This window comes from Bradyrhizobium sp. CCGE-LA001 (assembly GCF_000296215.2).
GTDB lineage: Bacteria > Pseudomonadota > Alphaproteobacteria > Rhizobiales > Xanthobacteraceae > Bradyrhizobium.
This window is the reverse complement of record NZ_CP013949.1, coordinates 2839297-2896967: the sequence shown is the minus strand read 5'-3', so window position 1 is coordinate 2896967 and position 57671 is coordinate 2839297. Positions and strand designations below refer to the sequence as shown.

Annotated in this window: 46 protein-coding genes and 1 pseudogene (2 of these 47 only partly in view); 15 read left to right on the top strand and 32 right to left on the bottom strand. The window is 64.6% G+C overall.

All coding sequences use genetic code 11. The features are described from left to right. On the top strand, nt 1-69 hold the 3' portion of the coding sequence (locus BCCGELA001_RS13495; RefSeq protein ID WP_008553255.1) for a hypothetical protein. The gene continues 765 nt to the left of window position 1, outside the view; 69 of the gene's 834 nt are visible here — the last part of the coding sequence; the start codon falls outside the window, past its left edge; it ends in the stop codon at nt 67-69. 2 nt (nt 70-71) lie between these two features. Here the strand turns inward: BCCGELA001_RS13495 and BCCGELA001_RS13490 are convergent, their stop codons facing one another. The 4 genes from BCCGELA001_RS13490 to BCCGELA001_RS13475 all read right to left on the bottom strand — a co-directional run bounded on the left by BCCGELA001_RS13490 (nt 72) and on the right by BCCGELA001_RS13475 (nt 6558). Beyond that, nucleotides 72-2438, bottom strand: coding sequence for an efflux RND transporter permease subunit (locus BCCGELA001_RS13490; protein WP_060735518.1), 2367 nt, complete (start codon nt 2436-2438; stop codon nt 72-74). A 207-nt stretch (nt 2439-2645) separates the two neighbouring features. After that, nucleotides 2646-3431, bottom strand: coding sequence for an ethanolamine ammonia-lyase subunit EutC (eutC, locus tag BCCGELA001_RS13485; RefSeq protein WP_060735517.1), 786 nt, complete (start codon nt 3429-3431; stop codon nt 2646-2648). 6 nt (nt 3432-3437) lie between these two features. Next, a complete protein-coding gene (locus tag BCCGELA001_RS13480; protein WP_008553235.1) occupies nt 3438-5024 on the bottom strand; it encodes a B12-binding domain-containing radical SAM protein in 1587 nt (528 codons plus the stop codon). Between the two features lie 151 nt (nt 5025-5175). Next, nucleotides 5176-6558: an ethanolamine ammonia-lyase subunit EutB gene (locus BCCGELA001_RS13475; RefSeq protein WP_060735516.1), complete on the bottom strand. Its 1383-nt coding sequence runs from the start codon at nt 6556-6558 to the stop codon at nt 5176-5178. A 222-nt stretch (nt 6559-6780) separates the two neighbouring features. On the opposite strand from BCCGELA001_RS13475, the gene BCCGELA001_RS13470 reads away from it, so the two are divergent. Further along, nucleotides 6781-8520 (top strand): methyl-accepting chemotaxis protein, encoded by a 1740-nt coding sequence (locus tag BCCGELA001_RS13470; protein ID WP_060735515.1) that lies wholly within the window; start codon nt 6781-6783, stop codon nt 8518-8520. A gap of 231 nt (nt 8521-8751) precedes the next feature. Here the strand turns inward: BCCGELA001_RS13470 and BCCGELA001_RS13465 are convergent, their stop codons facing one another. Together BCCGELA001_RS13465 and BCCGELA001_RS13460 are read right to left on the bottom strand one after the other, a co-directional pair. Further along, nucleotides 8752-10206 (bottom strand): hypothetical protein, encoded by a 1455-nt coding sequence (locus tag BCCGELA001_RS13465; protein ID WP_060735514.1) that lies wholly within the window; start codon nt 10204-10206, stop codon nt 8752-8754. 379 nt (nt 10207-10585) lie between these two features. After that, complete coding sequence (locus BCCGELA001_RS13460; RefSeq protein WP_060735513.1) at nt 10586-11515, bottom strand: LysR family transcriptional regulator; 930 nt, start codon at nt 11513-11515, stop codon at nt 10586-10588. 101 nt (nt 11516-11616) lie between these two features. On the opposite strand from BCCGELA001_RS13460, the gene BCCGELA001_RS13455 reads away from it, so the two are divergent. Together BCCGELA001_RS13455 and BCCGELA001_RS13450 are read left to right on the top strand one after the other, a co-directional pair. Continuing rightward, nucleotides 11617-12588 (top strand): Bug family tripartite tricarboxylate transporter substrate binding protein, encoded by a 972-nt coding sequence (locus BCCGELA001_RS13455; protein WP_008553212.1) that lies wholly within the window; start codon nt 11617-11619, stop codon nt 12586-12588. Between the two features lie 2 nt (nt 12589-12590). Then, nucleotides 12591-13448 carry an MBL fold metallo-hydrolase gene (locus tag BCCGELA001_RS13450; RefSeq protein WP_008553209.1) on the top strand — a complete coding sequence of 286 codons (858 nt, stop codon included), beginning with the start codon at nt 12591-12593 and terminating at the stop codon, nt 13446-13448. On the opposite strand, the pseudogene BCCGELA001_RS13445 reads toward BCCGELA001_RS13450, so the two are convergent. Both BCCGELA001_RS13445 and BCCGELA001_RS13440 read right to left on the bottom strand, forming a co-directional pair. Then, nucleotides 13429-13701 (bottom strand): annotated as a pseudogene (locus BCCGELA001_RS13445) (acyl-CoA dehydrogenase family protein); the annotation flags it as partial. The gene BCCGELA001_RS13450 and the pseudogene BCCGELA001_RS13445 overlap by 20 nt on opposite strands. A gap of 22 nt (nt 13702-13723) precedes the next feature. Beyond that, nucleotides 13724-14398, bottom strand: coding sequence for a hypothetical protein (locus tag BCCGELA001_RS13440; protein ID WP_008553205.1), 675 nt, complete (start codon nt 14396-14398; stop codon nt 13724-13726). Nucleotides 14399-14785: 387 nt separating this feature from the next. On the opposite strand from BCCGELA001_RS13440, the gene BCCGELA001_RS13435 reads away from it, so the two are divergent. Beyond that, on the top strand, nt 14786-15334 hold the full coding sequence (locus BCCGELA001_RS13435) for a DoxX family protein (protein ID WP_236840866.1): 549 nt from the start codon (nt 14786-14788) through the stop codon (nt 15332-15334). 735 nt (nt 15335-16069) lie between these two features. Here the strand turns inward: BCCGELA001_RS13435 and BCCGELA001_RS13430 are convergent. The 15 genes from BCCGELA001_RS13430 to hpaR all read right to left on the bottom strand — a co-directional run bounded on the left by BCCGELA001_RS13430 (nt 16070) and on the right by hpaR (nt 36231). After that, nucleotides 16070-17059, bottom strand: a complete 990-nt coding sequence (locus BCCGELA001_RS13430; protein ID WP_060735511.1) for an ABC transporter substrate-binding protein — start codon at nt 17057-17059, stop codon at nt 16070-16072. A 197-nt stretch (nt 17060-17256) separates the two neighbouring features. Next, nucleotides 17257-18474, bottom strand: coding sequence for an acyl-CoA dehydrogenase family protein (locus BCCGELA001_RS13425; protein WP_060735510.1), 1218 nt, complete (start codon nt 18472-18474; stop codon nt 17257-17259). Nucleotides 18475-18679: 205 nt separating this feature from the next. Then, complete coding sequence (locus BCCGELA001_RS13420; protein ID WP_060735509.1) at nt 18680-19891, bottom strand: ABC transporter substrate-binding protein; 1212 nt, start codon at nt 19889-19891, stop codon at nt 18680-18682. 119 nt (nt 19892-20010) lie between these two features. Continuing rightward, the gene (locus BCCGELA001_RS13415; protein ID WP_060735508.1) at nt 20011-20586 is read right to left on the bottom strand and encodes an HdeD family acid-resistance protein; all 576 of its coding nucleotides are present in this window, start codon (nt 20584-20586) and stop codon (nt 20011-20013) included. 124 nt (nt 20587-20710) lie between these two features. After that, the gene (locus BCCGELA001_RS13410; protein ID WP_060735507.1) at nt 20711-22234 is read right to left on the bottom strand and encodes an FAD-dependent oxidoreductase; all 1524 of its coding nucleotides are present in this window, start codon (nt 22232-22234) and stop codon (nt 20711-20713) included. Nucleotides 22235-22261: 27 nt separating this feature from the next. Beyond that, nucleotides 22262-22888: a GTP cyclohydrolase I FolE gene (folE, locus tag BCCGELA001_RS13405; RefSeq protein ID WP_060735506.1), complete on the bottom strand. Its 627-nt coding sequence runs from the start codon at nt 22886-22888 to the stop codon at nt 22262-22264. A gap of 170 nt (nt 22889-23058) precedes the next feature. Further along, on the bottom strand, nt 23059-23952 hold the full coding sequence (locus tag BCCGELA001_RS13400) for an alpha/beta fold hydrolase (RefSeq protein ID WP_060735505.1): 894 nt from the start codon (nt 23950-23952) through the stop codon (nt 23059-23061). Between the two features lie 121 nt (nt 23953-24073). Beyond that, nucleotides 24074-24901, bottom strand: coding sequence for an HD domain-containing protein (locus tag BCCGELA001_RS13395; protein WP_060735504.1), 828 nt, complete (start codon nt 24899-24901; stop codon nt 24074-24076). A 216-nt stretch (nt 24902-25117) separates the two neighbouring features. Next, entirely contained in the window at nt 25118-25996 is an 879-nt protein-coding gene (locus BCCGELA001_RS13390; protein WP_060735503.1) for a transglutaminase family protein, read from the bottom strand. Then, entirely contained in the window at nt 25993-28518 is a 2526-nt protein-coding gene (locus BCCGELA001_RS13385; protein WP_060735502.1) for a circularly permuted type 2 ATP-grasp protein, read from the bottom strand. The genes BCCGELA001_RS13390 and BCCGELA001_RS13385 overlap by 4 nt, the downstream gene beginning before the upstream one ends. Nucleotides 28519-28545: 27 nt before the next feature. Next, on the bottom strand, nt 28546-31815 hold the full coding sequence (locus BCCGELA001_RS13380; protein WP_060735501.1) for a transglutaminase family protein: 3270 nt from the start codon (nt 31813-31815) through the stop codon (nt 28546-28548). Nucleotides 31816-31983: 168 nt separating this feature from the next. Then, nucleotides 31984-33507: a UxaA family hydrolase gene (locus BCCGELA001_RS13375; protein ID WP_060735500.1), complete on the bottom strand. Its 1524-nt coding sequence runs from the start codon at nt 33505-33507 to the stop codon at nt 31984-31986. A 98-nt stretch (nt 33508-33605) separates the two neighbouring features. Continuing rightward, a complete protein-coding gene (locus BCCGELA001_RS13370) occupies nt 33606-34382 on the bottom strand; it encodes an HpcH/HpaI aldolase family protein (RefSeq protein WP_008549964.1) in 777 nt (258 codons plus the stop codon). A gap of 128 nt (nt 34383-34510) precedes the next feature. Beyond that, nucleotides 34511-35596 (bottom strand): malate/lactate/ureidoglycolate dehydrogenase, encoded by a 1086-nt coding sequence (locus BCCGELA001_RS13365; RefSeq protein ID WP_060735499.1) that lies wholly within the window; start codon nt 35594-35596, stop codon nt 34511-34513. 116 nt (nt 35597-35712) lie between these two features. Continuing rightward, nucleotides 35713-36231: a homoprotocatechuate degradation operon regulator HpaR gene (hpaR, locus tag BCCGELA001_RS13360; RefSeq protein ID WP_008549980.1), complete on the bottom strand. Its 519-nt coding sequence runs from the start codon at nt 36229-36231 to the stop codon at nt 35713-35715. A gap of 124 nt (nt 36232-36355) precedes the next feature. Here hpaR and hpaH point away from each other — a divergent pair, with 124 nt between their 5' ends. From hpaH to BCCGELA001_RS13345, 3 genes are all read left to right on the top strand, one after another. Beyond that, complete coding sequence (gene hpaH / locus BCCGELA001_RS13355) at nt 36356-37162, top strand: 2-oxo-hept-4-ene-1,7-dioate hydratase (RefSeq protein WP_060735498.1); 807 nt, start codon at nt 36356-36358, stop codon at nt 37160-37162. A 45-nt stretch (nt 37163-37207) separates the two neighbouring features. Further along, nucleotides 37208-37606: a 5-carboxymethyl-2-hydroxymuconate Delta-isomerase gene (locus tag BCCGELA001_RS13350; protein WP_008568945.1), complete on the top strand. Its 399-nt coding sequence runs from the start codon at nt 37208-37210 to the stop codon at nt 37604-37606. Between the two features lie 81 nt (nt 37607-37687). After that, the gene (locus tag BCCGELA001_RS13345; protein WP_060735497.1) at nt 37688-39316 is read left to right on the top strand and encodes a thiamine pyrophosphate-dependent enzyme; all 1629 of its coding nucleotides are present in this window, start codon (nt 37688-37690) and stop codon (nt 39314-39316) included. Between the two features lie 125 nt (nt 39317-39441). Here BCCGELA001_RS13345 and alkB read toward each other — a convergent pair whose 3' ends face one another. From alkB to BCCGELA001_RS13325, 4 genes are all read right to left on the bottom strand, one after another. Continuing rightward, nucleotides 39442-40095 carry a DNA oxidative demethylase AlkB gene (gene alkB / locus BCCGELA001_RS13340; RefSeq protein ID WP_060735496.1) on the bottom strand — a complete coding sequence of 218 codons (654 nt, stop codon included), beginning with the start codon at nt 40093-40095 and terminating at the stop codon, nt 39442-39444. Between the two features lie 9 nt (nt 40096-40104). Continuing rightward, nucleotides 40105-40851, bottom strand: a complete 747-nt coding sequence (locus BCCGELA001_RS13335) for a 2OG-Fe(II) oxygenase (protein ID WP_060737641.1) — start codon at nt 40849-40851, stop codon at nt 40105-40107. Between the two features lie 191 nt (nt 40852-41042). Continuing rightward, nucleotides 41043-41732, bottom strand: coding sequence for a DUF2848 domain-containing protein (locus BCCGELA001_RS13330; RefSeq protein WP_008550003.1), 690 nt, complete (start codon nt 41730-41732; stop codon nt 41043-41045). After that, nucleotides 41725-43074, bottom strand: a complete 1350-nt coding sequence (locus BCCGELA001_RS13325; RefSeq protein ID WP_060735495.1) for an amidase — start codon at nt 43072-43074, stop codon at nt 41725-41727. Before BCCGELA001_RS13325 ends, BCCGELA001_RS13330 begins: the two co-directional genes overlap by 8 nt. Before the next feature lie 177 nt (nt 43075-43251). Here BCCGELA001_RS13325 and BCCGELA001_RS13320 point away from each other — a divergent pair, with 177 nt between their 5' ends. The 4 genes from BCCGELA001_RS13320 (at nt 43252) to BCCGELA001_RS13305 (ending at nt 47101) form a co-directional block, all read left to right on the top strand. Continuing rightward, nucleotides 43252-43665 (top strand): Zn-ribbon domain-containing OB-fold protein, encoded by a 414-nt coding sequence (locus tag BCCGELA001_RS13320; protein ID WP_008550017.1) that lies wholly within the window; start codon nt 43252-43254, stop codon nt 43663-43665. Between the two features lie 3 nt (nt 43666-43668). Then, nucleotides 43669-44808 (top strand): thiolase C-terminal domain-containing protein, encoded by a 1140-nt coding sequence (locus tag BCCGELA001_RS13315; RefSeq protein ID WP_008550020.1) that lies wholly within the window; start codon nt 43669-43671, stop codon nt 44806-44808. Between the two features lie 139 nt (nt 44809-44947). Further along, entirely contained in the window at nt 44948-45862 is a 915-nt protein-coding gene (locus tag BCCGELA001_RS13310; RefSeq protein ID WP_060735494.1) for an SDR family NAD(P)-dependent oxidoreductase, read from the top strand. 129 nt (nt 45863-45991) lie between these two features. Next, nucleotides 45992-47101, top strand: coding sequence for an SMP-30/gluconolactonase/LRE family protein (locus tag BCCGELA001_RS13305; protein WP_008550033.1), 1110 nt, complete (start codon nt 45992-45994; stop codon nt 47099-47101). 68 nt (nt 47102-47169) lie between these two features. Here the strand turns inward: BCCGELA001_RS13305 and ppc are convergent, their stop codons facing one another. Continuing rightward, nucleotides 47170-49962, bottom strand: a complete 2793-nt coding sequence (gene ppc, locus BCCGELA001_RS13300; protein ID WP_008550036.1) for a phosphoenolpyruvate carboxylase — start codon at nt 49960-49962, stop codon at nt 47170-47172. Nucleotides 49963-51079: 1117 nt separating this feature from the next. Here ppc and BCCGELA001_RS13295 point away from each other — a divergent pair. Continuing rightward, a complete protein-coding gene (locus BCCGELA001_RS13295) occupies nt 51080-52276 on the top strand; it encodes an MFS transporter (protein WP_158511620.1) in 1197 nt (398 codons plus the stop codon). 12 nt (nt 52277-52288) lie between these two features. Here BCCGELA001_RS13295 and BCCGELA001_RS13290 read toward each other — a convergent pair whose 3' ends face one another. The 4 genes from BCCGELA001_RS13290 to BCCGELA001_RS13275 form a co-directional block, all read right to left on the bottom strand. Then, nucleotides 52289-52693 (bottom strand): YccF domain-containing protein, encoded by a 405-nt coding sequence (locus BCCGELA001_RS13290; protein ID WP_008550046.1) that lies wholly within the window; start codon nt 52691-52693, stop codon nt 52289-52291. Nucleotides 52694-52774: 81 nt separating this feature from the next. After that, complete coding sequence (locus BCCGELA001_RS13285) at nt 52775-53569, bottom strand: enoyl-CoA hydratase/isomerase family protein (protein WP_008550048.1); 795 nt, start codon at nt 53567-53569, stop codon at nt 52775-52777. 133 nt (nt 53570-53702) lie between these two features. Continuing rightward, nucleotides 53703-55247, bottom strand: coding sequence for an acyl-CoA synthetase (locus BCCGELA001_RS13280; RefSeq protein WP_008550051.1), 1545 nt, complete (start codon nt 55245-55247; stop codon nt 53703-53705). Between the two features lie 139 nt (nt 55248-55386). Further along, nucleotides 55387-56196, bottom strand: a complete 810-nt coding sequence (locus BCCGELA001_RS13275) for a crotonase/enoyl-CoA hydratase family protein (protein WP_008550052.1) — start codon at nt 56194-56196, stop codon at nt 55387-55389. A 105-nt stretch (nt 56197-56301) separates the two neighbouring features. Between BCCGELA001_RS13275 and BCCGELA001_RS13270 the strand changes: the two genes are divergently transcribed. Both BCCGELA001_RS13270 and BCCGELA001_RS13265 read left to right on the top strand, forming a co-directional pair. Then, the gene (locus tag BCCGELA001_RS13270) at nt 56302-57174 is read left to right on the top strand and encodes an SDR family oxidoreductase (RefSeq protein WP_060735492.1); all 873 of its coding nucleotides are present in this window, start codon (nt 56302-56304) and stop codon (nt 57172-57174) included. A 273-nt stretch (nt 57175-57447) separates the two neighbouring features. Next, nucleotides 57448-57671, top strand: the 5' end (the start) of a protein-coding gene (locus tag BCCGELA001_RS13265; protein WP_060735491.1) for a fatty acid--CoA ligase. It continues 1354 nt past the right edge of the window; the window shows 224 of its 1578 coding nt (coding positions 1-224); its start codon is at nt 57448-57450; the stop codon falls past the right edge of the window.

The window sequence follows — 57671 nt, the reverse complement described above, 5'->3', positions numbered from 1 at the left end:
CGGGAGCAGGATTACGCCGAGGGCGACTTCAAGTTCAATCCCTACGGGATCATCCGTATCGGCGCGTGAGCTCAGATCGCCGGCTTGTCGGGGCCCTGCAGCTTCGCGTGCAAATTGATCAGCCACATCGCCGTCGGCCGCAGGATGAAGAGGTCGGCGACGAGGGCCATTACCATCGAGAAGGCGCTGAGCCAGCCGAACAGCCGCAGCGACGGCAGGTCGGAGAACACAGTGACGACGAGGCCGCAGGCCAGCACCACCGTGGTCAGGATCAGCGCGGGGCCGACCAGCACGGTCGCGCGCTCCACCGCCAGTGCCGAGCCGACGCCCGGCTTGTTCTCCAGCCGTAAGCGGTTGAGGAAGTGGATGGTGGCGCTGAGGCCGAGGCCGAACGAGACGGTGAGCGCGACGACGCTGGCAAATTGTAGCCCCTCGCCCATCGCCCACAGCACCGTTCCCGACATCACCACGGGAAAGATGCCCGGCAGGATGCAGGCGAGCGTCACCACCCAGGAGCGGAAGGCGAGGCCAATGAAGATCGCGACCAGCGCGAATTCGATCGTGAGGCCGTGGTTCAGCTTCTCGATCATGCTGGCCGAGTTGCGCGCGGCGATCGCGGCCAGGCCGGTGACCGCAATCTCATAACCAGGATGCTTCTTGCGGACGGCGTCGAGCTCGCTGTCGAGCTTGTCGACGATCGGCAGCAGCTGGCTGGAATCCTTGTCAGGCACGCGGCCGGCGACCACGACCGCATCCTGCTCGGCGTCGATGAAGCGCCGCACCAGATGCTCGGGGATGACGTTGACATATTCCTTGAGCGTGGCGACGTCGGCGCTGCCGGCCTTCTCAGCGAGCCAGCGGCGCAGGGTCTCGAGCGACCAGACATTGCCGACGCCGGCCGCCTTCTCCACGGTCGCATGCACGTCGGCGATGGTCTGGAGTGTCTCCGGCGAATAGAGCGTCTCACCCTTGGGGAACGCGATCAGGACGTTGACCGGATTGGCGCCGGTCAGCTTGGCGTCGAGCCGGTCGCTGGCGGCGACTGCCTGGCGCTTGTCCGGCACCTGGTCGGCGAGGCGGTAGCGCGGCTCCAGATTGGCGTAGATGACGCCGAGGCCGCCGACGAACAGCACTGCGATCAGGCTGAACAGGCCGGGCCGGCCGACCATGCGCACCGCGATCCAGTAGCAGAAATTGCGCAGCGCCTGGACGCCGGCATCGGCGCCCTGGAACTTGACCGCGAACACCTTCTCATTGCGCACGAGCAGGACGCCGAACACCGGCACCAGCGACAGCACCGCGACCAGCGCGATGATGGTGGCGGCAAGCCCCGCCTCGCCGAACTTGCGGATCAGGTCGGAGTCGGAGAACTGGAGCGCGATGAAGGAAATGCCGGCGGTGCCGTGCGTCAGCACGCAGGCCGGTCCCACCACCAGCACCGCGTTCTTGAACGCGGTGAACTTGTCCTGCCCCGCGATCAGCCGGTCGCGCGCGGCGAAGGTGAGCTGCATCGAGTCCGAGAAGCTGATGACCATGATGAGCGGCGTCATCACGTTCAGGAACATATTGAGATTGAAATTGGCCCAGCCGAGCGCGCCGAGCGCCAACAGGATTGCGATCATCGGCGGGAACGCCGCCGCGACCATGAAGGATATCTTGCGGAAGAAGATGATGGCGATGATGCAGCCGGCGAGGATGCCGAGGATGTTGTAGGTGAGCCCGTCGCGCTCGACCGCGTTGCGGATCTCGAGCTGCATCACCGGCACGCCGGAGAGCTGCACGTTGAGCCCGGTGTCGCTCAGATCCTCCTTCATCAGCGCCCGGATGTCGCCGACGGTCTTGGTCAGCTTGTTGGAGCCGACCACCTCCGGATCGAGCGAGAGCACGATCAGGGCAAGCGTGCCGTCCTCCGAGAGCAGCTTGCCCCGGATGATCTCGTTGTTCTTGACGGTCTCGATGAACTTGTCATAGGCCGCGCCCTCGGGCAGCTCGGCCGGGAACAGCGCCGCCGGCAGCTTGCCGGGGGCCGGCGCCTGGCGCGCCGAGAATAGCGAGACCAGTCCGCGCGTGCCTTCGACCAGTTGCAGGTCGGTGACGAAGTCGCGCAGCTTCTCCAGGTTGTTCCGCGCCAGCAGGGTCTTGCCCTCGACCACGACGAGGACGTCGAACTCCTCGGCCGGGAACTTCTTGGTTACCTCTTCGTACTGGCGGAATTCGCGGGTATCGGAGCGGAACAGCTGTGACAGCGAATCATCGATCTTGATCCGGTAGATGCCGAATACGGCGCCGACGATCAGCGCGACCAGGACGATGCAGGAGAGGATCGGCGCCCGGACGGCGATCAGCCCAAGCCGCTCCAGCCCGAAGGCGATCGAGGACGTAGGCCCCTGCTCGACCTTGTCGACATGAACCTCATTCTCGCTGTGCTTTTCGAGCATGCCTTGTCCAGTTCCTAAATCGGCTCGGTCTGAGAGCTTATTGCGCCCCGCGAACGGCTTGAAAACGCCATACCAATGGGAGGCTTGCCCTTTGAAAATGCGCGGAAAATCGCCGCGAGGGGTTTAGCAGGTCAATCACCCTTCTCGCAAGCAGGCGAAGTGTGGGCAAATCGATCAAGATGCGGCGATTTTGCGTTCTCAGCCAGGTCATTCCCGTGAAGATGTGCCAATTCGACGCGGTGCACGGTCCGCGCTCTCGTCCTTCAGCGCCACGCCGGTCGTCTGCCGCGCGAGGCCCTCACGGATCAGCCAGGCGATCTTGAAGGCCGCCTCGTCATAGCTCAACCCAGCATGGTGGATGTTCGACACGCAATTGCGCTCGGCATCGGTGCGGCCCGGCTGTGGCGCAAAGGTCAGATAGGCGCCGAGACTGTCCGGCGCCGACAGGCCCGGCCGCTCGCCGATCAGCATCAGAGCCATGCGCGCATGGAGAACCGCGCCGATCTCGTCGGCGAGCGCGACGCGCGCGCCCGAGGCGACGACGATCTGGCCGATCGCGACACCATCGTCGGCTGCGAGCAGCGGCATCAGGCGCGTCAGCAGCGCCACCGCATGGGCATGGACCGCGGCAGCCGACAGGCCGTCGCCGATCACGACCGCGAGTTGGCACGGCGCCGAAGCGACCCGAGTCAGCGCGTCGACCGATTCGGCATCGAGCTGCCGTCCCAGATCCGGCCGCCGCAGATAGTCCCCGCGGTCGACCGCCCTGCTTCTCGCCTCGGTGACGACGAGGCCAAGCCCGGCGAGCTCGACGATCAGGCCCGGCGCATCGAAGGCGGCATGCACGGCGTCGCGGGCGCGGGCATGATCCAGCGTGAAGTCGAGCAGCGCACGGGTCGGCAAGCTCGCCCCGCTGCGGCCCAGCGCAACGCGCGCCGGCGTGAACGCCCGCAGGTCGAGGATGGGGCGGCGCAGCGGAGCCGGATCAGACATGTCGCATCATTCGGCGGGAACGGCGGCCTCGCGCAGGCGGATCGAATAGTTCGAGGCATTCTGCTTGCCGCTGGAGGCCGCGCGCGCAAAGGTGATGAGATGGTGCGCGATGAGCGTGCAGCCGATCAGGCCTTCGATGTCACGACGCCTGATGCGCTCCAGCGCGAACGTCCAGAACACGCGCCTGTAGTCGCCGAGCACGCCCACCTTCCAGAAGATGTTGCGCAGCATGACGAGGCCGCGGCGGATGTTGCGCCAGGTCTTCATCTCGTCCGGCACCGGCATCTTCAGGCGGTGCACATAGACGTTGTCGCACTGATACTGGAAGCGCGCGTAGACCTTCTCGGGCGCGTAAGCGACCGCCATGGCGTGCTTCCAGGATGCGATAACCTCGTCGTAGGGCAGCAGGAAGTCGACATTGGAATCGCGTCCGTCGTCCTCGACGAGGCGCCCCTCGCGCTCCAGCCGGTCCCACAGCGGCGTCTTCGGCAGCGCCTGGAGCAGGTTGATGGTCAGCAGCGGAATCCGGGACTCCTCGACGAAGGAGAGCAGCGCCTCTGACGTGTTCGGCTTGTCGGTGTCGAGCCCCATGATGATGCCCGACACGACCTCCATGCCGTAGGAGTTGATGGTGCGCACGCCCTCCAGAATCGGGACCATCATGTTGTGGTCCTTGTGCATCGCCTTCAGCGCATCGGGATCGGGCGTCTCGATGCCACAGAAGATGGTGATGAAATATGCCTCCCGCATCTTCTCGAGGATCTCGGGGCGCTTGGCGATGTTGAGCGTGGCTTCGCAGGCGAGCCGCACGACATAGCCGGTCCGCTTCTGCCATTCGATCAGATGCGGCAGCAGGTCCATTGCGGCCTTGCGGTTGCCGATGAAATTGTCGTCGACGAAATAGACCGTGTCGGTCATGCCGCATTCGCGCAGGCGGTCGAGCTCAGCGATGATCTGCTCCGGCGACTTGATGCGCGGATTGCGCCCGTAGAGGCCGGGGATGTCGCAGAACTCGCATTGGTAGGGACAGCCGCTGGAATATTGGATGCTGCCGAGGAAGTACTTCTTGACGTCGACGAGCTCGTAGGCCGGGATCGGAAACTCCGTCATCGGCACGCGGTCTTTGGTGGTCAGCACCACCTGCTGCTCGGGCCGCGCGGTATCGCGTGAGAGAATGTCGATCAGCTGGTTGGTGGCATCGCCGAGCTCGCCGACATGGAGATAGTCGAACGACGGATAGTAGTCCGGGCAGGCGCTGACCGAGGGGCCACCGAGCGCGACAGGCAGATCGAATTCATGGGCGCGGCGGCAGATGTCGTTCATCTGCTGGCGCTGGATGTGCATGCCGCTGACGAAGACTGCTTCCGCCCATTCGAACTCCTCCTTCGTGGTCGGGCGCAGATTCTCGTCGACGAATTTGACCTGCCACTCTCTCGGAAGGTAGGCGGAGATCAGCAGCAGCCCCTGCGGCGGCATGAAGGCCCGAACACCATCCGTCAGCGGATAGGAATGCTCGAACGTCCCGAATGATGATGTATAGCGCGGAAACACACAGAGAATCCGCCGGGACGTACCGTTACTTTCAGCTCGCATCAAAGCTCCCCCGCCACGCTCGACCGAATGGTGCGGAAATTGCCAGCCCGACACATAGCGTAATGCTGTCGCCGGAATTTCTCAATATTGTGGCACAAGCATAATTCCAAGGGGGACCAATGGTTTCCTGAAGGCAGCAGCTTCCGTCGCATCATGCGATCAGCCGCGCGGCAAAATCGGGCAACAGGCCTGCATCGCCGGCAATGCGGAAATCGGCACCCGCAATGCCCGCCTGCACCAGCCAGTCGTCGAATTCCGGCGCGCGGCGGAGGGAGAAGACGTCCCGGACATAGAGCGCGTCGTGAAAAGACGTCGACTGGTAGTTCAGCATGACGTCGTCGGCGCCGGGGACGCCCATGATGAAGGTGACGCCGGCGGCGGCGAGCAGCGTCAGCAGATTGTCCATGTCGTCCTGGTCAGCCTCGGCATGGTTGGTGTAGCAGATGTCCACCCCGAGCGGCAGGCCGAGCAGTTTGCCGCAGAAATGATCCTCCAGCCCGGCCCGGATGATCTCCTTGCCGTCATAGAGATATTCCGGGCCGATGAAGCCGACGACGCTGTTGACCAAAAGCGGGGCAAAGGCCCGGGCGACCGCGTAGGCGCGCGCCTCGCAGGTCTGCTGGTCGACGCCGTGATGGGCACCCGCCGACAACGCCGAGCCCTGCCCGGTCTCGAAATACATCACGTTCTGCCCGACGCTGCCGCGTCCCAGCGACAGCCCGGCTTCATGCGCTTCCTTCAAAAGCGCGAGGTCGACGCCGAAGCTGCGGTTGGCGGCCTCGGTGCCGGCGACCGACTGGAAGACGAGGTCGACCGGCACGCCCTGCCCGATCAGCGACAAGGTCGTCGTGACATGGGTCAGCACGCAGCCCTGCGCCGGGATGTTCAGCCGCCCGATGATCTCGTCGAGCAGCCGCAGCAATTGCCCGATGATTGCGGGATCGTCGCTTGCGGGATTGATGCCGATACAGGCGTCGCCGGCGCCCAGCAGGATGCCGTCGAGGATCGAGGCGGTGATGCCCCGGGCATCGTCGAAGGGATGGTTGGGCTGCAGGCGTGTGCTCAGCCGCCCCTTCAGCCCGATGGTGTTGCGGAAGGCGGTGGTGACCTCGCATTTGCGCGCCGCCAGAATCAGGTCCTGGTTGCGCATCAGCTTCGCGACCGCGGCTGCCATTTCCGGGGTGAGGCCGGGCGAGAGCTTCTTCAGCGCGTCGGGCGTCGCGGCATCCGACAACAGCCAGTCGCGGAAGGCGCCGACCGTGAGCGAGGCCACCGGCGCAAATGCCTTGGCGTCGTGGCTGTCGATGACGAGGCGGGTGACCTCGTCGATCTCATAGGGAATGACCGCTTCCTGGAGGAACCGGCCGAGCGGGACATCGGCGAGTGCCATCCGCGCCGCGATCATCTGCTCGGCGCTGGCGGCGGCGATCCCGGCCAGCCGGTCGCCAGAGCGTGGCGGCGTCGCCTTGGCAAGGAGGTCGCGCAAATCCAGGAACGCATAGCTCGTGGCGTCGATGGTGTGGCGATAGACCAAGAGCCTCTCCGGGGTTCGTCGGCCAACGGCCGAGTCCAGCGCGATCTCAAGACTATACCTTCAGATCAAGACGCTGAAATATCTTACCTTTCTTTCGACTAAGGGCGAAGGACCAAACCGTGCCCGTTAACGGCGCATCCATCTTCGTTCTGCATGATTTTGCATCGATTTGTACCAACTGCTCACCGGCCGCTCCAGGCCATCTCGGGCTCCTTGAACACCATGCCATCTGACCGATCCGGGAATGCCGCTGGCCTCGCCGGCCGCTTCACGCTTGCGACCAAGCTCTATGCAATCTTCGCGCTGTTCGCGCTGCTCACGGCGGCGATCGCGATGCTGTCCGACTACAACAGCCGCCGCAACGCCGATTTGATCAGCGCGACCGAGACGGCGAATGCCGCCGCGCTGAACGTCGAGCGGGTCAACTCGCTGGTCTATGCGGTCGTGATGGAATCGCGCGGCATTTACATGTCGACCGAGCCGGCCGTGGTGAAGAAATATGGCGAGGGCCTTCTCAAGTTCAACGCGCAGATCCTCGATGTCGTCAAGCGCTGGGAGACCATCGTCAAGGCCGATGACGCCGAGCAGTTCGCCACGTTCAAGAAGCGCATCGAGCAGTTCGTCGAATTCCGCAAGGAGCTGGTGCGTCGCGGCATCGAAATCAACGCGGCCGCGGGGCGCGAATGGGGCGACAACGACGCCAATCGCAGCGTGCGTTCGGCGCTGAACAAGGACCTCGAAGCCCTCTCCAAGGTCTACGCCGAACGCGCCAAGCAGATCGCCCAGCAGACCGAGACCAATCGCACGCTGTCCTTCGTGCTGACCTGCCTCGGCGGCTTGGCGCTCGCCCTGGTCGTGATCGGCATCGTCATCATAGCCCGCTCGATCGCTCGGCCGCTCTCCGCCATCACCGCGACCATCAAGCAGGTCGCCGACGGCACCGAGGACGTCGTGGTGCCCTATAGCCGCCGCGCCGACGAGATTGGCGCGCTGGCGCGCGCGATCGAGGTGTTCCAGGAGGCGATGGGCCGCAACCGCAATCTCGCCTCGCAGGTCTCGAACGATTCCGCCGCGCGCGAGGAGCGCGCCCGCCATATCGAAACATCCGTCGAAGCCTTCCGCGAGGCGATCGGCGCCATCATGCGCGGCCTCAGCGAGAACGCTTCCACCATGCGCGAGACCGCGCAGACCATCACGCGCGTCACGGCTGATGCGAACAATCGCGCCGGCATGGCGGCGAACGCCACCGAGCAGGCCTCGCACAACGTCACCGCGGTGGCGGGTGCGGCCGAGGAGCTGTCCGCCTCAGTCGAAGAGATCGGCCGCCAGGTGCGACAGAGCGCCGGTGCCGTCGAGCAGACCGGCCAGCGGACCGAGAAGTCGATCTCCGAGATCGAGAGCCTCGCCGCGGCGACACAACGCATCGATGGCGTGCTCAACCTGATCCAGGCGATCGCCGAGCAGACCAATCTGCTCGCGCTCAACGCCACCATCGAAGCCGCGCGCGCCGGAGACGCCGGCCGCGGCTTTGCCGTCGTCGCCCATGAGGTGAAGGCGCTGGCGGGCCAGACCGCCAAGGCCACCGCCGAGATCGGCGAGAACGTCTCGATGATCCAGGCATCGACCCGCAACGCGGTCGACGCCGTCCGCGAGATCGGCGGGGCGGTGCGCGAGATCAACGAGGTCACCTCGGCTATTGCCGGCGCCATCGGCCAGCAGGACCAGGCGACGCGCGAGATCTCCTCCAACGCGCAAAGCGCCGCGCAAGGCAACGAGACCCTGGTCGCCAACATCACCTCGCTGCGCGACGCCATCGGCGAGACCGACACCGCGGCATCCTCCGTGCTGACGGCTGCGAGCAGCCTGACGGAGACGGCGGACACGCTCTCGCGCGAGGTGGAGAAGTTCTTCCAGAACCTGCGCGCAGGGTCGGGGGACGGCCGCATCGCCAGCGCCGGGTGACGGCGCGAACGCCGTCGAGGAACGGGCGGCGAAGGCGTTCAAACCAAAACCCTGAAAACAACCCCATGCACAGTAGGCGGGGTGAGGTTTTTCAATGACTTGGTGCGAAAAGCGAAAGCACTGCTGATTTTGCGAATTCTACTTGAGGCGTCGGGCAAAGCACTGGCATGACAGCATCATGACGGCTGGAGGCTGCTCCCCGCCTTCCTGCGCTTGCGCCGACAAAATGGATCATCGCTCCGGCCGCGATTGGTCGAAGAATATCCGAACGCGGCCGACGTCCTCAGCCTCACGATACCGACGCAACTCCATATCGAGCTCTGGATCTGCTTTGGCCCAAGCCAGCCAATCGAACGGGACCTTCCCCTGCAGATAGGAATCCACGAGAATCACGTCCGGGCGACCGTTTCGCAGGTCTGCCAGCAGCTGCCGCCGCTCGAAGTGTATGATGCCGTCGAGTTTTGCTCGCTCTGCCTGGCTAGGCTGTGAGCTATTCTGGACCAGAATTGCGCCGGCCGTCAGCAACTGGCCACACGAACTACCCACCCAGGTCCCACCAATCTGGCGAACAAGCGGATGGCCCAGCGCGACGTGATCGCCGATCGTGAGCAGCTTCGGATGCTTTGCTAGTGCGTTGATCCGCTGCTCCAGCGGCGGAAAGTCACGGACCGACAAGGACAACCAGAACCCGATCAGCACAACGCTGACGAAGCCGCCGATCCTGACCAGCCTTGGCAGCGCCCCCGTGCGAACGTGCAGCAGCGGTGCGGCAATCGCAAACATGCACAGCGGGTACAGCGTGTATGTCCAGCCCTTGCCTTGAATAAGGAAACTCGCGGCGCCGCCAATGGCTGCTGCCAGCCACGGGGTTGCTTCGCTCTCCAGTCTGAGACCCTGCGAAGTCACTCGGCGGAGAAACACAATCGAAGCAGTGATTATGAGGATCGGGAAAGGAAGCAGGTACGCCAAATCCCTCCGCATCGGGAGATAGGTGGCAGCAACCATCGGTGCATAGGTCAACAAGTAGTCGGGAAAGGCGATCACGACGACGGCCCCGTAACCGATCGCGACGGCGGCGGCTGCACACGCCTCCGGGGTGAACAAGGGCCTGAGGGAACGCTGGCGGATGGCGCCAAGGATGATCGGCAGGCCTGCCACGAGCCCAAGCTGGGGCTTGATGCTGATGGCCAGCCCGGCGCCCAGTCCTGCCAGAATCGCGGCCAGTCCGGGGGAAAGCCTACGCCAGCGTATCGCAGTGACGGCGACAAACGGCGTCATCGCGATGACGGCTATATGCTCGCGTTGCCCGAATACGGCGCCAGGGAGGACGGCGAGCAGGAAGGCGAGCACGCACGTCCAGATATTTCGCTCTCTAGCATCGAGCTTTGCCGCCGCAGCGGCGCGATCGATCACGACAAGCGAGCCAATGATCTCGATGATCACCAGGACGATCACGATGATCTCAGGCGCGATTCCGGTCCATCGCGCAAGCTGCGCCGCCGGCATGTACAGGTAGATCGATAACGGCGGATTGAGTTCGAAGAGGTCGACCCCCAATTGCCGGCCATCCAGAATCTGCTCTCCTTCAGAAAGCAGGCAGCTCAAATCGGTGTTGAGAACGACGGGCATTTGCACGAACAGGGCCGTCAGCAGGATCGCGGCCACGATGATCCAACGCTGATTCATGCGATAGCTGCTTCCAGGCATACTCTAGAGGCTTCGCGCGAACCGGTGTCCACTTCGCTCGGAAACGCTCCGGGGGATCACGGCATCTTCCGACTTGGCAAATCTGCTCTCGTTGGGCGGAAGCGGCCTGCTCTCTTCTTGCGTGACTGCGCAAAAGTGCAGGCAGCGCCATTCTCAATCGGCAGTCGTTACTATTGTGCTACAATGACCTAAAACTATACGACTTCGTGGCCGGAGCGCGGAGTTGCCATTCCCCGGCGGCGTGGGACGTCCTACCCCATCACCGCGCCGCGCTTGATCAGCGCTTATCCTCGCGGCGAGGTGCACCCTGGTCCGGCTCGTCGCCGATGCGGAACGTGATGCAGGGCGAAAGATGCGCTCATTGCACTTTCGCGGCGGCTTCACGCGCAACGCGGCAAAAGAGGTTCACGGTTGGGCTGATATGACGGTGCTTCAGCCGCACCAGACCAACCGGGCGGCGTGTCGTCGGCATGCGAATGCGCAGCGGGGCCAATGTCGCATGTGGCGCTGGATAGCGAAGCGTGGCGCGGGGCAGGATTGCCAGAAAAGGACCGGCCGCTAGCAGATTGATCTGCATCGCATACGATCCGCAGGTCACCGTAGCGGCCGGCACATCCAACCCTTCGTTGCGAAAGGCCTCCTCGATGAAGGGGCGCAGGAACGACATTGCGGGCGGACCCAACAACCATTTCTCGTTCGTCAGGCTTCGCAGCGTGAGATGCCTGCGGCGCATCAGCGGATTGTGCTTCCCCGCGATCACGGCGAGTTCGTCTTCGAACAACGGCTCGCCGACCAAGTCCAGATAACGGTCAAAATCTGCTGCCATTCGCGTGACGGCAATGTCGATCTCGCGGTGACGCAACTTTTCATGCAGGGCGAGCGTATCGGCCGCGCTGACCACAAACCTGATTCTTCCATGCATCTCCGAGATGTTCTGGATGATCGTCGCGGTCAGCGCCGCCATGGGCTCCGTCGTGCCAATACGAATCTCGCCCTGGGTCGGGTCGGCAAGAAACGCCAGTTCGCCAAGTCCCTGCTTGAGTTCGTCGGTGACGGCCGTGGTCCGACGGCGCAACGCATGGCCGAATCTCGTCAGTTCGACGCCGGTCGAGGTCCGATCGAACAGGGGCACGCCGAGCAGATGCTCCATGTCGGCAACGACGCGGGATACGGCCGGCTGTGACATGCCGAGCCGTGGGGCAGCCTTCGCCATGCTCCCCGCTTCGGCCACGGCATCCAGAACGTGAAGATCGCGGAGCTTCAAGCGCCGCAGGCGCAGATCGTCCATTCCCGCCTCTATCCAAGTTCCTGATATGCATATCCGATATTCGAGCTTCCCGGTATACCCCGAAGCCGCGATGCTGAGGGTCACTCGAAGAGGAGGCCAACATGCGGTTCACCCGGATTGCCTTCGCGATCGCCGGTTTCACCATGCTTACACTGGCGTCTCCTCTGGGGGCGCAGACGCGCACCGCGCCCCTTCGCATCATCTATCCGTTTCCCGGCGGAGGCTCCGGCGATACATTGACCCGGCTGATTGCAGAACGACTGGGCACGGCGCTGGAGCGCCCGGTGATGGTCGAGCCGCGTGTGGGAGCTGCCGGCCGCCTCGGCGTCCAGACCGTCAAGACGGCCGAGCCGGACGGCAACACTTTGCTCGCCACTCCGATCGCGCCGATGGTGGTTTATCAAAGCGTCTATCCCGCGCTCGACTACGATCCGATCAAGGATTTCGCGCCGGTGTCGCAGGTTGCCACGTTCGAGTTCGGCGTCTGCATTGACCCGAAGATTCCCGCCGGCAATCTATCCGAGTTGGTAGCATGGCTGAAAGCGAACCCAGACAAGGCCAACTTCGGCACGCCGGGCGCAGGTACGCTTCCCCATTTCTTCGGGCTGATGTTCGCAAAGGCCGCCGGCGTGCCGTTGCAGCATATCGCCTACAAGGGCGGCGTGCTCGCTCTGACGGACCTGATGGGAAGCCAAATTCCCATCGTCATGCTGTCCACCAACGAACTCACGGAGTTGCACAAAGCGGGCCGGATACGCGTGCTGGCGACCTCCGGCGCCCAGCGGTCGACGTTCCTGCCCGACATTCCGACCTTCAAGGAAAGCGGATACGATATCGAAGGCGGCGGCTGGTGGGGCTTCTTCGCACCTGCCCGCACTCCGGCCACTGCCATAGCCAAACTGAGCAGCGCGATCGCGAAGATCATCCAGGATGACGAGATCAAGGGACGGATTGCGCAAATTGGACTGAAGCCGACCGGTACATCTCCTGAGGATTTTGCTCGCATCCAGCGTGAAGACATCGAACGTTGGGCCATTCCGATCAAGGCATCCGGTTTCACGGCGGAGCAGTGAGAATGGACACGCCATTCAGGGTGACGCTGCTGGGCAGCGGCATGCCCTCACCCGACCCGCTCAGATTTGGACCTGCGACCTTGATCGAAGCCGGTTCACAGAAGATCATGGTCGATGCCGGCCGCGGCGCGACGATGCGCCTGTTCCAACTCGGAATTCCGATCGGCAGCATCGACCTGCTGCTGCTCACTCATTTCCACTCCGACCACGTGGTCGGCCTTCCCGATATCTGGTTGACGGGCTGGCTCGGCGGCAAATTCGGGCGGCGAAGCCTGCCGATGCGCGTTCTCGGGCCTCCGGGCACCGTTCATCTGACGCATCATCTCGAAAAAGCATTCGGTGCCGATATCGCCATCCGCATGGCCGATGAACATCTTCCGCCGCAGGGCGCGCGCATCGATGCTGCCGAATTCGAACGCGACGGCGTCATCCACGATCGAGAAGGCCTCCGCATCACCTGCTTCGAGGTCGATCACGGCGACAAGATCAAGCCTGCCTTCGGCTATCGCTTCGACTATCGCGGCAAATCCGCGGTACTGTCCGGTGATACCCGTTATTGCGAGAACCTGATCGCTCATGCCGATCGCGTCGATCTCCTCGTCCATGAGGTCGCCATGGTCAGGCCCGCGTCGATGGAGATCGAACGGATCCGCCGAGTCATCGGGCATCACTCGACGCCGGCGGATGCGGCGCGGGTCTTCGCGAAATGCGCGCCGAAACTTGCCGTCTACAATCACCTCGTGCTGATCGACGACGGGGAGAGCGGGCCTCCGACGGCGCAGGACCTCATTGACGCAACCCGGCAAGACTACGATGGCGCCTTCGTCGTCGGCGAAGATCTCATGGCATTCTGCCCGTGAGCTTGGACAGCCACACTCGGCAACCTTTACCCATCACCCCGCCCCGCTTGACCAGCTCTTTCCCGACCGCGGCGAGGTGCACCTGGTCCGGACCGTCGCCGATGCGGATGAAGCGGGCGTAGACGTAGGCTCGGGCGAGGAAGGTGTCCTGCGAGACGCCGGCGGCGCCGTGGATCTGGATGGCGCGGTCGATGACACGGGCGGCCATGCTGGGCACCACGATCTTGGCCGCGGCGATCAGGTCGCGCATCGCCAGAAATCGCTGCCCGTTCCGCTCACCGTGGAAGCCGGGCCGCTGCCTGCTCGACGAACTCGCGACTGGACAGGGGTTGACGGGACCGCGCGAATACGAAGCGGGATGTCGCCGGTATGCCCGCTTCGGCTCTGCCGTCCTGCCCGATCAGGATCAATCCAGCTCCGCCATTTGCCACGTTCAGAATGACCGGCTCGCCACTCCACGTCTTGATCGGCTCCATTCCGATGACGAGAAATTCACCCATCGGCTGGTCGAGATATTGGATCCGCAATTGTGGACCGACTTCTGCCGCAACGAGTTCAAACCCGAATTCCCGAGCGCGCGCGTAAACGTCGGCCAAGGTCGTCGTGTCGGACGCAAACCCAAGCTGGGCCGGCGATACGACAACAAGCTCCACGTCTTTCTTTTGAGGGCTGACGGTGAATGCCGGTCGAGCGAGGATTTCAGCGGCCTGCCCACCGACATTGCAGCCCATTCCATGCAGCGCATTGCGCAGCCTGATCGGGTCGGCAAAGCTGCCGATTGCGATCGTCCTCCAGGTCGCAACATCGCGGGCCGACTTGATGGGCTGGGGCGCTTGCGCCGAAGGTGACTTGAACGTCAGTTGATTCTGCCGAACATCGCGAGCGGCGCATTGAGCCGACGCGGTGCGCGCCAACTGAACGAGGCAAGCCGCACATAGCAGGGAAAGCATGAGGCAGCGGCTGACGCGACTCGTATTCGAATGATCAGCGCATGCCTTGGAATTGGCTCGGCTTCTCGAAATAAACATGGCGAAATCGCTTTTTCAATAGCACTGAAAAAAGCCCGCCTCCGAGCCAATGGAGAGCACGAGGAAAATGAACATTCCCCGCCGACGATGAAATGCGCCGGAAGAAGGCTCGATGTACTCAAATATTGCAGTTTCCAAATGGCAGACGGCAGTTCGTAAGCCAATCACCCGCCTCATCAGACCGTAAAGGAATGATGTCGCTGAACGATATCACCGCAGTCAGATCGGCTCAACACCGAATGGCAACGTGCGATACACACTCAGTTGATACACACTTTTTTGATGAGTCTGCCGCGGGGAGGGTCGGGATTGGCAGACTCAGCGATCGTGATACGATCCCCGATGTTGAAGTGCCGTCGTCAACAAGACGATAAGGCAGTGACCATGTCATTCCGCTTTCCCTGGCCCACGTCCGAGACCGACACGTTCGCCACCAAATATGCCGACGTGCTGATTTTGGTCGGTCGCATCCTGCTTGCCTGGGTCTTCGTCGGAAGCGCATACGCCGCGCTCACCAATTTCAGTGGCTCAGTCGCCTATTTTCGGTCGCTGAACCTTCCCGCGCCCCAATTGTTCACGGCGGCCACCGTCGCGGTGGAGATATTGATGTCGGCTTGTCTGGTCCTCGGCGTTGCCACGCGCTACTGCGCGGTCCTGGTTTTTCTGTTCGTATTCTCGGCGACCGCGATCGGACATCGTTACTGGGAATACCCCGCCGGTGCGCAGCAGATCGGGCAGTACAATCATTTCCTGAAGAACATCTCCATCATGGGAGGCGCTCTGTTGATCTTTGTCACCGGAGCGGGCCGGTTCTCCCTCGACCGGAGGATGGCAGGTCAAAAGCGCGATGAGATTTGAGTGAATCGTCATCGCGCTTTGGGTTGTTGTTTACGCATGATCTTTCCGGAAAACCGCTTCGCATTTTTCCGGATCATGCTTTATCAGCATCGGTCATTTCAGCCTCTTCCGCAGCGTGCAGCCGCGCGTGCGGCCGCACGATAGAGCGGCTCAATTCGTTCGACATGGCCAAGTCGACGCGCAGCTCCGCCAGCTTGCCCGACGTCGCTGCGCCGCCCTCGTCACGGCATCACTTCGCTCTCAGCCTGAACGCAACCTCGAGCAGATGACCGAGGCGTTTCGAGAGAGGCTTCAAGCGCTCACTCATGATACTGAAGAGAAGCATCAGCCACGTAGCCATCGCGGCACACCACAACAGGCTTTCCAAAGTCTCGGGCATAAAGACCCCCTTTGAAACAACTACTTGAAATAGAGGCAGTGTCGCCGAACCAAACCGGCGCGGCAAGGCCTCCAAAAAGTGGCAAGTCGCAGAATCACTCGGAACAGCGGTCGATGAGTGTTCGCCAAGCCCCGCTATTCGAGGTGCGCGCTGCAAGGCATGAACCAGTGGCAGTTCGCTACCGTTCCCAGCAACTCGGCGAGGTTCTGATGTGCCACGGTCACGTGGCAGTTGGGTCAGAAGCCCAGCCTGAAATCATTCGCACCGGTGTACCTGACCGCGACAGGTCTGGATCGCCCACCGCTACCGACATGCTGCAAGCACCGCTGCCAACTGACACGCAGGGGCAATAATGCCTACTCGATCACTACATCGGCCCGCGTCAGCAGAGTCGGCGGCATGTTGATGTCGAGTGCTTTGGCGGTCTGGAGGTTTACAACAAGTTCGTACTTGGTCGGCCGCTCGACCGGCAGGTCGCCGGGCTTCGTGCCTTTCAGAATCTTGTCGACAAGCGTCGCAGACCGGCGAAACTGATCTGGCAAGTCGGTCCCGTAGCTCAAGAGGAAGCCTGCGTCCGCGTATTCTCTCACCGCAGAGATTGCAGGCAGCCGATTTATGACGGCCATGACGCCAATCAGGCCGCGGTGGTTGAACAGCACTCCATCGCTCAGCACGACGAGCACCTGCGCGCGTTCCCTCACCATTGTCGCGAACGCTTGTTGAAGCATATCCGGGCCGCGCGCCTCGGCCGGGACAAGCGTCAACCCCAGCGCCTTAGCAGCTTCCCGCAGCGATGCCAGCCGGTCCTGATTGGGCGCGAAGTCCGGATTCCACAGGACGCCCACACGCGAGAGGTTCGGTAGAGTATCATTCAGAAATTCAAGCCGCTTGCCGTTGATCTCATCGCCAGGCTCCGAGCTGAACCCGGTGACATTGCCACCCGGGCGCGCCAGACTAGCGACAAGTCCAGCACTGACCGGCTCAGCACTGTTGGCCATCACGATCGGGATCGTCCGTGTCGCCTTCATGGCCGCAACCGTGGTCGCGTTGGTCCCGGACATGATGACGTCCACGCCGAGCCCAGCCACCTCTATGGCAAGTGCCGCCAGCCGTCCCACGTCTCCGTCGGCAAAGCGGTACTCGATGACGACATTCTCGCCAGCGCGGTAACCAAGGCTCCGCAGGCCCGCTTCGAAGGCTCGAACATTACGAAGCGTTTGCTCCCGCGACGCGCTCGCGAGATAGCCTACCTTGTAGCGCGACTTGGGCGGTTGCTGCGCACGCGCCCCAAACGGCCACGTCGCCGCCGCGCCGCCAATCAGCTCCATGAACTCGCGTCGTTTCATTCAGCACCGCGGAGGAAACGCCCGTCCATGTCCAAAGCCTAGCACTTTGCCGCGAGACAGCTAGTGAGAATGGACAACGCATCGAATCTCCGAACCTGCGTCCCCATGTCCAGACGGGCCGAAAACGAAGTGTGCAATTGCTTGCCCGGGACCGATGCATTCCCCTATGCGCACATCCCAGCGCGGGGACAACACCCCTACCCCGCCATCACCCCGCCGCGCCTGATCAGCTCCTTCCCCACCGCGGCGAGGTGCACCTGGTCCGGGCCGTCGCCGATGCGGATGAAGCGGGCGTAGACATAGGCGCGGGCGAGGAAGGTGTCCTGCGAGACGCCGGCGGCGCCGTGGATCTGGATGGCGCGGTCGATGACGCGGGCGGCCATGCTGGGCACCACGATCTTGGCCGCGGCGATCAGGTCGCGCGCGGCCTTGTTGCCCTCACGGTCCATCTTGTCGGCGGCTTGCAGGGTCAGGAGCCGCGCCTGCGCGATCTCGCAGAAGGAGTGCGCGATGTCCTCGCGCACCGAGCCCTGCTCGGCCAGCGGCTTGCCGAACGCAACACGCGAGACCGCGCGCTGGCACATCAATTCCAGCGCGCGCTGGGCACAGCCGATCAGCCGCATGCAGTGATGGATGCGGCCGGGACCGAGCCGCCCCTGCGCGATCTCGAAGCCGCGGCCTTCGCCGAGCAGGATGTTCTCGGCGGGCACGCGGACGTTCTCATAGACGATCTCGGGATGGCCGACAGGGGCGTCGTCATAGCCGTAGGTGAGCATGTCGCGGACGATGCGCACGCCCTGCGTATTCTTGGGCACCAGGATCATGGACTGCTGGCGGTGACGGTCGGGATCATCCGGCGCGGTCTTGCCCATCACGATCAGGATCTCGCAATCCTCGTTCATGGCTCCCGACGTGAACCACTTGCGCCCGTTGATGACGTAGTCGCCGCCGTCGCGCCGGATCTCGCACTGGATGTTGGTGGCATCGCTGGAGGCGACCTGCGGCTCGGTCATCGAGAAGCCGGAGCGGATGCGCCCTTCCAGCAGCGGCTGCAGCCAGCGCTGCTGTTGAGTGGGCGTGCCGTAATTCGCCAGCACCTCCATATTGCCGACGTCGGGCGCCGAGCAGTTGAAGACCTCCGGCGCCCAGAGGATGCGGCCCATGATCTCCTTCACGGGCGCATACTCGAGATTGGTGAGCCCGGGTCCGTGCTCGCCGGAGAGAAACAGGTTCCAGAGCCCCTGCTCCCGCGCCAGCCGCTTCAGGTCCTGAAGGATTTGCGGCGTCTTGTAGCGCGCGGCTTCCGGCTTGACCTGCTCGTAATAGAGATCCTCGACCGGTTCGACATGCGCCCGAATGAACTGGCGGACGCGGTCCTGGAGCTCGAGCGAGCGGGCGGAGTGTTGGAAGTCCATGGTGGTCTCCGGTTCGCGTTGGCTGACTGCACCTCTTCCCTTCTCCCCTTGTGGGAGAAGGTGGCGCGAAGCGCCGGATGAGGGGTCTCTATCGGCGCACTCGAAGCAGCTTGCTTTGCGGAGACATACCCCTCACCCGGCTCGCCGCTTTGCGGCGATCCACCCTCTCCCACAGGGGGAGAGGGTGCACCGTCTCCGCTGCACGTCAGGTCCCGCGCAAGAGCTCACTCGCCACCACCCAGTCGTTGCCGTCGAACTGGAGCATGTAGCCGTCCTTGATCGGGCGGAAATCCTGCGGGGTGGTGTTGAGGGTGATGCCGGGCATCAGCAGCGAGAGCGGCACGTTCTTCATATTCGCCGCCTGCGCCATGATGTTCTCGCGCGTCAGATTGTCTTTGCACTGCTTCAGCAGCACCACCAGCGCCTCGGCGACGGTGTAGCCGTAGAGGCCGGCGACGTTGTTGACGTCGGCATTCGGCAGGCGCTTCTTCATGAAATCGATATAGGCCGTCATCGCCGGATCGTTCTTCGGCTCGGCGACGAACGGCTTGAGCGATCCGAGCGAGAGCACGCCCTTGCCGGCATCAAGGCCCGCCGGCACCATCACCGTCGCCTTGTTGGCGCAGCCGCTAGCCAGGAAGCGCGTCGGCTGCCAGCCGACCTCATGGGCCTTGCGGATCGCCTGCGCGCAGGCGCGCGGGGTCACCGAGTAGATCATGAAGACGTCGGCCTTCGTGTTGGCGAGCGTCAGCACCTGGGAATCGACGGTGGGATCGGCGACCTCGAAGCTCGATGCCATCGCGATCGCCTTGTCGGCGTCGGCGCCGAGCGCCTCCTTGACGCCGCGCAGATATTCCTTGCCGGCATCGTCGTTCTGGTAGAGCACCGCAAAACGCGCATTGGGGTTCTTGGCCCGGGCATAGGCGACGTCGATCGCCGCCTCGCTGGTGTAGTTCGGGGCCCAGGGCAGCGCCATCGACCACGGCATATTGGCGGGATCGTTCCATTTCGAGGCCGAGCTGATCAGGAACAGCTGCGGCACCTTGTTGCTGTTGAGGTACTTCGCGATCGCCGAGCTCGGCGCGGTGCCCATGGTCGCGAAGATGAAGGCGACGCCGTCACCTTCGACCAGCCGCCGTGCCGCCTCCATGGTCTTGGGCGGCGAGAAAGCGTCGTCCAGCGAAAGCAGATTAAGCTTGCGGCCGTTGACGCCGCCCTTCTCGTTGACCTCGTCGAAATAGGCCGCGATCACCCGGCCGGTGATGCTGAGCGGCGAAGCCGGGCCACTATAGGGCATGGTATTGCCGATCTTGATCTCGGTGTCGCTGACGCCGGGACCGTAGGACTTTTGTGCGGCGGCGGGCGTGGACAGGCAGGCGGCAGCGAGCGCTGCGGCCAGGACCAAAGCGGCTTTCATGGTTTCTCCCCGTGATCATCGCCGCACGAGACGATCACGCGGCGTGCTGCTTTTTGTCAGCGCGTCAGCTCACCGGAGTTCCACCAGTCGGTCTTGCGTCGAGTTGCTGATGGCTTTGACTAGCCGCGCCGCTTCAAAGCAAAACCCAGGCTGATCCAGCCGGCGCCGGCCATGATCAGGTCGATGCCGAGAAACAGTCCGAGGATGTAGACACTGTTCACCGGCCAGCGAGCTACGATCAAGAGACCGAGCAGCAGCGTGACTGCGCCCGAGAGCGCGACCCACACCCACGGACTTTCCCGCTTCATGCTGAAGGCGAGAAACAGCCTGACGGCGCCAGAGGCAATCAGCGATGCGCCCAGAAAGAGCGTCAGCAGGACTGCCGCGAACAACGGGTTCGCAAAGGTCAGGAAGCCGGCGACCACGTAGAGCACGCCGAGCAAGGCCCAGATCAGGAACTTGCCCCAGCTCTTCATCTGGAACGCACCGATGATCTCGGCCGCGCCGGCGACGATCATCATGGCACCGACCACGATCACGCTCGCCACCGTCGCCATCGCGACGCTGCCGAACGCGACAAAGCCGGCGATGAGATAAACGACACCGAGCGCGACGATCCAGCCCCATTTGGCATGCAGCGTCGCGATGCCCGAGCCCAGGCCAAGACGCTGAGACGTATCCGAAGCACTTGTCATGACGCCACTCCTGCTGCGAAGCCCGGAGGCACAATCCAGGATAGCACGGGCCGTACCGGGACGATAGGCAGCAGAGCAGCCCCACCAGCAGCAACATTGACCCAAATCAAGATCGAATGGGGTGTCAGGCCCCCGACCGCTCCATCTCGAGCTCAGCCTTCAGGTTGTCGAGATCGCGATAGATGGAGGCAACCGCCAGTACGCGTCCGGCCTTGCGGTATTTCAACAGGCAGTCCTTGCCGGAGATGCTGCCGTCGATCGCGACGTCGTCAAAGCTCTCGGCGTGGCCGACATAGTTGATTGGTACGTCATAATGCTGCGACCAGAAGAACGGCACCGCGTCGAAGCGTTCGCGCCTGCCGATCATGTTGCGTGCCGCGGTCTGACCCTGCCGCTCCGCCACGACCCAGTGCTCGACACGGATGGTTTGTCGCGAATGCGGATCGGGCCAGCGCGCGATGTCCCCGGCGGCGAAGATGCCGGATATGCTGGTCTCCAGATACTCGGTTACGCTGACGCCACGATCGGCTGCGAGCCCCGCCTGCTCGGCGAGCGCAAGGCGCGGCTTGACGCCGATGCCGACCACGACGATGTCAGCCTCGATCACCGCGCCGCTCTTCAGCGTCGCCCGCATGCCGTCGAGTCTTTCCACCGTGTCCTTCAAGTGAAAGACAACGCCGTTCTCTTCATGCAGCGACCGGACGAAATCGCCCATCTCGGGGCCGAGCACCTTCTGCATCGGTCGCTCCTCGGGCGCGACCACGTGGACCTGCAGCTTGCGCGCCCGCAAGGACGCCGCGACTTCCAGGCCGATGAAACTGGCGCCGATCACCAGGGCGCGCTTCGCACTGCTCGCGGCCTTGATGATGGCGCGGCTGTCGGCGACGGACCGCAAGGAGTGGACATGCGGCTGGTCCGCGCCCGGAATCTGCAGTTTGACCGGCTCGGCGCCGGTCGCAAGCAGCAGCCGATCGAATGGCAGTCTGTCGCCATTGCCCAGCGTGACGCTTCGCCCCTTCGGGTCGATCGCGGAGACGGCTACGTTCAGCCTGAGATCGATGTCTGCATCCTGATAATAGTCCTCGCCGCGCAGCGGCAGCCAATCCTCCGGCGCATTGCCGGCGAGGTAATCCTTGGAGAGGTTCGGCCGATCGACCGGCATCGCGCCGTCATTGCTGAGCATGGTGATGGCCCCGGCGAAGCCCTCGCGCCGGAGCGTCTCGGCCGCCGCGAAACCGGCTGCGCCGCCGCCGACAATGACGAATTTCTCCGGCGTCGGTGCGCTACGATGAGCGGATGTTGGTTTAGGCGCCTCGCGCTTGCGCTGCACGACGATCTTGTCCCGATCGCGCGAGACGTCCCATACCGCCAGCGCATTCAAGGCCGGCGGGCGAGTGGCCTCGCCCGTCCGCAAGGAGAAGCAGGCGTGATGCCAGGGGCAGCGGATGGTGTCGCCGACCACCAGACCTTCGGCGAGCGGGCCGTGGTAATGGCTGCAAGACGGCTCGATCGCGAAGATCTCGTCGCCAACCTGGACCAGGAGAACATTCTCTTCGCCGACATGGCCGAGCAATTTGCCGTCGTTGAACGCGGTCAGCGACACGCCTTTGGTCAGGTCGGGTCCGCTCGGCTTGTTGTCCTCGGCCATGGTGACGCCTCCTTGAACTCCGGCGGATCAATCGTCTGAATTGGCAAGCCCCAGCAGTTCCTGACGTGTCAGCGCATTGTCGCGGAACACGCCGAGCATACGGCTGGTCACGAGATCGGTCCCCGGCTTGTGCGCGCCGCGCGTGGTCATGCAGTGATGCGTCGCCTTGATGATGACGCCGACGCCTTCGGGGTTCAGCACGTCGTTGATCGTATTGGCGATCTGCGCGGTCATCTTCTCCTGGATCTGGAGGCGCTTGGCGTAGATGTCGACCACGCGCGCAAGCTTGCTGATGCCGACGACGCGCCCCCGCGGGATATAGGCGACCCAGGCGCGGCCGACGATCGGCGCGATATGGTGCTCGCAATGGCTTTCGAAGCGCACACCGCGCAGCACGATCATCTCGTCGTAGCCCTCGATCTCCTCGAACGTCTTTTGCAGGATCTCGGTCGGATCCTGCGCATAGCCTGAGAAATACTCCTCGAAGGCGCGTGCGACGCGATCAGGCGTTTCGCGCAGACCGTCGCGCGCGGGATCATCGCCGGCCCAACGGATCATGGTCCGGATCGCCTGCTCGACCTCCGCCCTGTCAGGCCGGTCGCTCGGCGCCTGCGCCACCGCAACACGTTCCAGCCGACGCGGTTGTGACTTCATCGAACGACCTCCCCTGCAACGGGCCGCAGACAATGGCGGCCCCACAGCTTGGACGGCTGCGATTGCAAAAGGTTCCCAGGATCGGGAAAAATCGAAAGGATCGGGCGTTGGCGGACGCGCTCCCCCTGGGACCTCAAGGTGAGGAGTCAGGCTATCGAAGATATGCCGGCCTATCGTTCGGCACCTTTCCGAAGATCAAGCACGGCCTTTGCCCATTCGGCCGGCCGCTCCTGCGGCAGGTTATGACCGGCGCCAGCGAACACGCGCCGCTCGAAGAAACCCTCGAACTTGCGCGCGTGATACGCGGTGCCGGGATTGACGCCGTCGCTGTCGCCGTCGATGGCGATCGTGGGGACGCGGATTTGTGGCTGCGCGGCGAGCTTCGCCTCGATTCCCGCATAAGCGGGATCGCCATCAACCAGCGCATAGCGGTGTCGATACGAATGGATCACGACGTCGACGAAATCGGGATTGTCAAAAGACACGGCGCTACGCTCGAAGGTCGCGTCGTCGAACGTCCATTTCGGCGACCACATCGACCAGAGCTGGCGGGCGAAGCCGCGCCGGTTGCGCTCGAGCGCGCGGCGGCCACGCTCGTTGTGGAAGAGGTATTGATACCAGAGCGCCGCCTCCTCCGGCGGCGAGGCCGGCTCCATGGATCGGGCGATGTTCTGGATGTTGTAGGAATTGCCGGAGACGAGTCCGATCACGCGCTCCGGATGGAGCGCCGAGACCACGCAGGCCGCGCGTCCGCCCCAGTCATAACCGCCGACGACGGCGCGCGCGATGCCGAGCGCGTCCATGAAGCCGAGCAGATCGGCCCCTAACGCCGCCTGCTCGCCGGAACGTAGCGTCTCCGGGAAGCGAAACCGCGTCGGACCGTAGCCGCGTAGCCAGGGCACCAGCACCCGGGCGCCGGCCTGGGCAAGAATGGGTGCGGTCTCGGCATAGGCGTTCACGTCGTAGGGAAAGCCGTGGCCCATGATGCAGGGCCAGCCGTCAGAGCCGCCATATTCGAGATAGGCGATGTCGAGGACATCGGTGGTGATGGATTTTGGTTGCATGCTTTGCTCACGATCTGATCGCGATGTAGCCCGGATGAGCGAAGCGACATCCGGGATCACGCATCGCCGGCCCCGGATATCGCTTCGCTCATCCGGGCTACGAGGTCCGCGAGAGCCTAGCCTATCGCTGCGGGCCGGACAGCGCTATGTCGCGTTCGGCGCGGAACACGTTGCTGTAGAGATTGGCGATCCATTGCCGGCCGATCTCGGTCTTGTTGAGGTAGCCGATCTCGGTCTGGATGTGCGGTGCGACGCTGTTCCAATAGAATTGTGGATAGCGGTTCACGATGTCGGCGGGGGAGTCGTAGCCGAGTTGGCGGTTGATGCCGACCTCCTCGAACTCGTAATAGAGCGCATTGGCCTTGCGCAGATAGTTAGGATCGCCGAGCTGACCGATGAAGTCGGCCGCGCGCAGGATCGAGGCCTCGTCGTCATATTCCTGCCCTTCGCGGGCGGGAAAGCGCGTCCCCTCGATGGCGCGGGCGACGCGGTCCGGGTCTACCCCGCGAATGTGCCGCAGCCGCCGCGTCACATAGAGCTTCGAGCGATCGACGTGATACATCATGAGACTCGCGTCCGATGCCCCGCGCGGCAGCGAGATCTTGGTGTCGGCCGCGTCGATCACGAAGCCGTCGGCATCATCCTCCTCGAACAGGCCGCGTACATAGCCGATATCGTGCGCAAGGCAGGCGATCAGGACATGGACGTAATCCTCGGCCGAGAGATGGGTATGAAGGCTTCGGCCGCGGAGGATGGCCTGGGCTGCCAGCGTCACCAGCATCGTGTGCTCGATGTTGTGATAGAGCGCATCGCTGTTGCCGATGCATTCCATCGCGGTGCGCGTCGCGCTCTCGACGATATTGGCAGAAGTCTCATCGTACCGGCGGCGCATGAACTTCCCGAGGAATTCCTCCAGAGATTCAGCCGCCAGCCTCGGTAACGTCATCATGGATGCAGCCCCGCTCGTCGGTGGTGTCCCACGCCAGCTCCCGATGTTTCGTTCTTGTCCTCGGCGCACCGGCCAGCATAGCCCATCTTGGGCCGAGGGACCAAATCCTGGAACGACAACACGAAAATATGTTGCAGGTGCGCTCCGCCATATCGCGGTTGCAATAACGGCGCGATACAGCCTAAGGCGGCCTGTGTCCAGACCGCAAGATTGCGGTTATTCGACCAGCACCACGTCCACGGCGACGCCGAGCTTCTGTTTCGGCGAACCGACGATGATGCCGTCGATGGGCGAGACGTCGGAAAAATCGCGCCCCATCGCGAGCACGATATGGTCATCGGCGACCAGGAGATCGTTGGTCGGATCGAGATCGACCCAGCCGAGTTCGGCTCCGCACCACAGCGCGACCCAGGCATGGGTGGCGTCGGCGCCTTGCAGCCGCGCCTGGCCCGGCGGCGGAATGGTGCGCAGGTAGCCGCTGACATAGGCCGCCGGCAGACCGAGCCCGCGCAGTCCCGCGATCATCACATGGGCAAAGTCCTGACAGACACCGTGACGCTTGTCGAAGACCTCGCCGAGCGGCGTCGAAATCACCGTCGCCTTTGGATCATAGCGAAATTCGCTGCGAATGCGACGCATGAGATCGACGGCGCAGGCGAGGACGCCCGCGCCGGGCGCAAAGCTCAATGCCGCATAAGCACTGACCGGACGCAGCACCGGCACCAAGGGGCTCGCAAAGACATAGCCGACCGGCGAGGACGGCCCGAGGCTCGTGGCCTCGAAAGCGATATCGCGAATGGTCTCCCAGGCCGGGCTCGCGGCATCGCGCGCCGGCGGCCGACGCGAGACGGAGACGCGCGAACGCGAATCGATCCGCAGATTGCGATGGGCGGCTTCGATCACCACGCTCTCGGTGAGCGTGCCGAAGAAATCGCGGCGGACATTGCGCTCGGCCGGACGCGGACGGATCTCGACGCGGTGCGATATCAGCTCCTGGCCGCTGCCACTTCTCGGCTCCAGCCGCAGCGTGCAGCGGGCGAAGCTGACCGGGCTCTCATATTCGTATGTCGTGACGTGACGGATGTCGTAGATCACGCCAGCCCCGTCAGCTTTTCCGGCCGGCTGGCATTGGGGCCGTGCGGGAAGTAGTGCTGTCCGATCGCCTCGGCGAGGTTGAGCAGATCCTGCTCCAGCGCGAACAGCGTCTTGACCTCGAGCTTCTCGGCCTCCGCGGTCGCGAGCATCGCCTGCATCGCCACCGCAAGCCGCTGCGGCTTCTCGATCAGGCCGTGCTCCTTCAGGCTCGGCAGCGCGGCGATGTGCTCGTTCAGCGTCGTCACCTGGAACGCCACCGAACGCGGATTGTAGCCGTCGAGCACGGCGAGATCGCGCACCGGCGCCAGGATCGGCGCCAGCAGGTAACGCGAGCGATAGGTGATCTGGCAATCTACCAGCGTCAGCAGGATGTCGAGATCCTCGTCGCCGGCCTCGTCATAGGCGAATTGGCGCGTGAAGCGCGTGGTGTTGATGGCGCGCTCGATGCGGCGGCCGACGTCGAGAAAGCGCCAGCCGGCGGCGCGGTTCATGTTCTCCTGCGCAAGCCCTGCAAAGCTCGCCAGCTCCTGCAAGGTCAGCTCGGCCGCGCTCACCACGCTGTCGTCGTCCTCGACCTCGTAGGCGAGACGGTCGGCCATCTCGGTGATGACCTGCCAGGCATCGGGCGACAGGCGCTCGCGCAGCGAGGTCGCGGTACGCTGCGCCGCGCGCACAAGCGACAGCGCCGAGCCGAAATGCGTCTCGCTCTGGAGCGCTTCGGCAACGATGCGGCCCGGCGCGGTGCGCGAGGTCTGCGAGATCGCGCCCCAGGCCACCAGCAGGCGCTGGATGCGTTCGGCCGATTGCAGCGACGCGGCGGTGCCCTTATTAGGCCCGCTCGGCGAACCCAGCGCGCGCACCAGACGCAGCGTCGCCTCGGCGCGTTCGAGATAGCGGCCGAGCCAGAACAGATTGTCGGCGGCGCGGCTCGGCAGCACGCCGGCGATGCGGCGGATGCGCACCTTGTCGGTCGCCGGCAGCAGCGTCGCGGTCGAGACCTGTTTGTCCGAGACGACCCAGACATCGGCCGCGCGGGCGCCGTCGCCCATCGACACCGCGCGTGCATCGGCCTGCTCGGCGATCCGGCAGAAGCCGCCGGGCATGATGGCCCAGCCGTCGGGCGTGGCAGCCGCGAACACGCGCAGCACGAAGGGGCGCGGCGTGAGCTGGCCCTGCTCCCACACCGGCATGGTCGAGAGCCGCACCACCTCCTGGCCGACATAGTCCATGCCGCGCGCGGTGATGGCCTCGACCAGGCGCTGGCGCTCGCTCGGTTCGAGCTCGCTCGCGAGCACCGGACCGTTGCTGTCGAAGCCCGGCACGCCGCGCCGGTAGGCGCCTTCGATCGCGACCTCGTCGAGCCGCGCCAGCACTTCGTCTCGCGCGACGCGCTGACCGCACCACCAGGTCGCGATATGCGGCATCTTCAGCTCCTCGCCGAGCAGGCGGCGGCTCAGCGCCGGCAGGAAGCCGAGCAGCGCCCGCGCCTCCGGCACGCCCGAGCCCGGCATGTTGGCGACGACGACGCCGTCCTTGCGCAGGACATCGATCAGGCCGGGCACCCCCAACCGCGAGGAGGCATCGAGCTCGAGCGGATCGAGTGAATTGGAATCGACCCGGCGAAGCAGCACGTCGAGCCGCTTGAGACCGGCAACGGTGCGGATGTGGATGCGGTTCTCGCTGACGGCGAGATCATCGCCTTCGACCAGCAGGAAGCCGAGATAGCGCGCCAGCGTCGCATGCTCGAAATAGGTCTCGCTGAAGCTGCCGGGGGAGAGCACGCCGATGCGCGGCTCGTCGCGATCGGCCCGCGCGCGCAGACTGTCGCGAAAGGCCTCGAAGAACGGCGCGACGCGCGGCACGTTCATCGACTTGTACAGATCGGAGAAGGCGCGCGAGAGCACGAGGCGGTTCTCCAGCGCATAGCCCGCGCCTGACGGCGCCTGGGTGCGATCGCCGAGCACCCACCAGCGGCCATCGGGCCCGCGGCCGACATCGGCGGCGTAGATCGAGAGATAGCGCCCGCCCGGCGGCGGCACGCCGCAGACGGGGCGGAGATATTCGGGGCTGCCCGCGATCGCAGCCGCCGGCAGCGCGCCCTCGGCGACGAGACGGCCCTCGCCATAGATGTCGCGGAGCACGAGCTCCAGCAATTCGGCGCGCTGGGTGATGCCGGCGGAGAGCTGCCGCCAGTCGGCCTCGTCGATCAGGAGCGGCAGATGGCTCACCGACCACGGCCGGTCGGCGCTGTCGCCGGGGGCGCGGTAGGTGACGCCGGCCTCGCGCAGATGACGGTCGGCCATGGCGAAGCGCCGCTCGACCTCGTCCGGCGCGAGCGCGCCGAAGGCATCGAAGAAGCGGCTCCAGACCGCCCGCGGGGCGCCGTCGGGCCCGAGGAACTCATCGGGAATACCGGGCAGGCGGCGATAGTCGCGGACCCATTGCGCGAGACGGCGCTGGCCTTCACGCTGGCCTTTCGCCCGGCCCGCCTTGTCGTCCTGTTCGGCTGCGCCCTCGCCCATGCGCCTCTCCCTGCCCCACCATCATACTCATTGCAGGAGCGGGGTCCGCAAGTCGAGGGTCAGCGGAAACTCATTTGTGCGTTCCTCGGGCGGCGGCTGGATCGGCCCCGGCGTGTGGCCGTGGTCCTGGAAGCGCGCCAGCCGCCGCGCCTCGGCCTCGTAGGTGTTGACCGGCTTGGTGTCGTAGTTGCGGCCGCCGGGATGGGCGACGTGGTAGACGCAGCCGCCGAGCGAGCGGCCGTTCCAGCTATCGATGAGATCGAAGGTCAGGGGCGCGTGGACCGGGATGGTCGGGTGCAGGCCCGAGGCCGGCTGCCAGGCCTTGAAGCGGACGCCGGCCACCGCCTCGCCCGAGCGTCCCGTCGAAGTCATCGGCAGGCGGCGGCCATTGCAGGTGACGATGTGGCGGCCCTCGACGAAGCCTTCCGCCTTGACCTGGAGCCGCTCGACGGACGAGTCGACATAGCGCACGGTGCCGCCGGCCGAGCCCTCCTCGCCGAGCACGTGCCAGGGCTCCAGCGCCTGGCGCAGCTCCAGCGTGACTCCGCCATGATGCACCCGGCCGAAGGCGGGAAAGCGGAATTCGAGCTGGGCCAGATACCATTCCGGCTCGAACGGGTAGCCGAACTGCTTCAGCTCGCCGAGCACATCGAGAAAATCGTCCCAGATGAAATGCGGCAGCATGAAGCGATCATGCAGTGCGGTGCCCCAGCGCACGAACTTGCCCTGTTGCGGCTCGCGCCAGAATTTTGCGATTAGCGCGCGGATCAGGAGCTGCTGCGCCAGCGACATGCGCGGATCGGGCGGCATTTCGAGCGCGCGAAATTCGACGAGGCCGAGCCGCCCCGTGGGGCCGTCAGGCGAATAGAGCTTGTCGATGCAGATCTCGGCGCGATGGGTGTTGCCGGTGATGTCGACGAGCAGATGCCGGAACAGCCGGTCCACCAGCCATAGCGGCGTCTGATAGCCCGGCGGCGGCACGTGCGAGAGCGCGATCTCGAGTTCGTAGATGCTGTCGTGGCGGGCCTCGTCGATGCGCGGCGCCTGGCTGGTCGGGCCGATGAAGAGACCGGAGAAGAAATAGGACAGCGACGGATGGCGCTGCCAGTACAGGACCAAACTCTTCAGCAGATCCGGCCGGCGCAGGAACGGCGAATCCTGAGGGCTCGAACCGCCGACCACGACGTGATTGCCGCCGCCGGTGCCGGTGTGGCGGCCGTCGACCAGGAAACGGTTGGCGCCGAGACGAACCTTGCCGGCGTCCTCGTACAGGCCGGAGGTGATCTCGACGGCATCGCGCCAACTCCTGGCCGGCTGAATGTTGATCTCGATGACTCCAGGATCGGGCGTCACCTTGATGACCTCGATGCGCGGATCGAACGGCGGCGGATAGCCTTCGACATGAACAGGGAGCTGCATCTCCTCGGCGGTGGCTTCGAGCGCCGAGACCAATTCGAGATAATCCTCGATGCGCTCGACGGGCGGCATGAAGGCGCAGAGCACACCGTCGCGGACTTCGACCGACATCGCGGTACGTACCGGGACCGAGGTGTTGAGATGCTCGGGCTCGAGCCGCGGCGGCGCTTCCGGACGCGCGGGAAGTGTGAACACCGGCAGCTTGCCCCGCGCCTCCATCGGGTCCTGCTCGACGACGTAGGGATATTGGTTGGGAGGGACGTAGCCGAGCGAGCCGATCGGCAGGCGCAAGCCGAGAGGCGAGTCGCCCGGCATCAGGAACAGATGGTTGCGCCGGAGCGGCCAGCGTTCGCTGCGCCAGCGCGGCGGGGCATTCCAGCGCTGGATCGGCAGCACGAAGCCGCGCGGCGTGTTGAGGCCCTGGTCGAACACCCGCGCCATCCGCGCGCGCGCTTCGGGATCCGACAGTTTGGAATCGGTGGGATCGACGTTGACCGGAAGCTCGGCTTCCTTCTGCAGCCAATAGGCCGGATCCTCATAGGCGGGCATGATGTAGCCGAGGTCGAGCCCGAGCCGCGCGGCGGTACCTTCCATGAAGGCTTCGGCGTCCCTGACCTCCGGCCGCCGTGGATTCGCGATCTTCGCGATGAGATCGGCGTTCTTCCAGATCGGCACGCCGTCCTTGCGCCAGTACAGGCCGAAGGCCCAGCGCGGCAGGCTCTCGCCGGGATACCATTTGCCCTGGCCGTAATGCAGCAGGCCGCCGGGCGCAAAGCGCGTGCGCAGCCGGCGGATCAGATCGTCGCCGAGCGCGCGCTTGGTCGGGCCGACCGCTTCGGTATTCCACTCGCCGGCTTCGAGATCGTCGACCGAGACGAAGGTGGGCTCGCCGCCCATGGTGAGCCGCACGTCGGCGCTGGCGAGATCGCCGTCGACCTGCTCGCCGAGATCGTCGAGCCGCGCCCAGGATTCGTCGGAGAACGGCTTTGTGATGCGCGGCGCCTCGCGGATGCGCTTCACGCTCATGTCGAAGGCGAACTCGACCTCGGCAAAACCGGCGCCGCCGGAGATCGGCGCGGCGGAGCGATAATGCGGCGTTGCCGCGACCGGGATGTGCCCTTCGCCCGCGAGCATGCCGGAGGTCGCATCGAACCCGACCCAGCCCGCGCCCGGCAGATAGACTTCGGCCCAAGCGTGCAGGTCGGTGAAGTCGGTCTCCACCTCCGGCGGTCCCTCGATCGGATCGATGTCCGGACGGATCTGGACGAGGTAGCCGGAGACGAACCGCGCCGCGAGACCGAGATGACGCAGCGTCTGAATCAGGAGCCAGGCGGAGTCGCGGCACGACCCGGCGCCGGAGGCAAGCGTCTCCTCCGGCGTCTGCACGCCCGGCTCCATGCGGATGATGTAACGAACCTTCTTCTGCAGCTCGCGATTGAGCTCGACCAGGAAGTTGACGGTGTTCGGGGCTTCCTGCGGGATCGTATCGAGATATTGCGCGAACAGACGATCGGGCTTGATGGTCTCGAGATACGGCGCGAGCTCCGTCTTCAGATCCTCGGGGTACTCGAACGGAAAGCTGTCGGCGTAGGGCTCGACGAAGAAGTCGAACGGATTGACCACCGTCATCTGCGCCGTGAAGTCGACCTCGAATTTCAGCTCGGTCGTCTTTTCCGGAAAGACGTAGCGCGCGAGCCAGTTGCCCTGCGGATCCTGCTGCCAGTTCACGAAATGATTGGAGGGTGTGACCTTGAGCGAATAGCTCAGGATGGGTGTGCGCGTATGCGGCGCCGGCCGTAGCCGGATGGTCTGCGGACCGAGATCGATCGGACGGTCGTACTTGTAGTGCGTGACGTGATGCAATGCGACGTAGATCGACACGGGGTGCGGTGCTCCAGCAGCATTTTTGAGCAGAACACCGCTAGTGACCTCGATCAAGCACTAACAACGGGCAGTGCGTGCCTACAGCACGGGCGAATAGTGAGTGGCGAATGGCGAATAGACGTTCGAGCAGGCTATTCGCTACTCCCTATTCGCCATTCGCCCCGCTCACATCGTTGCGCCCAGCACCCAGGGCGCGAACTCGGCGCCTCCGAAATCGAAGCTCTCGCTCTTGGTCGGCTGGCCCGATGCGGTCTTGAGGATGAGCTCGAAGATGCGCTGGCCGCACTGCTCGACGCTCTCCTCGCCTTCGAGGATGGTGCCGCAATTGACGTCCATGTCCTCTTCCATGCGCTTGTACATCGGCGTGTTGGTGGCGAGCTTGATCGAGGGCGCCGGCTTGCAGCCAAACACGCTGCCGCGTCCTGTTGTGAAGCAGACGAGATTGGCGCCGCCTGCGACCTGGCCGGTTGCGGCCACGGGATCGTAGCCGGGGGTGTCCATGAAGACGAAACCCTTCTTGGTGATGGGTTCGGCGTAGCGTAGCACCTCGACGAGATTGGTGGTGCCGGCCTTCGCCATCGCGCCGAGCGATTTCTCGAGAATGGTGGTGAGGCCGCCGGCCTTGTTGCCGGGGCTCGGATTCGCATTCATCTCGGCGCCTTCACGCGTCGTGTATTCGTCCCACCAGCGCATGAGATCGACCAGCTTCTCGCCGACCTCGCGGCTGACGGCGCGGCGCGTCAGCAAATGTTCGGCGCCATAGGTCTCCGGCGTCTCCGACAGGATCACGGTGCCGCCATGGCGCACGATGAGGTCACTGGCCGCGCCGAGCGCGGGATTGGCGGATACGCCGGAATAGCCGTCCGAGCCGCCGCATTGCAGCGCCACGGTGAGCTCGCTCGCCGGCACGCTCTCGCGCTTGACCTTGTTGGCGTCGGCCAGCGCCTCGCGCACGAAGGCGATGCCCGCCTCGACAGTCTTGCGGGTGCCGCCGACCTCCTGGATGTCCATCGCGCGCAGGCGCCCGGCGAGCTTCTGCTCCTCCATCAGGCCGCCGATCTGGTTCACCTCGCAGCCGAGGCCGAGCACGATAACGTGGGAGAAATTGACGTGCCGCGCGTAGCCGCCGAGCGTGCGGCGGAGCAGCGCAAGCGGCTCGTTCTGCGTCATGCCGCAGCCGGTCTTGTGGGTCAGCGCGACCACGCCGTCGACGTTGGGGAAATCGGCGAGCGGATTGTCGCCGGTGAAGGGATTCTTCTTGAAGACGTCGGCGACCAGGCTCGCCACATGCGCGCTGCAATTCACCGAAGTGAGAATGCCGATATAGTTGCGCGTGGCGACGCGGCCGTCCGGACGGCGAATGCCTTCGAAGGTCGCCGGCAGGTCGAAGTTCGGCGTCGGCTTGACGTCGGCACAATACGCATAGTCCTTGGCGAAATCGCCCATGCCGCAATTCTGCGTGTGCACGTGCTGGCCCGGCGCGATGGCTTGAGTCGCAAAGCCGATGATCTGGCCGTAGCGCTTGACCGGCTGGCCCATTGCGATCGGCTTGATCGCGACCTTGTGGCCGGAGGGAATGCGCTCGACCGTGGTCACGCCGTCGGCGACCACCGTGCCCGGCGGCAGGCTCGCCCGCGCGATCAGCACGCCATCATCGGGATGCAGGCGGATGACAGGGCTGATGGTCATGGCAAATCTCCTTCGGAGGCGAATAGCGAATGGTGAGTGGCGAATGGAAAAAGGGGAGCAGCACTATTCGCTACTCCCCATTCGCCATTCGCAAGTGCTTAAGCCTTGCCGCCCGAATCCTTGCGGGTCGCATTCACCTGCATCTTGGCGTAGGTCGTCATCAGGCCGACCTCGTTCGAGAGCGTGACGAGCTTGAAGCCCATGTTAATGGCGCGCGCTGCGCCTTCGGCGCCGCTGCAATGGATGCCCGGGTTGAGGCCGCGCTTGCCGCACTCCTTGATGATCTTCTCGTAGATCGCGAGGATCTCCGGCTCACTGCGGTCGAGCTTCGGCTCGAGGCCGTAGGAGAAGCCGAGGTCGGACGGGCCGATATAGACGCCGTCGATGCCTTCGACGTCGAGGATCGCTTCCATGTTCTCGACTGCCGTCTTCGTCTCCATCATCGGCAGCAGGATGGTGTCGGCATTCGCGGTCTTCTGGTAGGAACCCGCGGTGCCGTACATGCCGGCGCGGATCGGGCCGTTGGAGCGCACGCCCTGCGGCGGATATTTCGAATAGGAGACCAGGTTCCTGGCTTCCTGCGGCGTATTGACCATCGGGCAGATCACGCCATAGGCGCCGCCGTCGAGGACCTTGCCGATGATGCCGGGCTCGTTCCAGGGCACGCGAACCATCGGCGTGACCGGATGCTTGTCCATGGCCTGGAAGCACTGGACCATCGACAGATAATCCTGCACGCCGTGCTGCATGTCGACGGTGACGCTGTCGAAGCCGCATTGCGCGATCATCTCGGCCGAGAAGCCGGAGGGTATAGCGAGCCACGCGTTGACCACGGCCTTGCCCGACTTCCAGATTTCCTTGACCTTGTTCGCCACGTTGCCTTCCTTCTTTGTTGTTTGGACCGTGTTATTTGGACCATCGTCACCATGACGAGCGCCGCGACAGCACGACCAGCTGTTACCGCGAACCGGGCCGCCGCGCTACGCTCGCAATGGCGCAAGACCTATGCGGTCGCGCTCTGGATGCTGACTTCGCTGATGCCGACCTCGCGGGCTGTGTTCACTATTGCCGCCCAGGTGTCATCCGGCAAGGGGATGCCGTTCCGGGTCCGATCGCTGCGGGTTTTCCGCTCGGGATCGCCGGGAATCAGCACCTGATCGACCCCAGCCATCGGCTTGGTGGCGCGGATGAAATCGACATAGCGCGAGACTTCGCCGTCGAACAGGTTGGAGGTGTCGACCACCTTCGGATCGACATAGAACGCCAGCATGCCGTTGGCAAAGCGTCGCCCGCCCGATGTCGCCCCGGTTCCGGTCAAGGCCCCGCCCAGGAGCTCGCACATGAAGGCTAGGCCCGAGCCCTTGTGCTCGCCGAAGGCGCGGATGGCGCCGGTGCCCTTGGTGTGATCGCGCGGCCCGTCAGGGGTGAACGGCCCGTAGAGCACGACCGGGTCCTCGCTCAAGGTCCCGTCGGAATCGACCAGCGCGCCCTTCGGCAGCTTCTTGCCGCCGCGGCTTGCGACCAGCACCTTGCCCTCGGCGACGACCGAAGTGGCAAAATCAAGCACGATCGGGTCTTGGCCTTCGCGCGGGATGCCGACGCAGTATGGCGCGGTCGACAGCCGCTTCTCGACGCCGCCGAACGGCGCCACCAGCAGCGAGCCCGCAGCGTTGACGAAATGGATCGAGATGAGACCTTCGGCCGCGGCCATCTCGGCCCAATCGCCGACACGGCCGATATGGCCGGCATTGCGCAATGCGACCGCGGCGAGGCCCGCTTTCCTGCACTTCTCGATGCCGATCCGGACCGCCTGTGGCGTCACGGTCTGGCCATAGCCGAACTTGCCGTCGACCACTGCGAGCGACGGCGTGTCGAGCACCACCTCCGCGTTCTGGTTGGGCACGACCGAGCCGGTCTTCTGCCAGCGGATGTAGACGGGCACTCGGATCACGCCGTGACTGTCGTGGCCGGTCAGATTCGCGGTGGTGAGATAGGTGGCGATGCGCCTGGCTTCTTCGGGTGAGGATTGCGCATGCGCGAAGACTTCGGTGACGAAGTCGATGAGCTTCTGGACCTGAATGGTGACCATGACGGCCTGCGTGCCTCCACTCGCGCCGATTTTTCAGAGATCGGCTTGGCAGCAAGTTGAGCGAAAAAGCGCACGAATGTCCATGGCCGTGGCCGCACGGGCGCGCATATCAGGTGTCACTCCTCGGCACTTGCCTCTTCGCTTGCGCCGAGGCCTGCGAGACTCTGTTCGAGCTCGCCAAGCATCTCCTGCAACTCGGCGAGCTTGCGTGCGCCAAAGCGTCGCGTGATCTCCGCATAGATCGCCTCCGAGGTCGGCGCCACCGAGGCCATCAGCTTCACGCCCTCTTTCGAGATCGAGACCATGCTGCGGCGCTGGTCCGCCTTCGCCGTCTTGCGCTCGATCAGATTGCGCGCCTCGAGGTCGCGCAGGATGCGCGACAGGCTCGGCCCCAGCAGGAACGCGGTGCGCGCGAGTTCCGTGACTTCGACCGCCTCGATGGAAGCGAGCGCGCGCAGAATGCGCCATTGCTGCTCGGTCAAGCCGTGCTCGCGCAGCGAGGGGCGGAATTGCCGCATTACCGCCTCGCGCGCCCGCAGCAGCGACATCGGCAGAGAGCGCGAGAAATCGCGCATCGGCACCTGCCGTGCGACAGGTCCGCCTCCATTCGCAGGATCAGCCGGTCTCTTCACCATGACGCCCTTTCATGCCGCCAAACGTTTGCACTGCAGCAAGCCGAATTTGTGTTTGACGCATTCACTTAACATGTTAAGTATCTCCGGGCACCACGATCTGTAAGATCACACGCCTTGGGATCACATGGCGCTTTCCAACGACGATATCCAAGCTTGCGCGGGACGTCTGCACCAGGCGGAGAAGACCCGCACGCAGATCCGGCAGCTCTCGCAGGACTTCCCTGACATCACCATCGTGGATGCTTACGCGATTCAGAAGGCCTGGGTCGACGTCAAGATCGCGGAGGGGCGCATCGTCAAGGGCCACAAGATCGGCCTGACCTCGAAGGCGATGCAGAGCGCGCTTGACATCGACGAACCTGACTCCGGCGTGCTGCTCGACGACATGTTCTTTGCCGATGGCGGGCTGGTGCCGACCGAGCGCTTCATCGCCACGCGTGTCGAGGCCGAGCTCGCCTTCGTCATGAGCAAGCGCCTGTCAGGCCCCGACTGCACCATGTTCGACGTGCTCAACGCCACCGACTTCGTCGTGCCGGCGCTGGAGATTTTGGACACGCGCATCGAGCGGGTCGACGCCAAGACCAAGGCCACGCGAAAGATCTTCGACACCATCGCCGACAACGCGGCCAACGCCGGCATCGTGCTCGGCGGAAGGCCGATCCGGCCGCTGGATGCCGACCTGCGCTGGATCGGCGCGCTGTGCTTCAGGAATGGCCAGCTCGAGGAGACGGGCCTTGCCGCCGGCGTGCTCAATCATCCCGCGACCGCGGTGGCCTGGCTCGCCAACAAGATCGCGCCGCTCGGCCTCGCGCTGGAGCCCGGACAGGTCGTGCTCGCCGGCTCCTTCATTCGTCCGATCGAAACCCGCAAGGGCGACACAATGCAGGCGGATTATGGCGCCTATGGCTCGGTGAGCTGCTACTTCGCCTGACAAATAAATCGGTCGGCGAATGAGAAGACAGGGAGTGAAACCGCGATGCCGCATTTCACCATCGAATATTCGGCCAATCTCGACGGCCGTCTCGACATGGCCTTGGTCTGCGAGGTCGTGCGCAAGGCGGCGGTCGAGACCGGCATCTTCCCGCTCGGCGGCATCCGCGTTCGCGCCATCCGCTGCGAGCACTATGCGATCGCGGACGCGCGTCAGGACTACGCCTTTCTCGACATGGTGCTGCGGATCGGCGAAGGCCGCGATCTGCCGACGCGCCAGAAGGCCGGCGAGCATGTCTTCCAGGCGCTCTCCAAACATCTCGATCCCGTCTTCGCCGCCAGCAGGTTCTCCCTGTCGTTCGACATGCAGATCAACGACAAGGACACCAGCTGGAAGCGCAACAACATCCACGACGTTCTGAAAGCTGCGGCACAAGCGGGCTGACGTTTCCGAAGCCGCGGGCTTCGGACTTCTGCTAAACGGCACTGTCGAGGAACCTGAACTCCAATAGAAGTGGATAGCGCAATGACCACCCTCACCGGCGGCGAAGCGATCGTAAGCGGGCTCGTCGCCCATGGTGTCGACACCGTGTTCGGCCTGCCCGGCGCGCAGGTCTACGGCCTGTTCGATGCCTTCCACCAGGCCCAACTCAAGGTGATCGGCGCGCGGCACGAGCAGGCTTGCGGCTACATGGCGTTCGGCTATGCGCGCTCCAGCGGCAGGCCCGGCGTGTTCAGCGTGGTGCCCGGCCCCGGCGTGCTCAATGCCAGCGCGGCGCTGCTCACCGCCTTCGGCTGCAACGAGCCGGTGCTGTGCGTGACCGGCCAGGTGCCGACGTCATTCCTAGGCAAGGGCCGCGGCCATCTGCACGAGATGCCGGACCAGCTCGCGACCTTGCGCACCTATGTGAAATGGGCGGACCGGATCGAATATCCCGGCAACGCGCCGACGGTGGTGGCACGCGCGTTCCAGGAGATGATGTCGGGACGGCGCGGCCCCGCCTCGGTCGAGATGCCCTGGGACGTTTTCACCCAGCGCGCCGACACTGCCGCCGCGCAGGTGCTGGAGCCGCTGCCCGCGCCGCGGCCTGATCCTGATTTGATCAAGAAGGCGGCGGCACTGATCAAATCCAGCAAGGCGCCGATGATCTTCGTCGGCAGCGGCGCGATCGAAGCGCGCGAGGAGATTCTCGAGCTCGCCGAAATGATCGATGCGCCCGTCGTCGCCTTCCGCAGCGGCCGCGGCATCGTCTCCAACGCGCATGAGCTAGGGCTCACCATGGCGGCGGCCTACAAGCTCTGGCCCACGACCGATTTGATGATCGCGATCGGCACCCGCGCGGAGCTGCCCGCCTCGGGCTTTCGCTGGCCGTATCAGCCGCAGGGACTGAAATCCATTCGGATCGACATCGATCCGGCCGAGATGCGCCGGCTTGCTTCCGATGCGGCCATCGTCGCCGATGCCAGGGACGGCACCGCCGATCTCGTCGCGGCCGTGAGGAAGGCCGGCTATGAGAGAAGCAGCGGCCGGCGCGGAGACATCCGCGAGGCTACGGCGTCGGCGCAAGCCGAGATCCAGCGCGTCCAGCCGCAGATGGCGTATCTCAACATCCTGCGCGAGGTGCTGCCGGCGAATGCGATCGTCACCGATGAATTGTCGCAGGTCGGATTCGCCTCCTGGTACGGCTTTCCCGTCTACGAGCCGCGCAGCTTCATCACCTCGGGCTATCAGGGCACGCTCGGCTCGGGCTTTCCGACCGCGCTCGGCGCCAAGGTCGCCAATCCCGACAAGCCGGTGGTGGCCATCACCGGCGACGGCGGCTTCATGTTCGGTGTGCAGGAGCTGTCGACGGCCGTGCAGTTCAACATCGGCGTGGTGACGCTGGTGTTCAACAACAACGCCTACGGCAATGTCCGCCGCGATCAGCGTCAGCATTTCGACGGCCGCGTGGTGGCGTCCGATCTCGTCAATCCGGATTTCGTCAAGCTCGCGGAGTCCTTCGGCGTTGCGGCCGCGCGCGTCACGGCGCCAGAGCAATTCAAGGCGGTGCTGGAAAAGGCACTTAGCCACGACGGGCCGTATCTGATCTCGGTCGAGGTGGACAGGGATTCGGAAGTCAGCCCGTGGGCGTTCATTCACCCACCGAAGCCGTAGTGATCCTCATGGTGAGGAGGCGCGCCAGCGCCGTCTCGAACCATGAAGGCCCCCGCTGTAGCCACCCGGGCCTCTATCCTTCGAGACGCGCGCCAAGGGCGCGCTCCTCAGGATGAGGAGATGGACTAGCGCGTCCTGCGGAACGTCAGGTTGATCCGCTTCCGTCCCAGCAGCGCATGCTCACCATCGGCGAGCGGGGCGACGCCGTGATAGGCGAGCCGGCTGGACCCGCCCCAGACCACGACATCACCATGGACCAGCCGGAAACGGCGCGGCTTGTCGCTGCGCGCGAGGCCGCCGAACAGGAATGTCGCGGGCAGGCCCAGCGAGACCGATACGATCGGCGCGGAATAGTCGAGCTCGTCCTTGTCCTGATGCAGCGACAGCCGCGTGCCGGGCTCGTAGCGATTGACGAGGCAGGCATCGGGCGCAAAGGACTTGAAGCCGCCCTGCTCCGCCGCGCGGCGGGCGAGATCGCGCAACACCTGCGGCATCGGCGGCCAGGGCGCACCGGTGCGCGGATCGATGGGATCATAGCGATAGCCGGTGTGGTCGGTGATCCAGCCGCGCTCGCCGCAATTGGTCATGGCCACCGACATCTGATGGCCGCCGGGCGTGGTCATGCGCCGGAACGGCGACTGCACCACGATCGCGCGCACGGCCTCGATCAGCGCGCTCTCGATCGGCCTGACAAAGCCGCGCAGCAGCACGGCGCCGTCGGCGATTTCTTCGCGCGACGGCTGCGCCTCAGCAACGCTATCAAACAGATCCGCGGTCAATCGCCTCACTCATTTGGCATCGTGAAAGATCACACCCAGCGTGTGGCGCTGGCCGGATCTGATCCGGCTGACGCCATGGCGCATGTTAACGCGGTAGGTGCCGCGTGTCCCCTGCACCGGGCGATGATGCACAGCGAAGGCGACGGCGTCGCCCTGCGCCAGCGGCACCACCTCGGCGCGCGACTGCATGCGCGGCCGCTGCTCGGTCAGCACGAACTCGCCGCCTGTGAAGTCTCGGCCCGGCTCGGACAGCAGGATCGCGACCTGGATCGGGAACACGTGCTCGCCGTAGAGGTCCTGATGCAGGCAATTGTAGTCGCCGGCCTCATATTGCAGCAGCAGCGGCGTCGGCCGCGCCTGGCCGGCCTCGTGGCAGCGCCTGAGAAACGCGGCATGGGTCGTGGGGTAGCGGATGTCGATCCCCATCGCCTCGTTCCAGCGGTTGGCGACGGCTTGTAGGTGCGCGTAGAGCGCGGGGCGCAGCTGCGCGATCAGGTCGGGCAGCGGATAGGAGAAATACTTGTACTCGCCGCGGCCAAAGCCGTGGCGGCCCATGACGATCCGGCTGCGGAACTGCGTGTCGTCAGGATAGAGGCCGGCGATGGCGCGGCAATGGTCCGGAGTGAGGAGGTTCTTCAGGACCGCGCAGCCTTGTGCGTCGAGTTCGGCGGTGATCTGCGGCCAGTCGAGTGCATCGAGATGGGCGGCGAGGTCGATGGATGACGTTTGGGGCGATTTGCGTGCGGTCATTGTCATGGCAATCACCTTTATAGCCCGGCGTTCACCCCGCCACCCGATTTCCGATGATGATGTCCTCGTCATGCGAGCCATCGAGTCCGCGCGAAGCGCGGCCCGATGACAGGCCCCGCGAAACAATCCAGGATCCCTCCGCGGAACCAATCTGGATCGCTTGTCGAAAGGGCTCCTCGCAATGACGCGGAGAGGCCTCAGCCCCTCACCGGCAGCGTCACCACGTCGTAGCCGTGCCTGATCGTGCGCTTCAGCACGGGGTCTTCAAGCTCGAAATCGAAGCGGTCCGCCGGGCGGATGCCGCCCTTGGCGGCGAAGGTGCCGCCGAACATGGCGCAGCCGTCGGGCAACTTTCCGCTGGGGAAGCCGCCGCGCGCGATCAGGTCAGTGACCGGCAGCATCGCATCCAGCGTGCCCTCCTGGTACAGCGCGCGCTCGCCCTTGATGGTGGCGTAGGAGCGCAGGATCATCCTGTCCCAATGGCCGATGACGTCTTCGAGCTCCCACAGGGTGGAGGCGACCGGCTTGTCGCACATCTGCTTGGACACAGTGACGCTGTAAGCCTCGACCTTGCGGTCGGTGTGATCGGAACCGCAGCCGACGAAGATGCGGCCCTGCCAGCCGATCAGCACGAACTCGACCTCGCCGGAGGAATCGCCGCCGGTGCATTCGATGCTGTCTTCCTGGGTCAGCCGCCGCGCCGAGGCGCGGTAATAGATCGGAGTTGAGGCCGGCGGGGCGATGCCCATCTCTTGCAGCTCGGCGATGTGCTTGTCGCGTGCGACCGGATCGCGGCCGGTCCAGCCGGCGATGACCATCTGGTCGATGGCCAGCGTCAGCGGCGTTGTGGTGTCCTGGGCGTCGACGGTGAAAGTGAGGTCAAACACGAATTACGGCCTCCATGCCGGCAGCGAGCTCGAAAATACGTCGGTCGGACCCACCCGCCCCCGCCAGCATCAGGCCGACGGGAACTTCGCCCTCGCGATGCGCCGGCAGCGAGATGGCGCAGCCGTCGATCATGTTGATCAGGCTGCAATTGCGCAAGGCGCGGATGTTTTCGCGGGTGAACGCCTGATCGTCGGCGAGGTCGGCGATCTTCGGCGGCGTGTTGGGCGTGGTCGGCAGCACCAGCGCGTCATAGGGCGCGATGCGCGCGTTGACGCGGGCGATCAGCGAGCGGCGTTCGTTGAGCAGGTCAATGTAGTCGGCCGCGCTCTGCGCCTCGCCGCGCATGATGCGCACGGCGACCCGGGGGTCGTAGACGTCGCCCTTGGACGTGATCAGATAGCGATGCCAGGCATAGCTTTCGGAGGCGGCAAAGCCGCCCTTGGCGTTCATCGGGCCGATGTCGTGGAATTCGGCCATCTCGACGCGCTCGATGATGGCGCCGTGATCGGCAAGCGATTTCAGCGCGCGCTCGAACGCCGTAGAGACCTGTGCATCGAGGTCGTCGAGCGCGATCGTGGTGGGCACCGCGAGCCGCATACCCTTCACCGGGCGCGGCCTGAGCGGAACGATCGGCTCGTTCGCAAGCACCGCATCGAGTATGGCACAGCAGCTGACCGATCGCGCCAGCGGCCCGATGCTGTCGAGCGAGAACGACAGCGGCACTGAGCCGTCCAGCGGCACGCGGCGCTGCGTCGGCTTGTAGCCGACGATGCCGTTGAAGGCGGCCGGAATCCTGCAGGAGCCGCCGGTGTCGGTGCCAAGCGCGCCATGCGCCATGCCGTCGAGCACGGACACTGCCGCGCCCGAGGACGAGCCACCCGGCACGTGGCCTTCGGCCCGGTTCCAGGCGCCCTTCGGCGTGCCGTAATGCGGATTGATGCCGATGCCGGAATAGGCGAACTCGGTCATGTTGGTGCGCCCGATCACGACGAAGCCGGCCTTGCGCAGGCGCGCCACCGTCACGGCGTCCTGCTCGGCCGGCGAGGAATCGTCGAGCGCGCGGGAGCCGGCGCGCGTCACCTGCCCCCTGATGTCGAACAGGTCCTTGATCGAGATCGGGATGCCGGCATAGCGCGACGGTGCTGCCTTGGCCTTGCGTAAGCCGTCCATCGCATCCGCCGCCGCGAGCGCGCCCTCCTTGTCGACATGGATGAACGCGCGCTGGCCTTCGCCGGCGGGGTCGGCGATCCTGGCGATGCAGGCCTCGACCAGCTTGCGGGAGGTCGTGCGGCCGCTTTCGAGGTCTTCGGCGAGCTTCGCCAGCGTCGGAAAATCGGGCATGTCTGTCTCACGGAATATTGCGCGCGCAATCTATAGCGCTGCCTCAGCGCGACACAAGCATTGTGCGCATGATGGCATGCATGCGCATTGCTGGACCGTTGACGCGCCATGGTCGATTGTCGCATCAAGATCGAAACAGCCGGGCGGAAAGCCTGTCTTTTTGGAGGAGCCGCCGACATGGCCGAACCGCAGCGCGCGCGACCGAAACCGACGCCGGAGACCCAGCATTTCTGGGACGGCACGAAGGCGGGCGAATTGCGCCTGCAGCGCTGCGACGCCTGCGCGCATGTCTACTTCCCGCCGCGCCCGTTCTGCCCGTCCTGCGCCTCGCGCAAGGTTTCTGTGTTCAAAGCGAGCGGCAAGGGTTTTCTCTACAGCTACGTGATCAACCATCGTCCCGCCGCGCCGGGCTTCACGCCGCCTTACGCGATCGCGGTGGTCGAGCTCGCCGAGGGGCCGCGGATGATGAGCAACATCATCGACTGCCCGCAGACGCCGGAGGCACTCGAGCTCGACATGCAGCTCGAGGTGGCCTTTGAGCAACTCGACGACAAGATCGCCCTCCCCGTCTTCCGTCCGGCGAAGGGGTAGACCATGCGCAGGAATCAGGTTGCCGTCGTCGGCGCGGCTGAGACCACCGAGCTCGGTGTTATCGCCAACGCTTCGCAGCTCCAGCTCCACGCCGATGCGGCGCTCAATGCCATCGCCGATGCCGGGCTGAAGCTCTCGGACATCGACGGCTTCGCCACCGCGGTCGAGACGCCGCAGCAGGTCTGCCACTATCTCGGCATCAAGCCGACCTGGGTCGACGGCACCTCGGTCGGCGGCTGCTCCTTCATGCTGCACGTCCGCCACGCAGCTGCAGCGATCGAGGCCGGCCTGTGCAAGACCGTGCTGATCACCCATGCCGAGAGCGGCAAGTCGATGATCGGCAAATTGCCGCGCTCGACGCCAGCCGACAGCCTCAACGGCCAGTTCGAGGCGCCCTACGGCGTCTACGGTCCGCCGAGCATGTTCCCGATCCCCGTGCTGCGCTTCATGAAAACCTACGGCATCACGCACGAGCAGCTGGCTTCGGTGGCGGTGGTGCAGCGGGAATGGGCGGCGAAGAATCCGCGCGCGATGATGAAGGACCCGATCACGGTCGCCGACGTGCTCAACTCGCGCATGATCGCCTATCCGTTCCGGCTCCTGCAGTGCTGTCTCGTCACCGACGGCGGCGGCGCGCTGATCCTGACCTCGGCTGACCGCGCCAGGGATTTTCCGCGCAAGCCCGTCTACATCATGGGCACCGGCGAGAGCGTAGAGACGCCGATGGTCAGCCAGATGGAGACATTCAATTCCTCGCGCGCGTTCAAGACCGCAGGCCCCCTCGCCTTCAAGGAAGCCGGCATCGCGCACAAGGACGTCGACCATCTCATGATCTATGATGCGTTCGCGCATCTGCCGCTGTTCGGCCTCGGCGATCTCGGCTTCATGCCGTATGAGGAGACGGGCCGGTTCATCGCGGACGGCAACACGCGGCCGGGCGGCAAACTGCCGCTCAACACCAATGGCGGCGGCTTGAGCTACATGCACTCCGGCATGTACGGCATGTACGCGCTGCAGGAGAGCGTGCGGCAGATGCGCGGGATCGCGCCGGCGCAGGTGCCGAACGCCAAGATTTCGGTGTGCCACGGCGTCGGCGGCATGTTCGCGGCGAGTGGCACGATCGTATTTACGAACGAAAGGTAAGGCGGCGCGGAATTACCTAGCCGTCATTGCCGGGCTTGCCCCGGCAATCCATCCTCTTCTGAAGATGGATGCGCGGGTCAAGCCCGCGCACGACAAGCTGGGTTAGCCGCATCCGCAGAGACAACATAGAGAGGCTACCATGAGCAAATCACTGCAAGACAAGGTCATCATCGTCACCGGCGCGGGCCGCGGCATCGGGCGCGAGATCGCGTTGCTGTGCGCTGGCGAAGGGGCCAAGGTCGTCGTCAACGATCCCGGCGGCGCCGCGGACGGCGCCGGCGCGAACGCTGCGCCCGCCGAAGAAGTGGTCGAGGAGATCAAGAAGCGCGGCGGCACGGCGGTTGCCAATTTCGAGTCGGTGGCGGAGGCGATCCCCGCCAGCAAGATCGTGAAGGCTGCGACCGATCATTTCGGCCGGCTCGACGGCGTCGTCAACAATGCCGGCATCTTGCGCGACATGATCTTCCACAAGATGAGCGTGGAAGCGTTCGAGGCCGTCATCAAGGTGCACCTGATGGGCTCGTTCTATGTCAGCCACGCCGCGGCGCGGATCTTCCGCGAGCAGGAGTCGGGCTCCTTCGTGCACTTCACCTCGACTTCGGGCCTGATCGGCAATTTTGGCCAGGCCAATTACGCCGCCGCCAAGCTCGGCATCGTCGGGCTGTCGAAGTCGATCGCTCTCGACATGGGCCGCTTCAATGTCCGCTCCAATTGCGTCTCGCCATTCGCCTGGACCCGCATGATCGGCACCATCCCGACCGAGACCGAAGCCGAGAAGGCGCGCGTCGAGAAGATCAAGCAGATGGGACCTGAGAAGATCGCTCCGCTCTGCGGCTACCTGCTCGGCGATTCCGCCAAGGACGTCACCGGACAGATCTTCGGCGTGCGCATGAACGAGATCTTCCTGTTCAGCCAGAACCGTCCGATCCGCTCGGTGCAGCGGAACGAAGGCTGGACGCCGCAGTCGATCGCGGAACACGGCATGCCGGCGCTGAAAGGCTCGTTCTACAAGCTCGACCGCTCGGCCGACATCTTCACCTGGGATCCCGTGTAAAAATTTCGTCCAGCCGCATTTCCGGCATCCCTGCCCTGCGATCTCCGGTTGTCTCGGCCGGAGATTGCTCCGCATTATGCCCGAATGCGGACGGATGGTGGCCTCCCAACGAAACTTTGGGAGGAAACCATGACAAGAATACTGACCAACCACGACGACAGCTCTGCAAGCGGCGGCCTTGGGCGCCGTACGCTGCTCAAGGGCACGGCGGCGCTCGCCGCCAGTGTCCTGGCGTCACAGGCCAACGCCCGCGACTTCGGCGCCAACGCCGAGCCGCAGCGCTATCCCGACCCCGACATCGTTGCCGTCGACCCCAAGCGCTTCAAGGCCAAGGTCGGCAACACCGCGATCAAGCGGCTCTACACCGGCTGCCTGTGGGCGGAGGGGCCTGCCTGGAATGCGCAGGGACAATATCTCGTCTGGAGCGACATCCCCGCCAACCGGCAGTTGCGCTATCTCGACGATGACGGCCACATCTCCGAGCAATTCCACAAGCCGTCGAACGAAGCCAACGGCAATTCCTTCGACACCGAAGGACGCCAGCTCAGCGCCGAACGCACGCGTCTCGTCCGCTACGAGCACGACGGCTCGGTGACGACGCTGGCAGAGCAAGCCAATGGCAAGCCGCTCAACGGCCCGAACGACATGGTCGTGCATCCCAACGACAAGGCGATCTGGTTCACCGACCCTGGATATGGCGCGATCAGCATCTATGAAGGCAAGCTCGCCAAGACCGGCTCGCTCCAGCCGCATCAGAAGGAAGCCGTCTATCGACTGGACACCCAAACCGGGCAAGTCGCAAAGGTCGCGGACGAGGCGTTCAAGCCGAACGGCCTCGCCTTCAGCCACGACTACAAGAAGCTCTACGTCTGCGACACCGGCATCACGCATTATCCGGAAGCCAAGAACGTGGTGTGGTCCTATGACATCGACGGGGCGAAGCTGTCGAACCCGAAGAAGCTCATCGACATGACGCTCGACGGCAAATCGGGCTTCCCCGACGGCCTGCGCGTCGATACCGAAGGGAACATCTGGGTCGGCGCCGGCTGGGTCGGTCCCGGCTACGACGGCGTGCAGGTGTTCGCGCCGGACGACGGCGCGCGCATCGGCCAGATCCTGCTGCCCGAGACCTGCGCCAATGTCTGCTTCGGCGGCAAGAAGCGCAACCGCCTGTTCATGACCGCGAGCCAGTCGCTGTATGCGGTCTACGTGGAGACGCAGGGGGCGCATTTCTGTTGAGATGAGCGAATAGTGAGTGGCGAATGGCGAGTAGACTCCATTCGCTACTCCCTATTCGCCATTCGCTCCTACCCCGTATTCCTCAACCCCGCCGAGATGCCGTTGATCGTCAGCTGAATCCCGCGCAGCACCTGCTCGTCCGGGTTCTGCGCGCGATGCTCCTTCAAGAGCTCGACCTGCACATGGTTGAGCGGGTCGAGATAGGGGAAGCGGTGGCGCACCGAGCGCTCCAGCAGCGGGTTGCTCTGGAGCAGCCGGTCCTGGCCCATGATGTCGAGCAGCGTCTCGATGCAGGAATGCCATTCGCGGCGGATGCGGCCGAAGATCTTCTCGCGCAGGGCTTCGTCGGGCACGAGCTCGGCATAGCGCGAGGCGATCGCGATCGAGCTTTTCGCCAGCACCATGTCCATGTTCGACAGCAGCATGCGGAAGAAAGGCCATTCCTTGTACAGTTCTTTGAGGAACGGCATGCCCTTGTCGGGATGCTCGGCGATCCACTGCTCGACCGCGCTGCCGAAGCCGTACCAGCCCGGCAGCATCAATCGGCACTGCGCCCAGGAGAACACCCAGGGGATCGCGCGCAGATCCTCGATCGCGCGGGTCTTCTTGCGCGAGGCCGGACGGCTGCCGATGTTGAGCGTCGCGATCTCGTTGATGACGGTCGACGACCAGAAATAGTCGACAAAGCCGTCGGTCTCGTAGACGAGGCCGCGATAAGCCCTAAAGGCAAGGTTCGAGAGCTCGTCCATCGCGGTGAGGTATTCGCGGCGCGGCGCGCTCTGGCGCGGATGCAGGAGGCTTGCTTCGAGCGTCGCCGCAGCGAGGATTTCCAGATTGTTGCGGCCGACCTCGGCGTTGGAATATTTCGACGAGATGATCTCACCCTGCTCGGTGATGCGGATCTGGCCGTTCACCGCGCCGCCGGGCTGGGCGATGATGGCGTCATAGCTCGGACCGCCGCCGCGGCCGACCGACCCGCCGCGGCCGTGGAACAGGCGCAGGCGTACGCCGTGACGCTCGAACACGTCGACCAAGCCGATCTCGGCCTTGTAGAGCTCCCAGCCCGAGGTGACGAAGCCGCCGTCCTTGTTCGAATCGGAATAGCCGAGCATGACCTCCTGCACGCTGCCGCGGCTGTCGACGAGGCGGCGGTAATCGTGCAGCGACAGCATGCGGTCCATGATGCCGCTGGAGGCCTGCAAATCCTCGATGGTCTCGAACAGCGGCACGATGTTGATTGCGCTGCGGCCTGAGGGATGAACGAGGCCGACTTCCTTCAGCAGCACCGCGACCTCGAGCATGTCGGACATGCCCTTGCACATCGAGATGATGCATTGGGGAATGGCGTCGGAGCCGAACTTCGCATGCGCTTCCGCGGCGGCATGGAAGACGTTGAGCTCGCCCATGGTCTCGTCGCTGTATTTGACGAAGGGCGAGACCAGCGCGCGCGTCGAGCGCAGCTCGTTGGTGAGCAGTGAGATGCGGGCTTCTTCTCCGAGCGCGAGATAGGACATGCCGGGATTGGCGGCGTCCATCAGCTCCGCGATGGTGCGCTCATGCACCGCCGAGTTCTGGCGGATGTCGAGCCGCGCCAGATGGAAGCCGAAGCAGTCCACCGCACGACGGAGCAGCCGCAGTCGGCCGCGGGCAATGACGCGGGCGTTGTTGGAGATCAGCGAGCGGTGCAGCACGTCGAGATCGGCCTGCAGCTCCCTGACGCTCTCGTACGGCTTGCCCTTGCCGACCGGCCGGCGCGTGATCTCGACCTCGAGCTTTTCGGCCGTCGCGGTGAGGCGCGCATAGATGCCTGACACCGCGAGGCGATAGGGCTCGCCGCTTCGGTGCGGCGAAGTATCCGGCGAGCGTTCCGCGAGTGTCCGCAGCTCTTCGGAGACGTCGGCGAGATGGGCCGCGATCGACAGCTCGGCGCCGAGAACATGCAGCTCGTTCAGATAGAACTGCATGACGCGGCTCGATTGCAGCCGCAGCGTGCCGCGCATGACGTCGGCGGTGACGAAGGGATTGCCGTCGCGATCGCCGCCGATCCAGCTGCCCATGCGCAGGAACGAGGCGAGCTCGCTGGCGGCCGCCTCGCCGCCCTCCTCCAGCCGGTCCTCCAGCGCGTTGACGAGGCGCGGCACCTCGCGCAGGAAGGTGTAATCGTAGAACGACAGGCCGTTGGCGACCTCATCGAGCACCGTGAGCTTGGTTCGGCGCAAAAGGTTGGTCTGCCACAGCGTCAGCACCTCACGGCGAAGCTGCTCGTCGCTGGCTTCTGCCTCTTCCGCGGTCAGCGCCACACGCTCGCGGCGGTCGAGCAGGCTCGCGACCTCCATCTCGCGGTCCATGGTGCTCTTGCGGCGGACTTCGGTCGGATGCGCGGTCAACACGGGGCTGACCAGCGCGGTCCTAAAGAAGCTGCGCAGCGCATCGGGGCCGATGCCCGCTGCCTTGGCATGGGCGAGCGTCTCCGCCAGCACGCCGGCGTTCTTGCCCGTGCCGCGGGCGCGCATCTGGCGGATGTTGTTCTGGTCCTCGGCGATGTTGGCGAGGTGGGAAAAATAGCTGAAGGCGCGGACGATGCGCACCGTCTCAGAGATCGACATGCCGTCGAGGATCTGCTCGAGCTCGCGGCGGGCAAGCCGGTCCTCGTCGCGGTGGAAGCGGATCGAGGTCTGGCGGATGCGCTCGACCAGGTCGAACACGTCGGCGCCCTCCTGGTCGCGCACGGTATCGCCGAGGATGCGCCCGAGCAGGCGAATGTCGTCCCGCAGCCGCGTCTCCGCTTCGGTGGCCTGGACATCCTCGGGACGGTTGGGGCGATGCTCAGTGGGGTCCGATGGTATGGTCTGGAGGGACATGGCTCGCTCCTCTTGCAGAGCTCCCTGTGGCTCCCCGGCCTGTCGAGTGTGCGCTATTTTTCTACCGCAGCGCAAGATGAACTTGGGAGCGGTGCACATCGTCGCCGTGTCCCGGACGCGCTGCAACGCCTCTTAGCGTTGCTGCGCAGAGCCGGGACGCACGAGCTGCAGGGCACACCGCCGAAACATGGGCCCCGGCTCAGCAGCGCACCACGCCGCGAAGACGCGGCGCGCTGCGCTGCGTCCGGGGCACGAGAGCTGCAATCTCATCCCAAACACACACCTTCGCGATCTCGCGGCGCGTTTCGCCCGAGCTTTACGTCCGTTTCGCCCTCATCGAGAAGAAAGGGCGCAGGGAAGGCCGGGCGCCGGCTGGCACCCGAAGGTCCGCACGCGACAAGAACGCACGCGGGGTTGACCACAGGTGTTGCCGGACGCCCGGCCTTCCCTGCGCAATGGTTTTACGGCTTATGGCGCGCTCTCCCCGGGGAGCGATGCACTATTGCCCCCGTCGCCTTGCGGATGACCGATGCGCGCGCCGGTCGGCCGCCACATCACCGCAAGCCTTGACGCACAGACCCCGGGCGTCAGGACCACACGCTTTTGCCGTCCGCGGACGCTTCTGCCCGGACCGTCGGAAGCTCGCGCGTGCTCGCCCCCAATGCCGAAAAGAAACGCTGTGACCGCGCCGTGTCGTGCCGCGGATCGTGATGGCTCACGGGCATCGCCCGCCCTGCCATCCCATTCCGCGCCGGCGCTGCCGCGTCCATCGCATCCCGGCCTGCGTGTCGTGACGATCGCGAAACGCCCCTTCGACGGGCCGGGATGGAATGCGGTTTAGCCGAAACGTCAAATTCGGTCAAACAGAATTTTTGCTCTATTGCTCTTGACTTTCATGTTGTGTGTTTCGCCATCGAGCAACCCGCGATGCTGTCGAAGCGAATGCCGCGCCATCAGTCCTCATCTTGGGGTCTGCGAAGGACGGGCCTCTCGAAGATGCCACAGGCGAAATCGTTGGGTTCCAGGTTCGACCGCTCATCGAAAAAGACTTGTTTCGTCCGGCGAGCTTCCGATAGTGGAAGCAACGGGCCAAGGAGTGCCCGGGAGAAGCAAGGCAGTGAGCAAATCGCCGTTCCGGCGGATGATCGATGCACCGGACTTCTGGCGATTGTGGTGGGTTGGGCTGATCATCGCCACCGTACGCTGGGTGGAAACCGTCGCGGTCGGGGTCGTCGTCTACCAGCGCACCGACTCGGCGTTTCTCGTCGCCATGATGACCATGCTCCGTGTGCTTCCGATGGGGCTGTTCGGCGTGTTTCTCGGCGCGCTCGCGGAGCGCGTGGACCGCCGCCGGATGCTGTTCGTCGTCGTGCTGCTGATGGCCGGCATCTCCGCCGTCCTCGCAATGCTGAACGCGGCCGGGTGGCTCGAGATCTGGCACCTCGCACTCGCCAGCTTCATCAACGGCTGCGGCTGGTGCACGGACAACCCGGTGCGACGCGTGATGATCGGCGACGCCGTCGGCCGCGAGAAGATGAGCCTCGCCATGTCGCTCGACGTCGGCGCCAACAATGCCAGTCGCATGATCGGTCCGGTGGTCGGCGGAATCCTGCTCGCCGGAGCGGGGCTCCAGGGCGTCCTGTTCCTGAGCACGCTGATGTACTGCGCCGCGCTGGCGATCGTCCTGACGATCCGCGCACGAGCCGCGCACGCCGCTGAGACGCGGCCGGTGCTGGCGCGCATCGCCGAGGGCCTCGTCTTTGCGCGCAGCGACAAACGAATTCGCGGCGTGCTGATCGTGACCGTGATCTACAACGTCTTTGCCTGGCCGTTCACCAGCATGATTCCGGTGATCGGGCGCGACCGCCTGCATTTGGGCCCGGAGGGCGTCGGCCTGCTGGCGACCATGGACGGGATCGGCGCTTTCGCAGGCGCTCTGGTGCTGGCGCTGTGGCTCACCCCGAAATGGTACGGCCGGGCCTTTGTCGGTGGCGTGCTCTGCTACATGCTCACAGTGGTGATTTTCGCACTGGCACAGAGCCCGGCGCTGGCTGGTGCAGCGCTGATCCTGACAGGATTGGGCGGCGCCGGCTTTGGAACGATGCAGGCCACGCTGGTCTATCTTGCTTCGCCGCCGGAAATGCGCTCGCGCATCCTCGGGGTCCTCACCGTCTGCATCGGCATCGGTCCGCTCGGCTTCCTCTGGCTGGGCTGGCTCGCCGACCACATCGGATCCCACAACGCGACAGCGCTGACCGGGGCGCTTGGCCTGCTGGCCATGGCGGGGACATGGCATTGGTGGAAAGAGATTTGATCGTTGCGGAGCCTAAGCCGGCACGATCACCTTGCCGATGGGCCAGAGCGCGATGCCCGCGAGCTTCAGGTGCGCCCAGGCAAAGGGGATGCCGATGATCGTGATCGCGAGGGCCAGCGCAGTCAGGAGGTGGCCGAGTGCCAGCCACCAGCCGGCCAGCACGAACCAGATGATGTTGCCGATCACACCGAGCGGGCCCGTGCCGATATCACTCATCCCGGTGACCTCATAGCGGCTGACCGCGCGCGAGCCGAACGGCAACAGCGTGTAGACGGCGATGTTGAACGCCGCCCGCGCCCAGGGCAGGCCGATGATGGTGATGGCCATGATGATCGCAGCGATCAGCCAGCCGAGCGCCATCCAGGCGCCGCCGATGAGGATCCAGAGCAGATTAAGCAGGATGGAAACGGGAGCCATGGCATGATCCAGAAGTCGATGATCCCGCCTATATAGGCACGAAATCTGTCTCTGCTACGACGGTCGGACAGGCGCAACCGGCTACCGCCCCTGAAACTTCGGTTCGCGCTTCTCCATGAAGGCCTTCATGCCTTCGGCCATGTCCTCAGTCTTGAACAGCGGCAGAAGCTGCAGATAGACGTGGTGGACGTGATCTGAGAAGTTCTCGTTCAGGCCCATTCGCATCATGCGCTTGGAGGCCTGGACCGCGAGCGGCGCGTTGGCGGCGATCTCGCGGGCGACGGCAGTTGCGCGGTTCATCAGCTCGGCGTCCGGCACGACCTCGTTGGCGAGGCCCCATTCCAGGCACTCGCGCGCGCTCAGCGTTCGGCCGGTGAAGATCAGTTCGGAGGCCTTGGCCCAGCCGAGCATGCGCGGCAACAGCCAGGTGCCGCCGGATTCCGGCACCACACCACGTTTGACGAAGGCGGCAGCGAGCTTCGAAGACTCCGCCATGATGCGGATGTCGCAGCCGAGCGCAGTGTCCATGCCATAGCCGGCCGCGCCGCCGTTGACGGCGCAGATGGTCGGCTTGTCCATCGCCTGGAGCACCGTCGGCGGCGTATTGCGGAGGTTGATCGTCGTCGGCGAGGATGCGGCGCTGAGGCCGTTGCCGTCGCGCTCCTTGCGCAGGTCAAGCCCAGCGCAGAACGCCCTGCCCTTGCCGGTGAGGATCACGACGCGGACGTTCCTGTCCTCGTTGGCCTCGGTCAAAAGGCGCGCCAGATCATTCAGCATCGGGCCGGAAATGGTGTTCATGCGCTCCGGCGCGTTCAGCGTGATGGTCGCGATATGGTCGCCGACCGTGTAGAGGACTTCGTTCGCGGCGTCGGTCATAACGAATGTTTCCTCATTCTTTATCTCGTAGGGTGGGCAAAGGCGCGTTTGCGCCGTGCCCACGATCTGTCTCCGTAAGCGGGTTTGGTGGGCACGCTCCGCTTTGCCCACCCTACGGGTCGTCGTCGAGTTGTCAGATCTTTCGTCCCGCCTGCTCCCAATAGGGATCGCGCAGGCGGCGCTTGAAGATCTTGCCGGAATCTTCGCGCGGCAAGCCGCTGCGGATCTCGATGTGCTTCGGCACCTTGTAGTCGGCGAGATGCGCCTTCAGCGCAGCGCGGACATCGGTGGCATCGAGCGTGACGCCGGCTTGCGGCTCCACCACCGCCATCAGCGCCTCGCCGAATTCGGCATCGGGGATGCCGAACACCGCGCAATCGTGCACGCCGGGCACGGCGTGCAGTACCGACTCGATCTCCGCCGGATAGATGTTGACGCCGCCCGAGATCACCATGTCGCGCTTGCGGTCGCAGATGAAGACATAGCCGTCTTCGTCGATATAGCCGACATCGCCGGAGGTGATGAAGCCGTCGCGGTCGATCTCGGCCCGCTTCTCCGGCTTGTTGTGGTAGGTGAAATCGGCAAGCTCCGCCATGCGGGAGTAGATCTCGCCGACCTCGCCGACGCCGAGCACGCTTCCGTCCTCGCCGAGGAAGCGCAGTTCGGCGCCGGGCGAAATCCTGCCGACGGTGCCGGGCTTCTTCAGCGCATCCTCCGATGTTGCGAAGGTGACGGCGCTGGATTCGGTCGAGCCGTAGAATTCATAGATCACCGGCCCCCACCATTCGATCATGGCGCGCTTGACATCGGCCGGGCACGGTGCCGCGGCATGAATGATGTGGCGCAGCGAGGAGACGTCGTATTTCTTGCGAATCGCCTCCGGCAGCTTCATCAGGCGGATGAACATGGTCGGCACCATGAAGATGGTGTCGATCCCATACCGCTCGATCGCTTGCAGAAACTCCTCGGGCTCGAAGCGCGGCATCAGCACCAACACGCCGCCGAGCTTGCCGGCGCGGATGCCGAACGAATTCGGCGCGGAATGATAGAGCGGCCCCGGCAGCAGCGCGCGGGCGCCGGGCTTGAGCCCGTAGATCATCGCGCGCATGCGCTCGCCGGCCGCCTGCTGCTCCGGCGTCGGCGCATTGCGGCGGACGCCCTTGGGATGGCCTGTCGTGCCCGACGTGTAGATCATGTTCATCGGCTGCGGCACGACCGGGCCGTCATAGGGCCGGTGCTGCGCGAGCCAGGATGCGAAATCGATCGCGAAGTCCGGTGTCGTCAGATGATCGGGATCGATCTTGTAGTTGGAGACGATCTCCGGCGGCGTATGCACGCTGAGCACGGTGACGCCGTTCGGAATCGCGTCGCGCAGGGCATGCAGCATGTCGGCATGTCCGATCAGCACGGACGTGCCGGTATCGCCGAGGATGTAGTTGATCTCCTCAGGCTTGAAGTGCCAGTTGATCGGCACGCCATAGGCCCCAAGCCGCATCGCGGCGTAGGCGGCTTCCAGGAAGGCGATGTCGTTGCGCATCAGCATGCAGACGCAATCGCCGGGTTTGACGCCGATTTTGGCAAGGCCGGAGGCGATGCGGTCGGCGCGGGCTGCGACTTCGGCATGGGAACGGCGGCGTTCGCCAGAGACGATGCCGAGGAAGTTGGACGTTTCGCTCATTGTTGTTTTTCTTTGTTGCCAGCGACGGTGGCAGTTGGTCGTCATCACCGGGCTTGTCCCGGTGATCCACGTCCTTGCTTTGTCGCTTGCATCAAGAACGTGGATGGCCGGGACAAGCCCGGCCATGACGGAGACATAATCAATCCGCAAATTTTGGCGCGCGCTTCTCTAGGTTCGCCCTCACCGCCTCGGTCTGGTTCGTACTGCCAATCAGCTTCTGCTGCTCGACGGATTCGGCGAGCAGTGCCGGACCCGGATCGACAGAGAGATTGCTGAGCATCCGCTTTGCGGCGCGGATCGCGTCGGGGCTCTTGCCGGCGATCTCGCGTGCGACTTCGAGAGCGCTCGCGCGCGGATCGTCGCAGATGCGCGTGGCGAGGCCGTAAGCCATCGCCTCCTGTGCGGAGAAGATGCGCCCGGTATAGGTGAGATCGCGCAGGATGTCGTCGCGCACGAGCGAGGCCAGGATCGGCGTGCCCGCCATGTCGGGGACAAGGCCCCATTTGATCTCCATGATCGACATGCGCGCATCGGCTGAAAGGAAACGCATGTCGGCGCCGAGCGAAAGCTGGAAGCCGCCGCCGAAGGCGACGCCGTGCACGGCCGCGATCACCGGAACCGGAAGCTGGCGCCAGCCCCACACCGCCTGTTGCGGAAAGTTCGCCTGGCCATGGGTGCGCTTGGTGAGGTCGCGATTTTCGCCACCCGGAATTCCGTTGCCGCCCTTCTCCTTCATGGCGGCAAAACGCCCCATGTCGAGACCGGCGCAGAAGGCGCGGCCCTCGCCGGAGAGGACCACGGCACGCACGCTCTTGTCCTTGGAAAGCCGCTCGGTTGCCGCGACAAGCGCCTCGAACATAGCCTGATCCAGCGCATTCATCTTGCCCGCGCGCACCAGCCGCACATCGGCGACGCCTTCCGAGATCGAGATCGAGACGCGATCTTCCATGGATGAATTCTCCCCTGTTCTTGTTCAGTGCCGCTTTACAGGACGCCGGCGGCCGGATTTAGTCAATCGACCAATTAACTGACAATCCGTACGGGAGAAACAGCCATGTTCAAGGAAAATCTTCTGGCCGGACGGCGCATTCTCGTGACCGGCGGCGGCACTGGGCTCGGCAAGTCGATGGCGGCGCGCTTCCTCCAGCTCGGCGCCGAGGTGCATATCTGCGGCCGGCGCAAGATCGTCTGCGACGAGACCGCGACCGAATTGATGGCCGAGTATGGCGGCCGGGTCACCAGCCATGGCGTCGACATCCGCAACGCGCTCGCGGTCGAAGAGATGATCGAGACCATCTTCCGCGAAGGTCCCCTCACCGATCTCATCAACAATGCGGCTGGCAATTTCATCTCCCGCACCGAGGAGCTCTCGCCGCGCGGCTTCGATGCGGTCGCCAACATCGTCATGCACGGCACGTTCTACGTGACCCACGCGGTCGGCAAGCGCTGGATCGCCTTGAAGCAGCCCGGCAACGTCGTCTCGATCACCACGACCTGGGTGCGCAACGGCTCGCCTTACGTGGTGCCGTCGGCGATGAGCAAGTCGGCGATCCATGCCATGACGATGTCGCTCGCGACCGAATGGGGCCGGCACGGCATCCGCCTCAACACCATCGCCCCGGGCGAAATCCCGACCGAAGGCATGAGCAAGCGCATCAAGCCGGGCGACGAGGCCGGCGCGCGCACCAAGGCGATGAACCCGATGGGCCGCGTCGGCACCATGGAGGAACTGCAGAACGTCGCCGTGTTCCTGATTTCCGGCGGCTGCGACTGGATCAACGGCGAGACCATCGCCATGGACGGCGCGCAGGCGCTGGCGATGGGCGGCAATTTCTACCAGCTCCGCGACTGGAGCGACGACGACTGGAAAACCGCGCGCGAGAGCATCATGGCGCAGAACGAGAAGGACCGCGCGAAGCGGGGGTGATCGCTCCCTCGTGCCCGGGAGCAGCGCAGCACGCCGCCTTCGGCTGGTGCGCTGCTGAGCCGGGGCCCATCTCTCCTTACGCACAATGCAGCGTGGGTCCCGGCTCTGCGCGGCAGCGCACCGGACGATGCTACGCATCGCCGGGGAGCGCTGCAGCGCGTCCGGGACACGAGGCTACGCTTGTCCGGGACGACAGCGTAACCCCCCACCTTGTCTTCACCCGCGGATGACGCCACACTCCCGGCCATAAAAACAAGACGCGATGGGAGAGACATGTCCACACAGCCACTGGCGAATCTCGCCGACATGGTGCGCGAGCGCGCGAAGAGCCGCGGCGATGCCGTGGCCTACGAGTTCGAGGGCCGCCTCACCAGCTTTGCCGAATTCGACGTCAAGACCAACAAGGTCGCCAACGCCTTGATCGCGATGGGCGTGAAGAAGGGCGACCGCATCGCCTATCTCGGCAAGAACAGCGATCTCTATTTCGAGCTGTTGAT

What these genes read in the sequence shown, in the direction of transcription:
- hpaH (WP_060735498.1), top strand. Translation starts at nt 36,356, where the DNA reads ATGGCGCTTTCCAACGACGATATCCAAGCTTGCGCGGGACGTCTGCAC.
- BCCGELA001_RS13365 (WP_060735499.1), bottom strand. Translation starts at nt 35,596, where the DNA reads ATGGTCACCATTCAGGTCCAGAAGCTCATCGACTTCGTCACCGAAGTC.
- BCCGELA001_RS13415 (WP_060735508.1), bottom strand. Translation starts at nt 20,586, where the DNA reads ATGACAAGTGCTTCGGATACGTCTCAGCGTCTTGGCCTGGGCTCGGGC.
- BCCGELA001_RS13455 (WP_008553212.1), top strand. Translation starts at nt 11,617, where the DNA reads ATGCGGTTCACCCGGATTGCCTTCGCGATCGCCGGTTTCACCATGCTT.
- BCCGELA001_RS13270 (WP_060735492.1), top strand. Translation starts at nt 56,302, where the DNA reads ATGTTCAAGGAAAATCTTCTGGCCGGACGGCGCATTCTCGTGACCGGC.
- BCCGELA001_RS13335 (WP_060737641.1), bottom strand. Translation starts at nt 40,851, where the DNA reads ATGACAATGACCGCACGCAAATCGCCCCAAACGTCATCCATCGACCTC.
- hpaR (WP_008549980.1), bottom strand. Translation starts at nt 36,231, where the DNA reads ATGGTGAAGAGACCGGCTGATCCTGCGAATGGAGGCGGACCTGTCGCA.
- BCCGELA001_RS13375 (WP_060735500.1), bottom strand. Translation starts at nt 33,507, where the DNA reads ATGACCATCAGCCCTGTCATCCGCCTGCATCCCGATGATGGCGTGCTG.
- BCCGELA001_RS13310 (WP_060735494.1), top strand. Translation starts at nt 44,948, where the DNA reads ATGAGCAAATCACTGCAAGACAAGGTCATCATCGTCACCGGCGCGGGC.
- BCCGELA001_RS13425 (WP_060735510.1), bottom strand. Translation starts at nt 18,474, where the DNA reads ATGGACTTCCAACACTCCGCCCGCTCGCTCGAGCTCCAGGACCGCGTC.
- folE (WP_060735506.1), bottom strand. Translation starts at nt 22,888, where the DNA reads ATGAAGTCACAACCGCGTCGGCTGGAACGTGTTGCGGTGGCGCAGGCG.
- BCCGELA001_RS13440 (WP_008553205.1), bottom strand. Translation starts at nt 14,398, where the DNA reads ATGCTTTCCCTGCTATGTGCGGCTTGCCTCGTTCAGTTGGCGCGCACC.
- BCCGELA001_RS13465 (WP_060735514.1), bottom strand. Translation starts at nt 10,206, where the DNA reads ATGAATCAGCGTTGGATCATCGTGGCCGCGATCCTGCTGACGGCCCTG.
- BCCGELA001_RS13345 (WP_060735497.1), top strand. Translation starts at nt 37,688, where the DNA reads ATGACCACCCTCACCGGCGGCGAAGCGATCGTAAGCGGGCTCGTCGCC.
- BCCGELA001_RS13320 (WP_008550017.1), top strand. Translation starts at nt 43,252, where the DNA reads ATGGCCGAACCGCAGCGCGCGCGACCGAAACCGACGCCGGAGACCCAG.
- BCCGELA001_RS13490 (WP_060735518.1), bottom strand. Translation starts at nt 2,438, where the DNA reads ATGCTCGAAAAGCACAGCGAGAATGAGGTTCATGTCGACAAGGTCGAG.
- BCCGELA001_RS13385 (WP_060735502.1), bottom strand. Translation starts at nt 28,518, where the DNA reads ATGGGCGAGGGCGCAGCCGAACAGGACGACAAGGCGGGCCGGGCGAAA.
- BCCGELA001_RS13315 (WP_008550020.1), top strand. Translation starts at nt 43,669, where the DNA reads ATGCGCAGGAATCAGGTTGCCGTCGTCGGCGCGGCTGAGACCACCGAG.
- BCCGELA001_RS13420 (WP_060735509.1), bottom strand. Translation starts at nt 19,891, where the DNA reads ATGAAAGCCGCTTTGGTCCTGGCCGCAGCGCTCGCTGCCGCCTGCCTG.
- BCCGELA001_RS13410 (WP_060735507.1), bottom strand. Translation starts at nt 22,234, where the DNA reads ATGGCCGAGGACAACAAGCCGAGCGGACCCGACCTGACCAAAGGCGTG.
- BCCGELA001_RS13480 (WP_008553235.1), bottom strand. Translation starts at nt 5,024, where the DNA reads ATGCGAGCTGAAAGTAACGGTACGTCCCGGCGGATTCTCTGTGTGTTT.
- BCCGELA001_RS13450 (WP_008553209.1), top strand. Translation starts at nt 12,591, where the DNA reads ATGGACACGCCATTCAGGGTGACGCTGCTGGGCAGCGGCATGCCCTCA.
- BCCGELA001_RS13280 (WP_008550051.1), bottom strand. Translation starts at nt 55,247, where the DNA reads ATGAGCGAAACGTCCAACTTCCTCGGCATCGTCTCTGGCGAACGCCGC.
- BCCGELA001_RS13350 (WP_008568945.1), top strand. Translation starts at nt 37,208, where the DNA reads ATGCCGCATTTCACCATCGAATATTCGGCCAATCTCGACGGCCGTCTC.
- BCCGELA001_RS13285 (WP_008550048.1), bottom strand. Translation starts at nt 53,569, where the DNA reads ATGACCGACGCCGCGAACGAAGTCCTCTACACGGTCGGCGACCATATC.
- BCCGELA001_RS13305 (WP_008550033.1), top strand. Translation starts at nt 45,992, where the DNA reads ATGACAAGAATACTGACCAACCACGACGACAGCTCTGCAAGCGGCGGC.
- BCCGELA001_RS13430 (WP_060735511.1), bottom strand. Translation starts at nt 17,059, where the DNA reads ATGAAACGACGCGAGTTCATGGAGCTGATTGGCGGCGCGGCGGCGACG.
- ppc (WP_008550036.1), bottom strand. Translation starts at nt 49,962, where the DNA reads ATGTCCCTCCAGACCATACCATCGGACCCCACTGAGCATCGCCCCAAC.
- BCCGELA001_RS13290 (WP_008550046.1), bottom strand. Translation starts at nt 52,693, where the DNA reads ATGGCTCCCGTTTCCATCCTGCTTAATCTGCTCTGGATCCTCATCGGC.
- BCCGELA001_RS13400 (WP_060735505.1), bottom strand. Translation starts at nt 23,952, where the DNA reads ATGCAACCAAAATCCATCACCACCGATGTCCTCGACATCGCCTATCTC.
- BCCGELA001_RS13460 (WP_060735513.1), bottom strand. Translation starts at nt 11,515, where the DNA reads ATGGACGATCTGCGCCTGCGGCGCTTGAAGCTCCGCGATCTTCACGTT.
- BCCGELA001_RS13470 (WP_060735515.1), top strand. Translation starts at nt 6,781, where the DNA reads ATGCCATCTGACCGATCCGGGAATGCCGCTGGCCTCGCCGGCCGCTTC.
- BCCGELA001_RS13325 (WP_060735495.1), bottom strand. Translation starts at nt 43,074, where the DNA reads ATGCCCGATTTTCCGACGCTGGCGAAGCTCGCCGAAGACCTCGAAAGC.
- eutC (WP_060735517.1), bottom strand. Translation starts at nt 3,431, where the DNA reads ATGTCTGATCCGGCTCCGCTGCGCCGCCCCATCCTCGACCTGCGGGCG.
- BCCGELA001_RS13275 (WP_008550052.1), bottom strand. Translation starts at nt 56,196, where the DNA reads ATGGAAGATCGCGTCTCGATCTCGATCTCGGAAGGCGTCGCCGATGTG.
- BCCGELA001_RS13395 (WP_060735504.1), bottom strand. Translation starts at nt 24,901, where the DNA reads ATGATGACGTTACCGAGGCTGGCGGCTGAATCTCTGGAGGAATTCCTC.